The sequence below is a fragment of the Amycolatopsis sp. NPDC059235 genome, from assembly GCF_042754125.1.
Lineage (GTDB): Bacteria > Actinomycetota > Actinomycetes > Mycobacteriales > Pseudonocardiaceae > Amycolatopsis > Amycolatopsis albidoflava.
In genome coordinates, this window is the sequence record NZ_JBHZAG010000036.1 from 1 (window position 1) to 56,606 (window position 56,606).

The following is a 56,606-nucleotide window of genomic DNA, read 5'->3' on the forward strand; positions in this document are numbered from 1 at the left end:
GTCCGTGAAGGGCACCTTGAGGGAATCAGATTCCCTCAAGGAGCCCTTCACGGACGTCTGGAGGATGCACAGAGCGTCGGAGCGCGAGCGGTGCTCAGGCTCGGCGGTCGAGCGCCGCAGCTTCCTCCGGCGTCGGAGCACTGCCGCCGAGGTGCGCGGGCATCCACCAGCGCTCGGCGTCGCTCTCCGGGGCCTCCGGGTACTCCGCCTGCGCCTTCTCCAGCAGCTCCGACATCCGGGCACGCAGGTCCGTCGTCAGCGCCTCGCACGAGTCGTCCGGGCCGGGGCTCATCGGCTCGCCGATCACCACCGAAATCGGCACGTGCCGGTGGGTGAGGTCCTTCGGGCGCCCCTTCGTCCACAGCCGCTGCGTGCCCCACAGCGCCATCGGGATCACTGGGACACCCGCCTCGGCGGCCATCCGGACCGCGCCGGTTTTGATGTCCTTCACGGTGAACGAGCGGCTGATCGTGGCCTCCGGGAAGACGCCGACGACCTCGCCCGCGCGCAGCCGCGCCACCGCCTCGTCGTAGGACGCCTGCCCGGCGGCGCGGTCCACCGGGATGTGGTGCATGCCGCGCATCAGCGGACCGGCGACCGGGTTGCCGAAGATCTCCTGCTTGGCCATGAACCGCACCAGCCGCTTGGCCGGACGGGCGCCGAGGCCGCAGTAGATGAAGTCCAGGTAGCTGACGTGCGTGCAGGCGAGCACCGCACCGCCGCGGGCGGGCACGTGCTCGGCCCCGGTCACCCGGAGGCGGTTGTCGAGCAGCCGGAACATCAGCCGCGCGGCAACCAGGACGGGCGGGTACACGAAGTCAGCCATGCGCCAAGGCTACGGGACCGTAGGTTTCCCGCCGGTAGGTCGCGCGGGTCGGCTCCGCCACACTTCAGGGGCAGGACACGTAGTGGAAGTCCGGGGCGCGGTCGAGCTCGTCGACGAGCCGGCTCGCGTCGTCGGCGCGCGGGTAGACCGAGATCCAGAACGGCGTCCCGGTGCGCCGGAAGGTCGCGACGCGGTACCAGGCGGGCAGGTCGTCGGCACAATCCTGGCGGCTGGCGTACCCCGAACGGCCGGGCACGGCGAGCGTCGACCGTTCCGCGTCCAGCCCGACCACCAGCACCTGCGAACCGGCGCGGCTCGCGAGCAATCCCGGCGATCCGGCGCTCACGACGGACCCCGGCGGCAGGTAGCGAGCGAGCCAGTCGCCGACCTCGGCCAGCTGCGCCCCCTGTGTGCTCCAGGCCTGCACGCGCTCCAGCACCTCGGGGCTGAGCACGGAGACCGCCACCGCGACCCCGGTGAGCGCCGCGGTGGCCGCCGGAACTGCCCGGGACGCCGCACGCGGCCTCGGCACCGAGGTGAGCACGCCGCATCCGGCCACGGCGGCGACCGCCAGCAACGGCGGTACCGGGACGAGCAGCCGCCACGAAAGCCCCGGATCCTCCTCGAAGAGCACCACGAACGCGGTGTGCGCGACGGCGAGCGCCAGCAGCAGCCACAACGCGGGCCGGGCTTCGGCCGCGCGTCCCCGGTTCGCCACCAATCCCGCCACGACCACGGCCGGGACGAGAAAACCCAAGTGCGCCAAGGCGAAGCCGCCAAGGTACGACCAATCGGGGCCGGGCGGCAGGCTCGCGTCGGGCACGAAACGGTCGTAGTAAGTCACGCGCCAAGCCGTCCACGGAGCCAGGAACACCAGCGCGCCCAGCACAAAACCGACCGGCGCCCACCAGGTGTGCCGCCCGCGCGCAGCCGCGAAAACGAGCCACCCCGTGCCGACGACAGCGAGCACGAGCCCTTCCGGCCGCGTCATCACCGCACTGGCCACGAGCACCCCGGCGACCAACGGACGGCCCGCCACCAGCGCGTACGAGACACAGAGCACGAGCAACGCGAACATCGGCAGCTCAGTGCCCGAAAGCCCGTACACCGCGAGCCCGTTCGCCCCCGCGGTCAGCAACGCCGCCGCGACCCCGGCCGCTCGCCGAGGCTCGACCCCGTCCGGCAACGCGAGCGCGGCAATGCGATTGGCGAGGAAATACGCCAGCACCACGCATCCCAACGCGGCCGCGCCGCTCAATACGACGGCCGCGGACGGCACTTCCGCGCCGAATGCGCCGCGCGGCAATGCGATGACCACGAGCCAGAGAAAATTCGCATACGTCTCGCTGCGATCGCCAGTGTTGAAAACCGGCCCAATACCGTCAGCGATGTTCTGCGCGTACCGGAAACTGACGTACGCGTCTTCAGTGGCAGTGGCGAACAACAGCTGGTGCAAGAGCGAAAACGCGAGAACGAGAAGAAGAACTCCGACGCGCCACCGCCGGTCGTGTCCGATCCGCCGCCAAGCGGCGACGACCAGCGCGGCCAGCGCCAGCCATCCCCCCACGACCGCGAAAACCACGCGCCCCCAGCCTCCCGCGCCCCTCACCCGTCCGGCCGACCCCTGGCGGACCGCTCCTCACCAGTTCCAGTCAAGCGCGCGGCCGCGCTCCGCCGACATCAGCCGTTCGGGTGTATATGGGTGACCGCTAGTCTGGGGCTTGATTCCAATCCGCCACGGCGGGGGCCGGCGGATGTCCCGTGACCTGAGGAAGACTGTGCCGAGCGAACCCACCCTGCTGTCCGTGGCAGTCAGCATTGCCTGCTGTCTGCTCGTGCTCGGAATTCCCGGGCTCATCACCGGTGTCGCCGCCGGTCTGCGCGGCTGGCTGCTGGCCGGTCTGACGCCGCTGCTGAGCTACGCCATCGCCGGCCTCGCGGGTCCCTGGACGGCGGCGATCGGGCTGCCCTTCAACGCCTGGACCTTGGCACTGACCACGGTGATCTTCGCGGCTGTCGCGTTCGGACTCCGGCGGCTGACCGTTCGCCGGTGGCCGCACGAGCCGGAACCGCGGGCCTGGGAGCCGCGGGCGAACTGGGCGGTCGGCGCGTGTGTCGTCCTCGCGACCGCGATCGGGTTCTACACCGCGGTGCACGGAATGGGCCACCTCGGCGCGATCGCCCAGGGCGGCGACGCGCCGTACGCGGCCAACGGCATCCGCTACATCGCCGAAAGCGGCGACGGCAGCCTCTTCGGCATGAGCAAGCTGAACTGGTACGGCGACGGTTCACCGCCCTTCTACCCCAACGCCTACCACCTGCTCGCCTCCGTGCAGTACACGCTCAGCGGCGGTTCGATCCCGCTGACCCTCGACGTGAACACCGCGCTGCTGCCGGGCTTGCTGGCGCTTTCGCTCGCGGTGATGGTGCGGGCGTTCCGCGGCCGCGCCGTGTTGGCCGGCGCTGTCGCGCTCGCGTCGGCCGCGCCGGTGATGGGCCTGTACGAGTCGATGAACCGCGGGCCGCTGTTCCCGTTCCTGGTGGGCATCGCGCTCACCCCGCTGGCCGCCGTGGTGCTGCGGCGCTACCTCGACCGGGTCGCGCTGGACACCGGTTTCGTGCTGATGCTCGGGGCGATCGGCCTGCTGTGCGTCCACTCGTCCGCGTTGTTCGGCGCGATCCTGTTCGCCGGGCCGCTGCTGGTGCAACGCTGGATCGAGCGCTGGCGTTCGATCGGCAAGGACCTGCTGGCGCTGCTGCCGATCGCGGCGGTGTCGGTGCTCGTGGCGTCGATGCAGCTCTTCGGCGCTCTGGGGCAGGCGAGCAGCTGGGGCTACCTCGGCTGGCCGAGCGAATGGCGGGCGACGACGGCGCTCGGCGCGCTGCTCGGGTTCCAGCACTTCGAACCGCACCCGCAGATCTGGCTGTCGGCCGCGCTGTTCGTCGGTTTTATTTTCTTCCGCAGGCTCGGCGGCCTGCGCTGGATCGGGCTGACCGCGCTGATCACCGGCCTGTTCTACATGGCGGTGGCGTCCTCGGACTCGCCACTGGTCATGGCCCTGTCGCGGCCGTGGTGGGACGACCCGTACCGGTTCATCACGATGGCGATCGTGCCGCTGTCGTTCATCGCGGGCCACGGCGTCGCGGCGCTGCACGAATGGCTGAAGGAACGGCTGCCCTCGCGCGTGCCGCCGGCCGCGCTCGCCGCGGTGGTGCTGCTCGCGTTCGTAGGGGTCACGAAGGGCCTGTACACCCGGACCAACAGCGAAATAGTGGCGGGCGGTTACCACAGCCCCGACCCGCGCGACCAGAACATCACGCCCGGCGAGGAACGCGCGATGGTCGAGCTGGGCAAGCTGGCGAAGCCCGGCCAATGGGCGATGAACGACCGCTACGACGGCACGCCGTGGACCTACGCGCTCAGCGGTGTCCGCACCGTCGCCGCCCACGACGACGGCTCCAACCCGCCATCGGACGCGGTGCTGCTCGCCGCGCACTTCCGCGACTACGAAACGAACCCGGCAGTCCGCGCCACGGTGGAGCGGCTCAACGTCCACTGGGTGATCCTGGGCCGCCCGGCGGCGCCGCCGAAGCCCGCGTATGCGAATGAAGGGCTGATTGGGCTGGATGGGCTGCCGTTCCTTAAAGAGGTCTACCGTAATGAGGATGCGGTTATTTATCAGGTGAATCGCTGAGGTTATCCGATTCCAGCGGCAGGATTTTTCGGAATCCTGCCGCTGTTTTCATGATGGCGTTTCCCGCTGTCCGGTACCGCGTTCCGCGTCATATCCGCGGGCACTGAATTCCCACCCTGAAACACAAGAAAGGGGCCGTCCGAATCCGGACGGCCCCTTTTCCTAAGCGCTAAAAGTCAGGCCGCGTCAACAGCCTCCGCACGCCGAGCCGCCACCTTAGCCGCCAGCGCTGCGAATCCGGCTGTCAGCAGGTCGGCTACCGTGAACATCACCCGCGAAGCCACCGCGAACGCTGTCGCCTGGCCGACGGTCAAGCCGCTCGCCGTCAACACCGCGACTTGGGCTACCTCGCGCACACCGACACCGCTGGGCAGGATGAACGCGAAAGTGCCGACCGTCATCGCGACGGCCATCGCGCCGATGCACAGGATCAGGCCGTTGAAGCCGGGGGCGCCGACCGAGTTCGCCAGCAGCCACAGGTGCACGCCCTGGAACACCCAGGCGCCCATGGACGCGCCGAATGCCTTCAGCACCACGCCCCAGCCGAGCGGTTCGGCCAGTGGCGGGCGGCGCAGGATCTTCAGGACAAGCGACGTGCCCCAGGTCAGGATGCGCGGGTGCAGCAGCGCGAGGCCGACCGGGATCAGCACGAACAGCCACATCGCGCGCGGGCTGTTGCTGAACAGCGCCGGGGCCGCCAGCAGCGACACGACCAGCGCGGACACCACGCCCAGGCCGAGCTGGATCAGCGAGCCGGTGAAGATCCGGGCTCGGGCCAGGCCCGCCTTGCGGCCCAGCTCCATCTGCAGCAGGTACGCCCACACCGAACCGGGGACGTACTTCCCGAGCGAGCCGACCAGGCAGATCTGCGCGCCGCGGGCGTAGCCGACCGGTTTGTCGCCGAGGTGGTCGACCAGGATCTGCCAGCCCCACACGGACACGAGGATCGACACCATCAGCGCCACGAGGCTGAGCACCGACGACTGCCAGGCGACGTCGTCCAGCGTGCGCCAGAACTCGTCCCAGTTGGACGCCAGGCTCTTCGCCGCGAAGCCGATCACCAACAGGATGGCGACCCAGCGCACGACGTCGAGCACCCGCGCCTTGGTGGACTTGCGGGCTTTTCCGGTGGTCGGGGCGTCCTCAGTGGACGGGGCGTCGTCCCCCGGGCTCTGCGTACGAACGGTCGTCACTGCCTCTCAGCTCCTCAGGCCTGCACCGTGACCAGCCGGCTGAACTCGGACAGCAGATCGTAGCCGTCCCAGACCCCGGCGAAGGTGAGGGCCGACCCGAAGGGCACGACCCGGTCCACCCCGCGTCCGGCGAGCGCCGTCACGAATCCGGTCAGTTCCTCGCGGGTGAACCCGAACTGGCTCACCGTCTGGTCTTTGCGCGCCACGATCGGCACCAATTCGTCCAGCGACGCCACCGAGGCGTTCGCGAACGTACCCGCGCCCAGCCATTCGCGCGGCATCACCTTGGCGTCGGCCAGCTCGAGCGTCGCCAGCGCGTTGCCGTCGAAGCGGATCGACGACACCAGCCCGTCGACCGCCGCGCCGTACGCCGACACTCGCTTCTGCACGGCCATCGCCGGCTCGGTGACGTGCTGTTTCGCCATCAGCACCTGGGCGAGCAGCTCGCGGAACTCACTCCCGGCGGCCTGCGCGCCCGACGCGTCGCCGACCCAGAACACCGCGCGCGGCGACGAGCAGGCGGCCTGGTCGAACCAGTACGAGTCGTTGTAGAAACCCTCGGCGGCGGCCCGGCGCTGCTCCGGCGCGGCCTCCTGCCAGCCGCGCACCGAAGCGATCGCGAACGACGAGCGGTCCGGGAACGTGAGGTCGCGCGCGTGCGGGGCCAGCGGGTACTTCCGCAGCGCCGCCACGGAAGCGTCGCCGCCCCAGATCACTCGCAGGTCCGCGGCCAGCGACAACGCGCCGCTGACCTCGTCGCTGCGGTCGTAGGTGACCATGCGCTGGGTGGCCCGGATGGCGGCCGCGGTTTCCGGCGACACGTCTTCGAGCGCCGCGTTCAGCGCTTCCAGCACGGCCTCGGCGGCACCGGCCGAGCGCGAGGACACGCGCACGACGTTGCTGTTGCCCGCCAACGCCGACAGCGCCCATGAGTACACGAAAATGGTGTCCACATTGGCCGGCGGCACGTGGAAAACGAGCCCGCGCGGGAACCGCAGCGAATCACCATTCGTTTCCAAAGTGGACAGTGATTTCGCGAGTTCTCCCTTGCGCAGGAAGAAACCCAGCGAGGCCAGCTCCGGGAAGCGGCGTGCCAGCGCGGGAGCGAGCAGCTTGCGCGCGAACTTGGTGACGAACTCGACCACCCGCGGATCGCCGACGGTCAGCCTGCCGCCTGCCGGTTCCTCGCGCAGTTCGTCCAGCAGCGCGTCGGCCGAAACCGAGTCGCCCAGCGGAAAACGCTGTTCCAACGCACTCATGCGGCCGCTCCGGTGAACGTGTCCGAGCACCCGCGGGCCTCGGCCTTCGGCAGCCTGCCGAGCACCGAGAAGTGCTTGCCCGGCCAGTCGCCGTCGTCGATTCCGTTGTAGACGCCCAGATCCTCGGTGAGCAGCACGTGTCCCGGGTACGACCGCGGCAGCGTGCTCACCACCTCGATGACGCCCGGCTTGCCGACCGGCTGCTCTTCCCAGGTCTCCGGGTCGCGGATCACGACGTCGGCGAAATCGGGGCAGTACAAGGAGTTCCCGGACGGGCCTTCGAGGAACACGGTGCCGATCTGCTCGATCATCCCGTAGTAGTTGTGGATCCGGGTGAGCCCGGTGTCCTCGGCGAACCGGCGGCGGAACTCGCTGTTGTCGACCGCGCGGTCGATCAGCTTCTTCCAGCCGCCGGAGTGGATGAGGATGCCGTTCGACAGGTCGAGCTTGTGCTCGCGGGCGACCTCGTACAGGTACTGCCACACCATGAAGGTGAAGCCGAAGATCAGGAACGGCCGGTCCCCGTACTCGGCGAGGAACTTCCGCACGGCCTCGACGTCCGGCTTGTCGTTCTCGTCCAGCACGTAGGTGTGCTTGCGGCCGAAGTTCGCCATGCCGAGCACGCCCGCGCCGCGCGCGGAGAACGACCGGCGGTTCTTGATGATGCCGATGGTGTCGACCATCAGCATCGGCAGCCGCTCGCCGCCCAGCACCTCCTGCAGGGTGGCGCCGAGCTGCTTCGTCTGCGCGGCCGCTGCTTCCTTGTCCAGGTAGATCCGCGACGCGCCGGCCCCGGTCGTTCCCGAGGACGTCAGAGTTTTGAAGACCTCGTCGTCCGGAATGGACTTCAGGTCGTGCGTTTTGAACATCCGCACCGGCAGCCACGGCAGGTCGGCGATCGTCGCGAACGACGCGTCCGGTGCGAACCCGAGCGAGGACAGGATGCGCTCGTACCCGGCGGAGTTCGCCCGGTGGTGCGCGGTCAGCTCCGCGAGCTCGGGAAGCAGCGCCGCCTCTCGCTCCGCCTGCGAGCGCGTGAACACACTCATACCCGTCCTTCCAGCGACCGGTAGTCGATCTTGCCGCTGGCCAGCAGCGGCACCGTGTCGATCGGACGCACGTCGAACCCGCTGGCGTGCAGGTGCAGCCGCTCCGCCAGCGCCCGGGACGCGTCCTTGCAGATCGCCTTCGCACCGTCGCCCTCGGGCAGTTCGGCGAACAGCACGACCTTGTCGCCCGCCGCCACCGCGGCCACCACGTCGATGCCCACCGCGGCCGTGCGCACGGCCTGCTCCAGGTCGTCCAGGCTGACCCGGTTGCCGAACACCTTGCCGATCCGCTTGAGCCTGCCGGTGATGTACAGGTACCCCTCGTCGTCGAGATACCCGAGATCCCCGGTGGCCAGCGTTCCGCCGTATTCGTCGCCCGCGCTCAGCCCGGCTTCGTCCTCGGCATAACCCATCATCACGTTGGGTCCACGGTAAAGGACCTCACCGACAATTTTGGGATGCGTGGTTTCCTCGCCGTCGTCGCGGCGGATGGCGAACGCGCCGCCGGGCAGCGCCGGACCGGCCGAGCCGATCTTGTCCGCGAGCCGCTCCGCGGGCACCGTGGTCATCCGCGGGGACGCCTCGGTCTGGCCGTACATGACGTACATCCGGCCGCCGACCGCGAGCATCTTGTCGTTGAATTCCGCGACCAGTTCGTCCCGCAGTTTCCCGCCCGCCTGGGTGAGAGTGCGCAGGGTCGGATACTTCGCCGGATCGAACTTGAGCCGGCGCAGCATTTCGTAGTGATAGGGCACGCCGGACAGCGAAGTCACGCCGTGTTCCTTCACCGCGTCCCAGAATCCGCGACCCAAAACACCAGACGGTTCGATAACCACAGTCGCACCGCGCAAAAGGTGCGAATTCAGCACCGAAAGGCCGTAGCTGTAATGCAGCGGCAGACAGGTCGGCGCGACCTCGTCCGCGTCGATCTCCAGCACCTGCGCGACGGCTTCGGCGTTGGCCAGCAGCCCTTCGCGAGACAACCGGACGAGCTTCGGATTCCCGGTGGATCCGCTGGTCGGCAGCAGTACGGCCAGGTCAGGATGCGGCTCGACGCCGTCGGCGGAGTCGCGCACCCAGTCGGTGCCGCGGGTGGTGTACCCGGACGGAGCGTCGCCGGACGCGGCGAGCACGGCGGCCGGACGGAACCGCTCGACCAGCCCGGTCAGCACGTCGGCGTCCAACGCCGGGTCGATCAGCGCGATCGCCCGGCGGCCCTCGAACGCGCCGAGGTAGGTCAGCACGCTGTCGAGGTCGACCGACATCCGCGCGAACACGACGCCCACCGGCAGCGCGGCCAGCGCGTCCGTCTTCCGGCCGATCTCCGCGGACAGTTCCGCGTCGTCCAGCGTGCGGCCCCCGGCCACGTCGATCAGCCGGGAACCCGCACCCACCAGAGTCACAGCACCAAGCCTCCGTCGATCCCCAGTACCTGCCCGGTCACGAACGACGCCTCGTCGCTCGCCAGGAACCGGATCACCGCCGCGACCTCCGCGGCCTGGCCGAGACGGCCGAGCGGGGTCTTGGCGACGTTCGAGGCGCGGGCGTCCTCGCTCAGGCTTTCGGTCAGCGCGGTTTCGATCACGCCGGGGGCGACCGCGTTGACCCGGATGCCGGAGCGGCCGAGCTCCTTCGCCGCCGAGCGCGCGATGTTCGCGACCGCCGCCTTCGAGGCCGCGTAGACCGTCTGGCCCGCGCTGCCGTATTCGCCGACCACCGAGGCCAGCACCACGATCGCGCCGGTCTTCTTGCGCATCATGGCTCGCGCGGCCGCCTGCACGGTGTGCAGCGTGCCGGCGACGTTCGTGGACAGCGTCCGGTCGACGTCGTCCGGGCGGATCATGCCGAGCAGGCCGCCCTCCATGATCCCGGCGTTCGCGACCGCGACGTCCAGCTTGCCGTGCTCCTTGGTCACTTCCTTGACCAGTGCGGCGACGGCTTTCGCGTCCGTGATGTCGAGCGCGCGTCCGCTGACCTGCGGCCCCACCGAAGCGGCGGCCTCCTTGGCGGCGGTCTCGTCGCGGCCGGTGAGCACCACGGTGGCCCCGGCCTCGGCGAGCGCGCGGACGGTGGCCAGGCCGATGCCCCTGGTACCACCGGTGACCAGGGCGACCTTGCCCTCGAACGTGCTCACGCCTTCTCCTGCAGCTCCTTGACCATGTCCACGGCCACCTTGAAGCTGCTCATGTCGATGACCTGGTCGGTGTCGAATTCGATCTCGAACTCGTCCTCGATCGCCGCGATGAGCGCCATGTGCCCGACCGAGTCCCACGCCTCGATGTCGCGGTACTTCAGGTTCTCGACGTCGACCCCGTCGTCGAGCTGGAGAGCGTCGATGAAGACTTCCTTCAGCTTGTCCTGCACAGCCATGTCTACCCGGCACTTCCTTCTCGAATGGGGCTGGTGACCACTATCGACGGTACCAACCGTGGGATTTCAGCCCGCGCGTGCGGGCAGCAGTTCACGCAGCGTCTCGACGTAATGGTCCGCGCCCTCGGGACGGAACTTCAGCGAGTCGTTGCGCACGACCACGCTGAGCACGCCCGCGCCGTGCGCGGCTTCCACGTCGTGGAAGGTGTCGCCGACGAGCACCGCCTCCTCCGGAGCCGCGCCGAAGTGCCGGAGCACCGCGGTCACGCCCTCGGGATCCGGCTTGAGCCGGCGGACGTCCTCCCGCCCTATGACGTGCAGGCCCCTGGCGAGGTTGCCCAGCGCGTCCTCGACGCACAGCCGTGAGTTCCTCGTCACCACCGCGAGCTGGTAGCTCGAAGGCAGCTCCGCCAGCAGTTCGCGCGCGCCGTCGGTGAATTCGCCCTGCGCCACGGAGGCGCGTTCGAACCGCGTCACGACGTCGAGCCGGGCGGTATCGCCTTCGTCGAGCCAGCGCTGGAACAGCTCGCCGAGCTTGTCCTCAGCGGACAGTCCCAGCTCGGCGCGCAGGCCCCCGAAGTCGACCGGCAGCCGGAACAGCGTGCCGTCGAAGTCGAAGGCCAGCACTTTCCGCCCGGTCAGATCCGCTTCGACGCCCATTCGCCTTCCTTGACCAAGCGATAGCCCATGTCGATCATGCGGACCCAGTAAAGGTCGTCGGGCAGCGGGTTGTAGACCACGGGCCGCTCGGGCAGCTCGTTGCCGAGGCCGAGCTGGATGTACATGTCGGGCATGTTCAGCCCGGCGTGCGCGAAGAAGTTGCTGGTGGTGAAGAAGCGGCCGACGTTGATCTCGGTGACCATCGGCACCCCGGCGGCGTTCTCCTTCATGTCCACGCAGAACACGCCGTGCGGCTTGTCGGACACCGCGCGCACCGCGGACTCGCCGATCTTGTTCACGTCGTCGCGGTTGACCGTCTTGGCCACCGACGGCGACGAGCTCTGCCCGCTCGGGGTCAGGTTGCCGAAGATGTATTCGATGCGGGAGCGCGCCTGCGAGGTGATCAGCTCGCCCTCGTGCCACAGGCTCTGCCACGCGAACTCCTCGCCCGGGAGGTATTCGCTGGCCATGAAGTCGCCGTAGTGGAGGCCGCGGAAGCCGCGCCAGTAGTCGATCCAGGCGTCGCCCTGGTAGAAGGAGTTGATCGGGAGGCTGCCCCGGGAACCGGCGCCGCGGATGGCGCGCAGCCAGACCCGCGGGTTGATCTTCAGCAGCTCCTCGAGCCCGCCCTTGAGGTCGTCCGGCGAGTCGATCTTGATGGCTTCGGGCACCGAGACGCCGTTCGCCTTCATGTGCGCGTTGAACGCCATCTTGTCGTGGCACAACGCGATCGCGCGCGCGTCCGGGAGGAACGTCGGCGCGTTCAGCTTGTCGCGGTTCTCCGCGAGGTAGCCGACCTCGACGTCCGGCTGCGGGTGCACGAAATCGATGCGCTCGGCTTCGATGACGCGGTTGATCGCGTCGGCGTACCCGGGGTCGCTGACCGGCGGGACCAGGTATTTGGCCTCGACGTCGAGGAGTTCGAGGTGGAAGGGCTTCACGTCAGTGCCGACGACCTCGTAGTCGTTTCCGGCGACCGCGAGCGCGTCCCGGAAGTTGTAGGCGGCGGATCCGCCGGCGCCGGTGATGAGGATGCGTGCGCTGCTCATTCGCGTGTTCTCAGCCTTACCTGTTCAGTTCCCGCCGGAGCCGGGACGGTAGCCGGAAGCCCACTTGTGGTCGGCGAGTATCGTGACGCCCGCGTCTGTGCTGACTGCACCGAACTCGGGGCTCGTGCCATGCCGAGGCAAGACTGTACCGGACGCGCCGAAAGTGCCCGCCGAGAGCGAGAGACTGCAGATGATCCCCATTACCGTGGTCGACGTCCGTGCTGCGGAGGACCTGGTCGTCGAAGTGCTGCGATCCGGCGCTATCGCCCAGGGCCCGATGGTAAAGCGTTTCGAGGACGCGTTCGCACACGTCTCCGGAACGAAACACGCCATCGCCGTGAACAACGGGACGACCGCGCTGGTCGCGTCCCTGCAGGCACTCGACCTGCAGCCCGGAGACGAGGTCGTGACCTCGCCGTTCACCTTCGTCGCGACGCTGAACGCGATCCTGGAAGCCGGCGCGACCGTGCGGTTCGCCGACATCCGCCGCGACGATTTCGCGATCGACCCGGACGCCGTCGCGGCCGCCGTCGGCCCGCGCACCAAGGTGCTGATGCCGGTGCACCTCTACGGGCAGACCGCCGACATGGGCAAACTCGCGCCGCTGGCCGCGGAGCACGGGCTGCACGTGGTCGAGGATTCCGCGCAGGCGGTCGGCGCTTCGTTCGAGGGCCGCAAGGCTGGCTCGTACGGCATCGGCTGCTTCTCGCTGTACGCGACGAAGAACGTGACCACCGCCGAGGGCGGCGTGATCACCACGGACGACGACGCGCTCGCCGACAAGCTGCGCGTGATGCGCAACCAGGGCATGAAGGCCCGCTACCAGTACGAGATGGCCGGCCACAACTACCGGATGACCGACCTGCACGCCGCCGTCGGCATCCCGCAGCTGGAGAAGCTCGACCAGCTCACCGCGGCGCGGCAGGCCAACGCGAAGCGGCTGTCCGAGGGTCTCGCCGGAACGCCGGGCCTCGAGGTGCCGCAGGTGCTGCCCGGCCGCGAACACGTGTGGCACCAGTACACCGTGCTGGTCGGCCCGCACGCGATGCTCTCGCGCGAGGAGTTCGCCTCCGCGCTGACCGAACGCGGCATCGGCAACGGGATCTACTACCCGAAGATCGTCTTCGACTACGAGTGCTACCGCGGGCACCCGCTGATCCCGGACGCCCGGGTCGAGGACTTCCCGGTGGCGGGCGCCGTTGCCGCGCAAGCGCTTTCGCTGCCGGTGCACCCGCACCTGACCGAGTCCGAGCTTGACCAGATCATCGAGACTGTTCGCGAGGTACTCGGCGCATGACGCACCGCATCGCACTCGTCGGCACCGGCAACATGGGCTCGCTGCACGCGCGCGTCCTGTCGCAGAACGACCGGGTGGACCTGGCCCGCGTGATCGACCCGCGCGAGGAAGCGGGCCGCGCGGTCGCCGACCGCTACGAAACCCAGTGGACGCCGGAAATCGGCTCACTGTCCGATGTGGACGCTGTGGTGCTCGCCTCGGCCACCGAGGTGCATTACGAACTGGCGCAGGAGATTCTCGGCCAGGGCAAGCCGATGCTGGTCGAGAAGCCGGTGTGCAACAGCCTCGAGTTCTCGCAGGAAATCGTTGCCCTGTCGGCGAAAAAGGACGTCCCGCTGATGTGCGGGCTCCTGGAGCGCTACAACCCGGCCGTGATGACCGCGCGGGCGCTGGTGAACGAACCGGTGCACCTGATGGCGCGCCGGCACGGCCCGTACGCGCCGCGGATCAAGACCGGGGTCGCGTGGGATCTGCTGGTGCACGACGTCGACCTGGCGATCCAGTTCTTCGGCGGGGCCACGCCGGGCCGGGTCACCTCCAGCGCGGGGTATTTCCACCCGCAGTCGGTCACCGGGGCCGAGGACACCATCGAGACGGTGCTGTCCTTCCCCACCGGGCTGGCCACGGTGTCGGCTTCGCGGCTGGCGCAGCGCAAGGTCCGGTCGCTGATGGTGTCCGAACTGGACCGCATGGTGGAGATCGACCTGCTGCGCCGCGACGTGACGATCTACCGGCACGTCTCGCACGATTCGGTCACTCCCGACGGTCTCGGCTACCGGCAGCAGACCGTCATCGAGATCCCGGAACTGGTCACCGCGCGCGAACCGCTGGCGACCCAGCTGGACCGGTTCGTGGATCTGCTTGAGGGCAAGGTCGACGCTGATGCCGAGCGCGCGCTGATCCTGCCGTCGCACGAGGTTGTCGCGCAGGTTTTGACTGAGGCCGCCTGATTTATTTGGTGAGGCGTTTGCCGTCCGCGGAGTAGGCGACCAGCGGAGTCGCCCGCTCGGCGGACGGCACGTCGTCCTGGTCGAACCAGAACACGACCACTCCCGGATCCTCGCTCCAGCGCGCCGTGTGCGCCGGGATCGTGCGACCGTCCACTGTGGTCTCGATGCGAGCGGCCGGTCCGCTGAAATAGCCGTACACCGGCACCCAGATGTCCGCGACGGTCGTGCCGCCTGACGTCGCGTGGAAGCCGAACGAGCGGTCCTTGCCGTCGGATTCGTTGGCGAGGTAGAGCGGACGCAGGTTTCCGTCCGGCTCGGACAGGCTGGCCATCACTCCGAATTGGACGGTCGGCAGGTTGTCCGGGTCGTCGATTTCCGTTGCGTAGAAGACAAGTTCCGCGCCGTCGGTGTAGGTGCCGGTGGAGATCACTTCGCCGAGCGGCTTCTCCGCGGATGTCGGTGCCGGGACCGGTGTCGACGAAGCCACACTCGTCACGATCGGCGGTGGTGCCGACGCCGCGTGCACCTGTTCCGGCGCGCTGCCCGGCGAACGCAGCCAGGTCGCACCGAACACCACGGCGACCACAGCCACCGCCGCGCCGGAGGAAGCCAGAAACCGCCGCCTGCGCCGAATCCGGCCGCCTTCTTTGATGATGCGGTCGAGATCGGGCTCAGCAAAGGGTTCCGCGGGCGCTTCCTGAAGCGCGGCGCGCAACCGGTCGAGTTCGTCGGTCATGCGCTCACCTCCCCGACCAGCGCGTCGCCGTCGACGCGCAACTTCGCCAGCGCGCGGGAATTGGTGCTCTTGACCGTGCCGACGGACACGCCCAATTCCTCGGCGACTTGGTGTTCCGGCAAATCGAAGAAATGGCGAAGCACGACGACGGCGCGCTCCCGGGCGGTAAGCCGGGCCAATGCGTCGGAAAGCCATTCCCGATCCGCGACGGCGTGCGAGATGTCCGGCACCTTCGGCGGTTCCGGCATCTCCTCGGTGGCGTATTCGCGGATCGGCCGGCGCCAGATGTCGATGACGTGATTGGCCAGCACGCGGCGGGCGTAGGCGTAGGGATTCTTCCGCCGGACTCGAGGCCAGGCCGCGTACGTGCGGGTGAAGGCGGTCTGCGCGGCGTCCTCAGCCTGGTGGCGGTCGCCGGTGAGCAGGTAGGCGGCGTGCGTGAGCCGGGCAGAACAGGACCGCACGAAGTCGGCGAACTCGTCGTCCCCGCGCACCATCCCACCCCTGATTCCCGGTCTCGGCGTCGCTGTCCAGGTTACGGGGGCGGGAGACGTGCGTCGATGTAATGGCTGGTCAGTCTTGTCTCAATGGCGACGCATGGTGTTCGGGGAGGTGCTCGGGGTCAGCGTTGGGCTCGGGCAGAGCTGCTCGTCGAGCAGAAACGCCAACCGCGTCACTGACCGCAGGTGAAACCACATCGGACGCGGCGACGGGACAAGAACCCCGTCAACGACCTCGACCCGGGCCTCGGGGTCCTCCGGAAAATCTGCCCAATCAGCAAGCGCCAGCAAGGCGAGAGTCAGCGCTGCGCACGCGGATCGATCAGCGAGTTCAAATCAAACTTCACCGGAACCCCCGCGACCTCCAGCTCCACCGCGCCGGAATACTCGCCGAAATTCTCGTAATCGCCGTCGATCAACCGGTACGCGATCATGCTCACCGGCGGATCCACATCGACGATCCAGTAATCCTCGATACCCGCATCGGCGTACTCGAACAGCTTCGCGCCCTGGTCGACATCCTTGGTGGCAGGCGAAAGCACCTCGACCACCAGTGAAACGTCGCCAGCCCCGATCCGCGGGATGTTCGCTTCGATGAGGTCCGACGGCGCGACCACCACGTCCGGCACCCGCACCGTCGGCGGGACCTCGGCCAGCACCGTCTCGAATTCTCCGACCGCCACCAGTTCCGGCGGCAGCTGCATCGTCAGCAGATACGGCAATCTGCTGATGATCAGCTGGTGGAGCGACATCGGACGCGGCGACACTGACAGGACCCCTTCGACGACCTCGACCCGCACCTCCGGGTGCGCCGGAAGGTCCGCCCAGTCGTCAAGGGTCAGGAGACGGTGAGGCCATTCAAGGACACTCATGACTTCTCCTTCACCGACAGTGACTGAGAGCAGTGTCCCATGTTACCCGGAGCATCCGCCAGCGCGTGACGCACCGTGTCCGAATCACTTCCCGCTGAAGTCACCCGACGGGGAGCCCCAGCCGGACGGGTCGTCCGACAAAGCGCGGCGGCGGGCGTTTTCCTCGCGGACCCGCTTGACCTCCGACTCGATGTACTCCTCGTCGTAGCGCTGGAACACCCGCGCCGGGTTGCCCGCTACCAGCGAGCGCTCCGGGACGTCCTTCGCTACCACCGAGTTCGGCTGCACCGTCGCGAAGTCACCGATCGTGACGCCCGGCATGATCACCACGAGGCCGCCGATGAAACAGCCCTTGCCGATTTTCACCGGCTTGCGTTCGATCAGATCGCTGCCGGAATGGTTTTCCAGTGCCATGTTCGCGAGCCAGCTCGAATGCGTGAACACCAAGGTATTCAGGCCGATGCTGGTGTGTTCGCCGATTTCCAGCCCGCCGCTCGCGTCGAGGACCGCGCCCTCGCCGACCCAGCAGTGTTCGCCCATCGCGAGGTTGTCCGGGCTGACGATCTTGGCGCGTTCCCGCACGCGGCACGACTCCGGCAGGCCGAAAAACTTGGCCCGCTCGGCGTCGTTCATGTACTGCGTGACGAGGTCGTTCAGGATCATCGGGCGCAGCCGGTTGCTGCGCTCGTCGTCGAAGAACATCAGTTGTCCGCCACCAGTTTCGTGAGCACCCGCAGGTGTTCCTCGGTCACTACGTCCAGTCCGAAGTTGTCCCGGACCATCGACGCCTCCCGCTCGGCGATCCGCGCGCGTTCCTTCGGATCGTCCAAAAGGGACAGCACCGTGGTGGCGACCGCCTCGGAATCGTTGGGGCGCACCAGCAGGATGTTCTCGCCGTTGTGCAGTTCGATGCCGGGGTAGTTGTCCTCGGTGACCGACGCGATGGTCGCGGTGCCGGACAGCATCGCCTCCAGCGACGCGGTGCCGCAGCCGCCGTTGAGGTCGTGCGTGACGATGTCCGCGGCCGCGAAGTACGCGGGCACGTCCGCCTTCGGCACCGCGCCGGTGACGATCAGTGCGTCGGAAACGCCCAGTTCCTTGGCCCGCTGCTGGAAAGCGTCGTGATACACCCGCCCGACGACCACCACGCGCAGCCCGGGGTGCCGCTCCAGGATCGCGGGCAGCGCCTCGATCAGCGGCAGCCGGTCGCGCAGCGGGATCACGTGCCCGAGCGACACGATCAGCGGCGCGTCCCCGATTTCCAGTTCCGCGCGCACGTCCTTGGTCACCGGCTTCGCGAAATGCCCGGTGTCCACCGCGATCGGGAAGTACTCGGAGTTGTCGTCGCTCGTGCCGTAGCGCTGGACGCAGTAGTCCACGCCCTGCTTGTCGAGGATGATGTAGCGCGGGCGCAGGTACTTCAGCACCGGGTTGACCAGCAGCGCGTCGAGCGCGCGGAACACCCGGCCGTACATCTTGTTCTCGCTGATCAGCAGCGTGTGGATGGTCAGCAGAACGGGCAGCTTGTGCCGGCGCGCGTAGATGCCGACCATCCAGGACAGGTCGAAGAACTGCCCGTGCAGGTGCACCGCGTCCGGTTTGAACTCGTTCAGCAGCTTCCACAGCCGCCGCCAGTTGCCCGGCCGCATCGACGCGAACGTCATGTCGAAGTCGATCGACAGGCCGAGCTGCGGCATTTTCACCGCGGGCAGGCGCACGACGCGGTATCCGTCGCGCTCCTCTTCCGCCGGCGCGTCACCGTAGGCAGCGGTGATCGCCAGCACTTCGTTCCCGGCGGCCGCGTACTCCGCGGCCAGCGAAGCCGACATGTGCGCGCTTCCGCCCACTCGCGGCGGGAAGAAGTTGTTCACCACCACGATCCGCATGGGCTTTCCTTCTGCCGGGCCCGCAGTGCTCATTACGCATTCCCCTCGGAAGACGCGCCGACGGAAGTACTCACTCGGAGTCCCGCACCAAAGCGCGCATGCCCTCTTCGACGGTGATGGTCGGCTCCCAGCCGAGCACCTCGCGGGCGCGGGTGATGTCCGCGGCGCGGCGGGAGACGAGGACGTCGCGCTTGTTGAAGACCGGCTCGACGTCGACGCCGACGGCCTCGATCAGAATCTTCGCCAGCGTGGCGATCGAGGTGTCGATGCCGGTGCCGATGTTGATCGGCAGGTTCGACTGCTCCGACTCCAGCGCCGCGACGACACCCTTGGCGAGGTCGGTCACGTGCACGAAGTCCATCGACTGGTCGCCCGCGCCGTCGATGATCGGCGGCTGGCCGGCGCGCAGGCGCTGGATGAAGTGGTTGATGACCGAGGTGTAGTACGCCTCGATCTTCTGGCCCGGGCCGTACACGTTGAAGAAGCGCAGCGCGTTCCAGGAAAGGCCCTTGGTGCGCTCGTAGAAGCCCAGCAGGTCCTCGCCCGCGCGCTTCGAAATGCAGTACGGGGTGAGCGGGTTCAGCTTGTCGTCCTCGTGCATCGGCAGCCGCTCCGGCTCGCCGTATACCGAGGCGCTGGAGGCGAACACCAGGCGCTCGACGCCCTCGTCGGCCGCGGCGGCGAAGACGTTGTTGTTGCCGACCATGTTGATGTCGATCGACTCGCCCGGGTCCGCGACCGACTTGTTGATCGACACGGTGGCGAAGTGGATCGCGTGCGTGCAGCCGCGGATGGCCTCGCGGACGCCGACGCCGTAGCGCACGTCCTTCTCGACCAGTTCGACCTTGCCGGTGGCGACGAACTCGTTGACGCGGTCACGGTCGCCGCGGGTCATGTTGTCGAAGATGCGGACCGTGTAGTCCTTCTCCAGCAGCAGCGGGATCACGTGCGAGGCGATGAAACCGCCGGCGCCGGTGAAGAAAACTTTCTTGTCGGACATGGGTTCTCCTCAGGAAGGTCGGCGGGTCAGGAAAGGGCGGACACGGCTTCGCGCACGGTGGCGACCACGCGCTCGACTTCGCTGTCGGTGAGTTCCGCGTGCATCGGGATCGCCAGCTGGCGACGGAACGCGTCGGCGGAGACGGGCAGCGGCTGCTGCTCGCCGTACACCGGCTGCAAGTGGGAGGCGTAGGTGCCGAAGTTGCACTGCACGCCCTGCTCGCGGATCCGCAGCGCCAGCGCGTCGCGGCTGATCTCCGGGGCCACCGTCATCAAGTATGCCTGCCACGGGTGCTCGCGGTCGGGCGCCTCGACCGGCACGGTCAGCGCGTCGACATCCTCGAACGCCTCGTGGTAGCGCTTGGCCACCGAGCGGCGGGCGGAGAGCAGGTCGGGCAGGCGGTCGAGCTGCACGCCCATGATCGCGGCCTGGATGTCCGACAGCCGGAAGTTCCAGCCGAGCTCGTGGAACGTCGGGATCGGCAGTTCCTGCGAGCCCTCGCGGGTGAACGCCGGCTCGATGCCGTAGGTGTGGATCTTGCGCGCGTGCGCGATCAGGTCCTCGCGGTTCGAGACCAGCGCGCCGCCCTCGCCCGCGGTGATGCCCTTGCGGCCGTGGAAGGAGAACGCGGCGAGGTCGGCGAGGCTGCCTGCCGGGCGGTTGCGGTAGGTCGCGCCCGCGGAGCAGGCGGCGTCCTCGAACAGCCACAGGCCGTGCTTGTCGGCGATCGCGCGGTACTCGTCGAAGTCGCCGGGCTGGCCCGCGACGTCGACGGCCAGGATGCCCACCGTGCGCGGCGTGATGAGCGCTTCGATCGCGGCCGGGTCGGCGCTGAAGATGTCCGGGCGGATGTCGGCGAAGACCGGCTTGGCGCCGGCCTGCAGCACGGCGTGGCCGGTCGCCGGGAAGGTGTAATCGCCGACGATCACCTCGTCGCCGGGCTGGACGCCGAGCACCTTCAGGCCCAGGAACAGGGCGGAGCCGCAGTTGCTGGTGGTCAGAGCGTGCGCGGTGCCGGTCAGCTGCGCGAACCGCTCCTCGAAGCGACGGCACGCCGGGCCCGCGCCGGCCAGCCAGCCGGAACGGAACACTTCGGCGACGGCTGCGAGCTCTTCGTCGCCGACGGTCGGCTTCCCGAGCAGGACGGGTTCGCCCACTGTAGATCTCCTGTGCATCGGGGTGTCCCGCATTGCGCGGGGTCGCGCCGAAGTGTATAGAAGTCGCGCTCGACGCCTGTTTCGGGGACAGAACCCACGGGTAAACACCCGATTGGGGCATAGGCTCACGGGATGCGGATCGGGGTACTGGGGGCCGTCGTCGCGTGGGACGGCGCGGGCGGGACGGTCGCCGTGGGCGGACCGCGAGGCCGGGCGCTGCTCGCCTTGCTCGCGGCGGACGCCGGGCGGTTCGTGTCCGCCGAGCGGCTCATCGACGGGCTCTACGGCGAGGACCCGCCGGACGGCGCGGCCAACGCGCTCCAATCGCAGGTCTCGCGGCTGCGCAGCGCGCTGAAACTGCCGATCGAACTCACCTCGGCGGGGTACCGCCTCCGGATCGAACCGGACGAAGTGGACGCGCACCGGTTCGAACGACTGGCCACCGAAGGCCGTCGCGAACTGGCCGCGGGCGACCCGACACGGGCCAGCGATCTGCTCGGCGAAGCGCTGGCTCTGTGGCGCGGACCGGCGTTCGCGGACGTCCCGACCGCTGAAGTGCAGACCACCCGGCTGAGCGAGCTGCGCGCCGAGGCAGCAGCCGACCGGGTCGACGCGGAGATCTCGCTCGGCCGCGCCGCCGACGTTCTCGACGAGCTGCGCACCGCCGTCGCCGAGAACCCCTTGCGCGAACGGTCGCAGGCCCAACTGGTGCGGGCCCTGCACGCGGCTGGCCGGACCGCCGAGGCGCTGGCCGCCTTCGAGGACGCCCGCCGAACGCTCGCCGACGAACTGGGCGCGGACCCTGGTCCAGACCTCACCGAGGCGCATCTGGCGGCTCTGCGCGGCGAGTCCGCGAACGCCGCGACGCCGTTGCCCGCACAGCTCACGAGCTTCGTCGGCCGGGACAACGAGCTGAAGCAGGTCGCGGATCTCCTGCGACAGGCTCGGCTCGTCACGCTGCTCGGTCCGGGCGGGACCGGGAAGACCCGGCTGGCCATCGAAGCCGCGGCGGACGCGGGGCCGTGTGTCTTCGTGGAGCTGGCTCCGCACGTTGCCGACGACGTCCCGCAGGCCGTCCTCACCGCGCTCGGCCTGCGCGAGGGGGCTCGCGGTCGCCAGGATCCCGTCGAACGGCTTGTGTCGGCGCTGCGCGACCAGGCGACGTTGCTGGTGCTGGACAACTGCGAACACGTCATCGCCGCCGCAGCACGGTTGGTCGCGCAGCTGCTGCCCGCTTGCCCCGGGCTGCGCGTCCTCGCGACGAGCCGGGAACCGCTCGGTATCACCGGCGAGCAGCTCGCGCCGATCCCCCGGCTGGCCGTTCCGCCGCCCGGTGATCCAGCCGTCGAGACCTATCCCGCGGTCCGGCTGTTCCTCGATCGCGCTCGGGCGAGCGACCCCGCATTCCGGCTGACCGACGAAACCGCGGCCGACGTCGTACGGATCTGCACCGCGCTCGACGGCCTCCCGCTCGCCCTGGAACTGGCCGCCGCCCGAGTGCGCACGCTGCCCGTCGCCGACCTCGCCGCACGGCTCGACGACCGCTTCCAGCTCCTCGCCCGAGGCAGCCGCACCGCGGACGAACGGCACCGGTCGCTCCGCGGCGTCGTGGAATGGAGCTGGGATCTCCTCGATGACGACGAACGCCGCCTCGCCCGCCGGCTGACTGTCTTCACCGGCGGCGCGACGATCGCGTACGCCGAGCAGGTGTGCGACGTCCCGGTCGACCTGCTCCCCGAACTCGCCGACAAGTCGCTCGTGGAGCCTTCGCTCGGGCGTTACCGAATGCTGGAGACGATCCGCGCGTTCTGCGCGGAAAAGCTCGACGCCGCAGGCGAGACCGACCGCTTCCGGCACGCGCACGCACAAGCGTTCCTGCGGCTCGCCGAAGAAGCCGACCCGAAGCTGCGTACCTCCGAACAGCTGGACTGGCTGCGGAAAATCGACGCTGAGTACGACAACATCGTGGCCGCGCTCCGCTGGTCGGCCGCGGCGGATCCCTCGATTGCCTTGCGGATCGCCACCGCGCTGTCGATGTATTGGTGGCTGCGCGGACGACGTTACGAAGGCGCGGCGCTGTCGATGGAAATCGTGCGCCACTGCCAAGCGGAACCGCCGGAAGGACACCGCGAGCAATTCCTCATGTGCCTGCTGACCGCGATGGCCGGTGCGCCCGAAGCCGCTGAGACGGCGAACTATCGGTCCTATGTGGAGCAGTACCTAGTGGACAGTTCCTGGACACCGGAGCATCCGATGATGCTCATGCTGTCCGGTGTCGTGCTGGGGCCGCCGGAGGACGACGAAGCGCGGCTTCGGCTGTCCGGGCTCCAAAACCACCCCGACCCATGGCTCACCGCACTCGTGCCGATGGGCGACGGGCTGCGTTCGATGCTCGCCGGGGAACTCGACGAAGCCGAGCGCGGCCTGCGAGAGGGCGAGGCGCGTTACCGAGCGCTCGGCGAACGCTGGGGGCTGTCGATGGCGCTCGACCACCTGTCGCAACTGCTGGTTTTACGAGGCCGTCATGAGGAAGCACTCGCCGCGATGACCGAGTCCCTGTCGCTGATGCAGACGCTCGGCGCGACCGACGACTACGCGGACCTGCTGTGCCGTCGCGGCGACAGCCGGGCGTTGCGCGGCGATCTCAAGGGCGCGAAGGCCGACTACGAGCGCACCGTCGAGCTGGCCCACCGCACCGGGATGCCCGAGACGCGAGGCAGCGGTCACGTCGGCTTGTCCGGCCTCGCCCGCCGCTCCGGCGATCTGGCCGGCGCGCGGGCTCTCGCCGAGCAAGCGCTTGCCGAGTGCACGGCGGACTCGTTCTCGGCCGCCATGGTGCGGGCACTCGCGTCGATCGCGCTCGGCTGGATCGACGTCGCCGAGCACCGCCCGGAGGACGCCCGCCGCCGGATGCGGCTGGGGGTCGAGACCGCGCACCGCTGGCATGACCACGGGTCACTGGCCGTCGCGTTCGAGGGCGTCGCCGGGGTCTTCGCCGAGGAGGGCCGATTCGCCGACGCCGCCACGCTGCTCGGCGCGGCAGCCGCGGTGCGCGGGGCCGCCGTGCCCGGCCAGCACGATGTCGCGCAGGTCACCGCGGCCGCGGAGAAGGCGCTCGGAGCCGACGCGTTCGCCGCCGCTTACACCGCCGGTAAGCAGCTCGAACCGCCCCAGCGGCTCGCGTTGGCCGGATTGTCCCCGGTTCAGTGAACGGGTACCACGCCGTCGGGGGGTACGCAGCGCCGCACCGAAGCGCGTAGCCTTCCCTGCCGTGCGGAACGTAGTTGTGATCGGTGGGGGAATCGTCGGGCTGTCGGTCGCGTGGGAACTGTCCCAGCGCGGTCAGGACGTGACGGTGCTCGAAAAGGAAGCTCGCTGGGCTGCGCACCAGACCGGGCACAACTCCAATGTCGTGCACGCCGGGCTCTACTACAAGCCGGGCTCGTTCAAGGCGCGGATGTCGGTCGGCGGCAACCGGTCCATTGTGGATTTCGCCCGGCAGTACGGGGTGCCGGTCGAGGTGTGCGGCAAGCTCGTGGTGGCCACGCGGGAGGAGGAGATCCCCGCGCTGGACACGCTCGCCGAGCGCGCCGAGGCCAATGGCGTGCCCGCCAAGCGGATCACCCCCGCGGAGGCCCGCGAGTACGAGCCGGAGGTGTCCTGCGTCGCCGCGCTGCGCGTCGAGTCGACCGGGATCATCGACTTCCCGGCGGTGTGCGCGGCGCTCGTGCGACTGCTCGACGAGGCGGACGCGGACCTGCGGCTGAACACGCCCGCGCTGGGCATCCGCCCGGCTCGCGGCGGCGGCGTCGAGGTGGCCACCGGCTCCGAGGTGCTGCACGCGGACGCGCTCGTCAACTGCGCCGGCCTGCACGCGGACCGCGTCGCCGAGCTGGCCGGCCTCACGCCGAGCGCGCGCATCGTGCCGTTCCGCGGCGAGTACTACGAGCTGAAGCCGGAGCGTCGCCACCTCGTGCGCGGCCTGATCTACCCGGTGCCGGACCCGACGCTGCCGTTCCTCGGCGTGCACCTGACCCGCATGCTGGACGGCAGCGTCCACGCGGGCCCGAACGCCGTACTCGCGCTGCGCCGCGAGGGTTACCGCTGGGCGGACGTGTCGGTGAAGGACCTCGCCGACGTCGCCCGCTTCCCCGGCGCGTGGAAGCTCGCGCGCAAGTACGCGTACCCGACCGGCCTCGAAGAGGTGCTGCGGTCGTTCTCGAAGAAGCGCTTCGCCGCCAGCCTCGCGCAGCTCGTGCCCGCGGTCACCGAGGACGACATCGTGCGCCACGGCTCCGGCGTGCGGGCGCAGGCGCTGCGACCGGACGGTTCCCTGGTGGACGATTTCCTCATCGAGTCCACAAAGGACCAGGTGCACGTGCTCAACGCGCCGAGCCCGGCGGCGACGAGCGCGCTGGAGATCGCCAAGTACATCGCCGACCAGGTGACCGACTGAACCGTCCGATGTAGACGGTTCAGGAGGGCAGATTCCCCGACACCATCGGGATTCCGGCCTTGATGACGTCGCACGCCTTGGTCTTGTCCGCCAGCTGCCCGCTGACGATCTGGATCGAGGCGGTGTCCGAAACCGCGAGCCCGGCCGCGCAGATCACGCCGCCGGAATCGTTGAAGTTCGGGAACAGCGACCACTTCCGGCCGTTCGCGTCGATCTGCTCGGTCGGCGCGACATCCATGCCAGGCCAGCGTTTCAGCGGCACGTCCGGGCCGACCCAGACCTCGAACGGCTTCTGCCCGCCGTCGCCGTCGGTGTCTTTCCACAGGCAGTAGGTCACGTTCGGCGAGATGACCTTGGAGCTGTCCAGTTCGCCGTTCGGCACCATCTTCAGCTGCTGCGCCTGTTCCGGCTTCAGCAGCTGGCACGGGTTGACCGACGCGAGCGGCCCGGTCGGCGCGGTGCCCTCCGGCGGGGTGCTCGACGCGATCGGCGGCGCGGGCTGCCCGCCCGGCAGATGCGCGGCCGCCTGCGGGATGACCTGCTTCGCGCGCTCGCACGCCTGCGCTTCGTCCGAAAAGGACACACTCACGAAGGCGAACGACTTCGGCCCGAGCGTGGTGTACAGGTCGCAGCTGCCGCCCATGAACCCGGCGTAGCGCGTCCACGGAAACCCGCCGAGCTGCACCGGGTCGGCCTTCTTGATGGCGCCCTGGAGGTAGTCGTCGAGGCTCAGGTCCACCGACCAGCCGACGGACATGACGATCGTGTGCTCGGTGTCCGTCGCGGTCCACAGGCACATCGCGGGCGCGCGCTGCGCCTTGCTGGCCTTCACCGACCTGCCCTGCGGCTTGTAGCCGAGCCCGGCGAGCTGCTTCGCGTCGAGCAGCGCGCACGGGTCGACGACCGGCGTGACCGGCCCCTGCCCCGGCACCGGCGAAGCCACGCCGCTCACCTGCTGCGTGCACCCGGCGAGCAGCATCGCGACCGCCGCCAGGGCGAGCGCCGCTCCTTTGAACCTCATCAGCTGCCTCCTCCGCTCCGCACCCTACTGACCAGTGCGGTACCGCACCTGCGGAACGGGAAGGATCAACCCGGCGGCTTCGGCACCGCGCGCCGCACGACGAGCGCGGACACCCCGGACGCCACCACGGTCACCGCGGCGGCGGCGATCGCGACGGCCATCGTGGTTCCGCTCACCTGCGGCCGGAGCGGATGCGAGTTCGGCACCAGCAGCGCGACACCGGAGCCGATCGCCGCGAGCAGCAGCCCGAACAGCCAGATCCGCAGCGCGCCTTGGCGAAGCGTCGCGAGGAACTGCGCGTCCGCGGACCGGAACATCGGCCGCCGGTCCCTCCCCCGCACCAGCATGACCCCGTTGACGACGAGGCAGAACGCCGCGCCGCCGATCGCGATCAGCCCGAACCGGAACGACGCGTGCGTCCCCTTCTCCGCGGTGAAGAGCAGCCAGCCCGCGGTCGCGAGCACCGCGAAAGCAAGGGCGTAGTCCACTGTGGCCAGTGGACCCGCCTTGCGCAGCGCGGGGACCAGGGCTCTGTGGGATTCCATCTGAGGTTGTCTCGCCTTCGCGAAGTTCAGCGCTTGACCGGCTCCAGCACCTCGAGCCCGCCGAGGAACGGACGCAGCGCCACCGGCACCCGGACCGAACCGTCGGGCTGCTGGTGGTTCTCCACGATCGCGACGATCCAGCGCGTGGTCGCCAGCGTGCCGTTCAGCGTGGCGGCCGTCTGCGGTTTGCCGTTGTCGTCGCGGTAGCGGACGGACAGCCGGCGGGCCTGGAACGTGGTGCAGTTGGACGTCGACGTCAGCTCGCGGTAGGTCTCCTGCGTCGGAACCCACGCCTCGCAGTCGTACTTGCGGTAGGCGGACGTGCCGAGGTCGCCGGTCGCGGTGTCGATGACCCGGTACGGGACCTCGATCGCGGCCAGCATGTCCTCTTCCCAGCCCAGCAGCCGCTCGTGCTCGGACTCGGCGTCCTCCGGCTTGGCGAAGACGAACATCTCGACCTTGTCGAACTGGTGCACGCGGATGATGCCGCGGGTGTCCTTGCCGTACGACCCGGCCTCGCGGCGGTAGCACGACGACCAGCCGGCGTAGCGGCGCGGACCGGCGCCGAGATCGAGGATCTCGTCCGAGTGGTAGCCCGCGAGCGGAACCTCCGACGTGCCGACGAGGTACAGGTCGTCGTCGCGCAGCCGGTACACCTCCGACGAGTGCGCGCCGAGGAAGCCGGTGCCGGCCATGATCTCCGGGCGGACCAGCGACGGCGTGATCATCGGCGTGAAGCCGTTCGCCATCGCGCGCGCCACGGCCATGTTCAGCAGCGCCAGCTGCAGCTGCGCGCCGACGCCGGACAGGAAGTAGAACCGCGAGCCCGACACCTTCGCGCCGCGCTCCATGTCGAGCGCGCCGAGGCCTTCCATCAGCTCGAGGTGATCGCGCGGGGCGAAGTCGAACGACGGCACCTCGCCGACGGTCTTCAGCACCGCGAAGTCGTCCTCGCCGCCGATCGGCGCGTCCGGGTGCACCAGGTTCGGCAGGATGCGGAACAGCTGGTCGAACTCTTCCGAAGCCTCGTTCTGCTCGACCTCGGCGGCCTTGACCTGCGCCGACAGGTCCTTGGCGCGGGCGAGCAGGGCGGGCTTGTCCTCGGGAGAGGCCTTCGGCACCTGCTTGGACACGGACTTCTGCTCGGCCCGCAGCTTGTCGGCGGTGGCGATCGCAGAGCGGCGGCGCGTGTCGAGGTCGAGCAGCTTGTCGACCACTCCCTCGTCCTCGCCACGGGCACGCTGCGACGCGCGCACGGCTTCCGGGTCTTCGCGCAGAGTCCTGGGGTCAATCACGCACCGAAGGGTAGTCGCAGGCCAGCCGGGACTTCGACGCGGTTTCCCGTACACACTGTGCGGCGCCCCGAAGACAACCCGACAGTCTGATCGTTGTCGCCCGTTTCCCGCGCTCCCCATACTCGCTAGAACCCGGAGCGGAGGGAACTCACATGACCGACGACCTGCTCTCGCGCCACCGCGCGGTGCTCCCGTCCTGGATGTCCCTGCTGTACGACGAGCCGATCGAAATCGTGCACGCGCAGGATCGCCGTCTCACCGATTCCACCGGCCGCACCTACCTCGACTTCTTCGCCGGCGTGCTCACCAACGCCATGGGCTACGACATCTCCGCGATCAGCGACGCCGTCCGCAAGCAGCTGGACACCGGCGTCCTGCACACCTCCACGCTGTACCTGATCCGCTCGCAGGTGGAGCTGGCCGAGCGGATCGCGGAACGCTCCGGCATCCCGGACGCCAAGGTGTTCTTCACCAACTCCGGCAGCGAGGCCAACGACACCGCGCTGATGCTCGCCACCCAGTACCGCCGCAGCAACCAGGTGCTGGCGATGCGGAACTCCTACCACGGCCGGTCGTTCGGCACGGTCGCGATCACCGGCAACCGCGGCTGGTCGGCGTCGTCGCTGAGCCCGATCAAGGTCAACTACGTCCACGGCGGCTACCGCTACCGCAGCCCCTTCCGCGACCTGCCCGACGCGGCCTACATCGACGCCTGCGTCGCCGACCTGGTGGAACTCCTGGAAACCGCCACCGCCGGCGACGTCGCCTGCCTGATCGCCGAGCCGATCCAGGGCGTCGGCGGCTTCAGCTCCCCGCCGGACGGCCTGTTCAAGGCGATGAAGGAAGTCCTGGACGACCACGGCATCCTGTTCGTCTCCGACGAGGTCCAGACCGGCTGGGGCCGCACCGGCGACCACTACTGGGGCATCCAGGCGCACGACGTGGTGCCGGACATGATGACCTTCGCGAAGGGCCTGGGAAACGGCCTGGCAGTAGGCGGCGTGGTCGCCCGAGGCGACGTTATGGACTGTTTCAAAGCAGAGTCGTTCTCCACCTTCGGCGGCAACCCGGTGTCCATGCAGGGCGCGCTGGCCGTGCTGGACTACATCGACGACCACGACCTGCAGGCGAACTGCAAAGCCCGCGGCGACCAGCTGATGCGGGGCCTGCGCGCGGCGAACAGCCCCTTCGTCGGAGAGGTGCGCGGCAAGGGCTTGATGATCGGCGTCGAACTGATCGAGCCGGGCACCACGACGCCGAATGTCCGCGCTGCCAAGCAAATGCTGGAAGAAACGAAAGACCGCGGGCTGCTCATCGGAAAGGGCGGGCTGCACAAAAACGTCCTGCGCATCGGACCGCCGATGACGCTCACCGAAGCCGAGGCCGCCGAGGGTCTGCAGATCCTGCTCGACTCGCTGGCCGCCCTGTCCTGACCGCTCGCCCCGCCGATTTTGTCGTACCCCGGTGCGAAGATCCGTGCTCGTGAACACCGAACAGTTCTGGGCGTTGATCGACCAGGCACGCGGCCAGACCTCCGCACCGAGCGACAGCTACGAGGTAGCCGAACAAGCCCGCGCGTTGCTCGCCGCGCGTCCGCGGGAGGAGATCGTGGCCGCCCAGCAGATCGTCTGCGACCTGTTGGCCGACTCCTACCGCGGGTCGCTGTGGGCAGCCGCCTATCTGGTCAACGGCGGCTGCTCCGACGACGGCTTCGACTACTTCCGCGGCTGGCTGGTCGTGCAAGGCCGGGAGGTCTTCGAACGGATCACGGCCGCCCCAGACGAATTGGCCGAACTGTCCGCGACGCGCGAGGCCACGACGAACGGCGAAGAACTGGAGTGCGAAGCCACCCTGGGCATCGCGTCGAACGCGCACCTCGACGCGACCGGAGAGGAGCTTCCCGCTGACTCGTTCACGGTCCGGTACCCGTCGCTGGACCCCGAGTGGGAGTTCGATTACGAGGACGCCGCCGAGATGCGGCGCAGGCTGCCTCGCTTGGCCGCGGCCTGTTTGAACTGATCCCGCGGCGCCGCAAGCCGTGCGGGAACCGTCCCGCACGGCAGCCGGTCAGCGGCGGACGAAGCGCGCCACGTGCTCGGCGAGCGTCTCCCCCGCGTCCTCCTGCAGGAAATGCCCCGCCCCAGCGACCGTCGGGTGGTCCAAACCAGCCGCCCCGCGCATCGACCGCTGCAGAATCGGCCCCATCGCGCCGGTGATCGGATCCCCGTCCGAGAACGCGCACAGGAACGGCACGTCCAGCTCAGTCAGCGTCGCCCAAGCCGCCCGGTTGGCCTCCGACGCCGGATCGTCCGGCCGCGTCGGCACCAGCCCCGGCATCGCCCGCGGTCCGGCCTTGTACATCTCGTTCGGGAACGGCGCGTCGTAAGCCGCGCGAATCTCCTCCGACAGCGGTGTCTGGCAGCCGGCCTGCACGCACCGCCCGACGTCCAGGATCTGCGCGCCCTCCACCGCCTCCCGGAACTTGTGCCACACCGGAGGCATGTCCACATCCCCCGTCGGCAGCCCGGTATTGGCCGCGACCACACCGGCGAAGCGCCCCGGGTTCTCGGCCACCAGCCGCAGCCCGATCAGCCCGCCCCAGTCCTGCCCGACCACCGTGACCCCTTCGAGCCCGAGGACGTCGAACGAGAACCGGCGCATCCACTCCACGTGCCGCGCGTAACTGTGGTCGACGATCTCCGCGGGCTTGTCCGACCGCCCGAACCCGACCAGGTCCGGCGCGATCGCCCGCAGCCCGGCGTCGGCGAGCACCGGAAGCATCTTCCGGTAGAGGAACGACCAGCTCGGCTCGCCGTGGAGCAGCAGAACCGGCGGCCCGTCGGCGGGTCCCGCCTCGACGTAGCCGACTCTGATCAGGCCGCCGTCCGGGTCGGACAGGTCGGTGTACTGAGGTTCGAACGCGAAGTCGGGCAGATCCGCAAACCGGTCTTCCGGCGTCCTGAGCAATCGCACGGTTCCCACGTTAGTGGGAACGGGACCGCGCGGCAGTGCGCGAACGCTACGAAATCGCTACCGCGACGACCAGCCCGAGCCCCAGGTGCGCCGCCGCGACGACGACGCTGGCCGGCGCGAACTTCTCGCTCTGGATCGTGGACCCGACATCGATCCGGGTCGCCCACTCCAGCAGCCGCACGGCCAGCACCTGAACGATGACCCCGATCAGGCCGTAGACCAGCGACGTGATCAGCCCGGCGGTCAGGTCGCTCGCGGAACTGTAGATCGCCACGACCACGATGAACGCCATCGACAGCAGCCCGGACGCGGTCACGATCACCGCGTTCGGCAGCCCGCGGGTGACCAGCTTCGACAGCTTGCCCGGCGTGGTGAAGTCGATCGCGTAGAAGCCGGCGAACATCAGCAGCAGGCCGACGATGCCGTACAGCAGGATCGCGCCGATGCCGCGCACGAGGTCGGAACCGAACGTTGCGGGCAGCGCGAGCGTCGTGGACACGGAGTCTCCCTGGATGGCCGAGTCAGCTCAGCAAATCGGACATCCAGGGTTTTATCACGACTCCGGAATCCGGTGCGGGACAAACGCCGCACCGTCGTCGGTGACGAGTCCGCTGGTCTCGCGGATGCCGAGCCCCGCCGACTGGTCGCCGACGATCCACGCGCCCAGCGCGGGCCGGTATCCGTCGAACTCCGGCAGCGGGTCGAACGCCTGGTAGACGTAGCCTTCCGCGCCGTAGACCCCGTCCGTCTGCGTCTCGTACCCGGTGGCCACGATCTGCACGTTCGCGCCCTCGCGGCCGAGCTTCGGCTTGCGCACGTACTCGGTGAGGAGGCCGGGGTCGTCAGCGAACGCGGGCAGCAGGTTCGGGTGCCCGGGGTAGTTCTCCCACAGCACCGCGAGCAGCGTCTTGTTCGACAGCAGCATCTTCCACAGCGGTTCGACCCACAGCGTGCGCGGCATGGTCTCCACCGCGAACTTGCCGAACTCCTCGTCGACGACCCACTCCCACGGGTACAGCTTCACCACCGTGGACATCTGCGCCTCGGCGAGGTCGACGAACCGCTTGAGCACCGGGTCCCAGCCGATCTCCTCGATCGCGAGCCCGACCGTGTCGAGCCCGGCCTCGGCGGCGGTCTCCTGCAGGTACGCCGTGGTCACGTGGTCCTCGCCGCTCGGGTCGGCCGCGGACCAGGTGAAGTGCAGTTCGTTCGACGGCAGCTTGCCGCCGAGTTCCTCCCAGCGCTCCACCAGCTTCTCGTGGATGGAGTTCCACTGGTCGTCTTCCGGGAAGACGTCGGTCTTCCAGTGCCACTGCAGCAGCGACGCCTCCAGCAGCGTGGTCGGCGTGTCCGCGTTGTACTCCAGCAGCTTGGCCGGCGATTTGCCGTCGTAGCGCAGGTCGAAGCGGCCGTAGACGTGCGGGTCCTGGCGCTTCCACGATTCCGCGATGTGCGGCCACACCCACTCCGGGATGCCGAAGCGCTGGTACTGCTCGGTGGTCACGACGTTGTCGACGGCCTCCAGGCACATCGAATGCAGCAGTTCGACGTCCGCCTCGAGCGAGAGCACCTCGTCCATGTCGAAGACGTAGTGCACCGACTCGTCCCAGTACGGCCGCGGCTTGCCGGTGCCGTCGCGTGCCGGGGTGCCGTAGACCAGGCCCTGCTCTTCGACGATCCGCTGCCAGTCGCGGCGCGGTTCCCGCCGGTCCCGATACACCTACGAGCCTCCGCTCTTGCCGGTCCCGCCGGTGCCTCCGGAGGTGCCGCTCTTGCCGCTGATGCCGAACCCGCCGCGCTGGACGCTGGTGCCCGACTTGGTCGAAACGTTGGTGTTGCCCGACGGCGCGGTGTAGCTGCCGCCGGACACGTGCTGCCCGATGTTCCCGGTGCCGCCGTAGTTGTAGCGGTACTGGGTGAACCCGCCGCCGCCCGGAATCGGGATGAACCAGAACCCGCCGCTGTAGTGCCCGCCGTGGGTCTGGGCGTAGTTCTCGGTGCAGTATTCGTCGTTCTGGATGACCCCGTCGGACGAGACGCAGGACGCGGTGACCTCGGCGGGCTTCGCGATCGTGTAGAACGTCGCGACCAGCCCGACGAGACCGACAGTGACCCCGCTGCCGATCAGGATCTTGCGTTTGGTGGCCGCCTTCGCGTCCGCCGCCTCCCGCGCCGCCAGGGCTTCCTGCCGCTCGCGTTCCTGGTCGGCGATGGCCTGTTTACGGGCCCGTTGTTCGGCCACCGAGGGCTGCCGCGGCTGCGTGTTCGCGTCCTGGAACCGCATCGAACCCGGCTTCTTCTGCTCCTCGGTCGGCTGCGCGCCGCTGTTGTCGTCTTGCGTCATGTGCGCTCCGTAATCCCCCAGCACTGCAAACCCCGCGTTCCACCCTAATCGACCCGGCACACGCGCGGTTCATGCGGCGCGGGCATCATGGGTATCGATGTCTCAACGCTCGGAGCGGTTCCCTTCGCGTATGCAGACCCTGACCACCCGCGTGGTGATGGCCGGGGTGTTCTTCGGCGCGGTCATCGCGCTGGCCTTGAGCGTCGCCTTCTCCTGGACCGACACGCTCGCCGGCGGCGCGGGCGGCGGGGAGGGCAAGCTCACCGAGGCCGCCCAGCAGGCCTTCCACTCGCCGCCGGGCACCTGCCTGACCTGGAACGCCAAGGACGCCTCGGACGCGCACCAGGTGCCGTGCACCCAGCCGCACCTGTTCGAGGTCACCACCGTGGTCGACATCGGCGCGAAGTTCCCGCAGCAGGCTCCGTTCCCGAGCCTCGACCAATGGCAGGACATCGCGCAGCAGCAGTGCAACAGCGACGTGCGGCCGTACCTCGGCCACCCGCTCGACCCGTACGGCAAGCTCACCACCAACCTGCTGCGGCCCACGTCGGCGCAGTGGTCCGGCGGCGACCGCCAGCTGCGCTGCGGCCTGCAGTTCGCCGGTCCGGGCGGCGGCCTGCAGCCCACCACCGGCGCGGCGAAGACCCAGGACCAGTCGATGGTGTGGGCCCCGGGCACCTGCCTCGCGCTGGCGGGCAAGGGCGTCGGCGACCCGGTCGACTGCAGCAAGCCGCACTCCTACGAAATGATCGCGACGCTGGACCTGGCCTCGCACTTCAAGGACGGCTACCCGAAGCTGGACGACCAGAAGTCCTGGCTCGACACCGAGTGCAACAAGGCCGCGAAGGACTACACCGGCAGCTCTGATCTCTCCTCGAAGAAGCTCACGCTGGGCTGGGACTCGCGCGAGCAGGAGAGCTGGGACGCCGGGTCCACCAAGGTCAACTGCAAGGTCGCGGCCACGCTGCAGGACGGCAGCGGGTTCCAGGCGGTCACCGGCAGCGTGAAGAGCGGCTCCTCCAGCTCGTCCGGCCAGCAGCAGAGCCCGCCGCCGAGTTCCGGTTCCGGCGGGAACTGAGCGGTGCCCGTCGAGATGAGCCAGGCCCGGTTCGAGGAACTCGTGGCCGACGCGCTCGACCAGGTGCCCGCGGAGTTCGCCGCGGCGATGGACAACGTCGTGGTGCTGGTCGAGGAGTTCAACGAGGAAGCGCCGGACATCCTCGGGCTCTACCACGGCATCGCGCTCACCGAGCGCACCAGCCACTACAGCGGTGCGCTGCCGGACCGGATCTCGATCTACCGGGAGCCGATCCTCGACATCTGCGACACCGAGGACGACGTCGTCGAGGAAGTCCTGATCACCGTCATGCACGAACTCGGCCACCACTTCGGCATCGACGACGAGCGGCTGCACGAACTCGGCTGGGGCTGATTCCGGCGGAACCCCGCCAGCCCGTTGCTCTTCCCTGCTCAACAACGCAGCGCCACCGCGGAAAACACCGAAGGTCATCAAAGCGTCACAGAACGCGGCTGATCTCTTTAGACTGTCCTGATCAGGCAGTTTCCGGTTTTCGTGAGGTGGTTTGTGTCGCATCGGACGACGGACGGCCGGCTGCGCTGGCTGCTCGCTTCGAGCGGCACGTCGAACCTCGCCGACGGCATCGCCAAGGTCGCCTTCCCGCTGCTGGCCACCACGCTGACCCGCGATCCGGTCGAGATCGCCGCGCTTTCGGCGGTGCAGTTCCTGCCGTGGCTGCTGTTCGCCATCCCGGCGGGAACGCTCGTCGACCGGATCGACCGCAAGAAGGCGATGATCGCCGCGAACGCGATGCGCGCGCTCGTGGTCGCCGCGGTCACCGCGCTGCTCGCGTTCGCCGCGATGGAGATTTGGACGATTTACGTCGCGTCGCTGCTCGTGGGCATCGCCGAAACGGTCGCGGAGAGCGCGGCGAACGTGCTGCCGCCCTCGCTGGTCGAGGCGGACCGGCTGGAGAGCGCCAACAGCAAACTGCAGGCCTGCGAGATCGTCGGCCAGACCTTCCTCGGCGGCCCGGTCGGCAGCGCCACCTTCGCGATGTTCGCGGTCTTCCCGTTCCTGCTCTCGTCCGTCGGCTTCGCGGTCGGTGCCGCAGTGCTGCTGGGCATGGCGGGCAGCTACCGGCCGCGGCAGGAAGCCAAGTCGCACATCCGGGCGGATTTCGCGGACGGTTTCCGCTGGCTGCGGCGGCATTCGCTGTTGCTGCGACTGCTCGCGATCGCCGGTCTGCTCAGCCTGATCAGCGAACTGGCCCAGGCGCAACTGGTGCTGTACGCGCTGGAAGACCTGCATTTGTCCGACGCCACCTTCGGCGCTTTCGCGTTCGTCGGCGGTGCCGGCGGCCTGCTCGGAGCCGGGCTGACGCCGCGACTGGTCCGGCGCATCGGACGGCGGACGGTCCTGGTCGGCGGGGTGTTGTTCTGCGCGCTCGGCTTCGGCGGCATGGGCCTGGTGCGCCAGCCGGTGGTATCCGCGGTGCTGTTCGGCGTCTTCGCGGCGGCGGTGGTGGCGGTGAACGTGGTGCTCGCGACCGCGCGCCACACGCTCGTGCCCGGCGAGCTTCTCGGCCGCGTGCTCGGGGTGTGGCGGACGGTCGTCTGGGGCGCGATTCCGCTCGGCGCGCTCCTGGGCGGATTACTCACGAAGCTGCTCGGATCGGCGGGCGACACCTTCACCGCTTCCGGCGTTCTGCTGCTGTTCGTGACCGCTTACGCACTGTTCGCGCTGCGCGGACGCCCGCTCGATGACAAAACGGCCTCGACCGGGGACGGAGTCTGTTCGCAGCAGTGATCCGGCGCGGTTTTGGTGCTGAAATAGCACCTCACCCCGGCCGCCCGGAGGTACGTGATGACTGCGCTCGACACTCCGCCGCTGCCGGACGACGACCGCGACACCGACCTGGAGTCACCGCCTCCCGCCACCCGCCGGCCGCTCGTCCTCGCCGCCGTCGCCGGGTTCGTGCTCGGCACCTGCGTGGTCGGGCTGCTGTGGGGACTGTCCGGCCAGCGCGCCGGAGCGAATGTCGACGCGGCGGCCGCGTGCGCCGCGTTCGCTCGCGCTGGGCACATCCCGGACACCACGGGCGGCGTCGACGCGGCGCAGTTCACCCGGATGTCCGACGATTCGGTGCACCGCGTCACCGGCGCGATGGAGCTGGCCAAGGCGGCGGCGACCTTCGACGGCAACTACCAGCCGCTGGCCAAAAGCCTCGAAGCGGTGAACAAGATGGTGCTCAGCAGCCGCTTCGACAACCGCGACCAGCAGGCCGCCGTCGTCCAGGTGGAACAACTCTGCGCGCGGGGCTGACCCCCACGCGCAGAGCCTCGGTCAGGCCTTGTGCACGGTCTTCACGCCGAGCTGCTTGCCCGGGATGTTCGTGCCCGCGCAGCCGAGGCCGTCGAGCGGCACGAACTTCGACGCCTTCTCCTGCGGCAGGTACACACGCAGGCCCTTGACCTGGGTCGGCTTGCACACGGCCGGGTCGAAGTTGCGCACCTGCGCGAACTGCAGGTCGGCCGCGGCGGACTGGCCGGGAGCCAGCTTCACCGGCGCGCCCTTGGCGCCGTCGCGATCGGCGGCCGGGCCGATCTGGGCCCCGTTCTCGCCGCCGACGTAGGACACGCCAGGGAAGCCCTGGATAGTGCACGGCGTGCCGCTGGTGTTCTTGATCAGCAGCGGCCGGTACTCCGAACCGGCGCCGGCGTCGCCGCCGCCGAGCGACAGGGAAACGTCGCCTGCCTTGCACAGGCCGTTGTCGGCGGGCGGCTTATCGGCCGGAGCCGAGCCGCCGCTGGGCGCGGACGACGCGGAAGAAGGAGCCGACGACGCGGCGGACGAAGCCGACGACATCGGACTGCTCGACGGGGTGTCCGAACTCGCCGGGCCGCTCGCGGCGGGAGCGCCCTGGCCGCACGCGGAAAGCAGCAGCGCCCCCGACGCGCCCACTGCGGACAGGAAGACCAGGGAAAACCACGGTTTCTTCGTGTTTGCCATCTCACTCGCCTCGCTGTGCTGGTGAACGCCGAACTGGGTGGAACCTCTTCCGGAGGACGTGCCATGTCCGGACGGGGTTGCTCCGCATCCGGTGAGTTCCCCACCGGATGCGGGTTCACTCAGCGTTTCCCCGAGCGAGTGATCAACCGCTCACGAAAGGCGGGTGTCGACCCAGCGGACGCACTCCCATCCGTGGTCGCGGGCTTCCAGCTCGACGAACTTCGTATTCGGGATCAGCGCCTCGTTCGCCAGCTCGGCGGGCACGTTCGCGGCCAGCCACTCCCCGGCGAGCCGGATCGCGCCGCCGTGGCTGACCAGCACGACCACGCCGTCCGGCGAGGTTTCCTCGTGCTTGGCCCGCAGCTCGCCCGCCGCGCCGAGCATCCGGTCGCGCACCTGCGTGCCGGTCTCGCCGCCGGGGATCGAGACGTCGAGGTCGCCTTCCGTCCAGGCCTTCACCACGTCCAGGTAGACGCCGATCGAGTCCGGGTCGGTATTGCCTTCGAGGTCGCCGGCGTCGACCTCCTTGACGCCCTCGATCACCTGCACGTCGAACCCGAACGCCTCGGCCAGCGGCGCCGCGGTCTGCTGCGCCCGCACCGCCTCCGACGCGTACACCGCCACGATCGGCTCGGATTTCAGCTGCTCGGCAAGCGCCGCGGCCTGCTCCCGGCCGAGTTCGGTGAGCGGCGGACCGGGCAACGCGGTGTCCAGCGCGCGGCGGACATTGCCTTCCGTCTGCCCGTGTCGGACCAGCAGCAACCTCATGCGCCCTCTCCCTTCAAAACGGCGTCGACCCAAGCCTGCGCGTCGAGGAAATCCTGGTTCCCCGCGCCGTCCTCGATCGTGGCCGCGACCTCGTCCGCTCGCGGGTACGAACCGAGAAAGCGCAGGTGGGAGCGTCGGCGCAGGGCGGCCATCGCGTCGACGATCCGGGGTTCGGCGACGTGCCCCTCGAAGTCGATGAAGAACCGGTACTCGCCGAAGTTGCTGCGCGTCGGCCGGGCGTCGATCCGGGTCAGGTTGATCCCGCGAACGGCCAGCTCCACCAGCAGATCGGACAGCGTCCCGGTGCGGTTGACCGCGGCCGCGACGATCGACGTGCGGTCGGCTCCGGTGGGCGCGGGCAGTTCGCCGGGGCGGCGCACCATCAGGAACCGGGTCTGCGCGTCGCGGACGTCGGCGACGCCGGTCGCCAGCTCCTCCAGCGGGTAGTGCTCGATCGCGACCGGCGCGGACACGGCCGCGTCGAAATCGCCCTCGACCACGCCGACGGCGGCGGCCGCGGTGGACGACGAGGCGACCGGGGTGGCGTCCGGCAGGTTCGCCTCCAGCCATTCGCGCACCTGGGCGAGCGCGTGCGGATGGCTCGCGACGGTGCGGATTTCGCCGCCGCCCGGCCGTTTGAGCACGCTGAAGTGGATGGGCAGGATCGTCTCGGCCGTGGCGACGAGCGGATCCCCGTCGCTGAGCCCGTCGAGCGTCGCGGGGACCACGCCCTCGACGGAGTTCTCGATCGGCACGCACGCGGCGTCCGCGGCGCCGTCGCGGACAGCCTGCAGCGCCAGCCGGACGGTCTCGTAGGGGGTCAGGTCCTCGCCCGGCGCGAGCGCGCGGGCGGCCTGCTCGGTGAACGTGCCCTGAGGGCCGAAATACGCGATCCGCAACACGGGAGTCAGGCTAGCGACCGAGTGCGTGGCGCTTTTCACTCGGACAGCCGGTGGCTAAACCGGTTACGCCGGGTGGCGTTTTTTGCCATGCTGGAACGGTGACCGCCGACTCAGGCACACACGCCGGGCACGGGGAAGCCGTTTCGCCGGTTTCTCCCCGAACGCCGGAATTGGTGCTGTGCGCCGTCGATGAACCGCTGGCCGCGGCGTGGACCTCCGCCGTGGCGGACGTCGGCGGCTCTGTCCGGGTGCATCGCGGTTCGGTGCTCGACATCGCCGCGCAGGCGGTGGTCAGCCCGGCCAACTCCTACGGCTGGATGCGCGGCGGGATCGACGCGGTCTACGCGCGGGCGTTCCCCGGCATCGAGCAGAGCGTGCGCAGCGCGGTTTTGGCTTCATACGGCGGTGAGCTGCCGATCGGCGAGTCGGTGATCGTCCCGACCGGCGAGTCCGAACCGGCGTGGCTGATCAGCGCGCCGACCATGCGCGAGCCCGGCGAACGGCTGCCCGCCGACACCGTCCACCCGTATCTCGCGGCGCGCGCGGTGTTCCTGCAGTGGCAGCGCGGGCAGCTGGATTCCGGCTCGGTCGCCTCGGCGGTGCGGACGATCGCGATGCCCGGTCTCGGCACCGGCGTCGGCGGCGTGGCACCGGCCACCTGTGCCCGTCAGGTCGCCGCCGCGTGGCAGGAAGTGTTCGGGGCCAACGGTCACCTTCGGTGATCGAATACCTCTCGGCTCAGGGGTGCGTGCATCACATCACAGCGCGTTCACGCGCGGTAAGCCCTACCGTTGATACGGCGTTACGGAAGTAGCGCAGACGGAGCCAGCGCAGGCGACGGCCGAGGAGTGTGCGATGCCCACACGGGTCCGTGAACTCAGCCCTTATGTAGAGCTGCATCGGGAACAGTGGCGGGAGCTGCGCAGCTCCACTCCGCTGCCGCTGACCGCGGACGAGCTGGTCCGGCTCCGCGGGCTCGGGGAACAAATCGATCTCGCCGAGGTCGCCGACGTGTACCTGCCGCTTTCGCGGCTGATCAACCTCCAGGTGAAGGCCCGGCAACAGCTGTACGAGGCCACCACGACGTTCCTCGGCGAGGACTGCCGCAACACCAAAGCGCCGTTCGTGATCGGCGTCGCGGGCAGTGTCGCGGTCGGCAAGTCGACCACCGCCCGGATCCTGCGCACCCTGCTCGCCCGCTGGCCCGACCACCCGCGCGTCGACCTCGTGACGACCGACGGGTTCCTCTACTCGCGCGCCGAGCTGACCCGGCGCGGGATCATGCACCGCAAGGGTTTCCCGGAAAGCTACGACCGGCGCGCCCTGCTGCGGTTCGTCACCGAGGTGAAGTCCGGGGCAGAGCGGGTGTCCGCGCCGGTGTACTCGCACCTGGCCTACGACATCCTCCCGGACCAGGAGCAGGTCGTGGAGCGGCCGGACATCCTGATCATCGAGGGGCTGAACGTCCTGCAGCCCGGCCCGAGCCTGACCGTTTCGGATCTGTTCGATTTCTCGATTTACGTCGACGCGCACATCGACGACATCGAGCATTGGTATGTCGAGCGATTCCTGAAGCTGCGGCACACCGCGTTCGCCGACCCGGCGTCGCACTTCCACCATTTCGCCGGCCTGGACGACGACGAGGCCCGCGAGGAAGCGCGGCACCTCTGGCGCACCATCAACGAGCCGAACCTGATGGAGAACATCAAGCCGACCCGGCCGCGTGCGACGCTCGTGCTTCGCAAGGACGCCGACCACGCCATCAACCGTGTTCGATTGCGGAAACTCTGAGCGTCACCCACACGCGCCTCACTGGCCTCCTTCTGCTCTCTTTCTGCGCAAGAGCCGGGTAATTGACCGATCGGTCAGCGTCTTCGTAACCACTTGGCCGATACCAGCGCCCCGGTCCGCAAGCGACCCTGAAAGCAGCAGGAAGTCGCACTTGACCTGCGAAGGAGGCCACGATGTTGACTATCGTCCTGACCTGGGTCGGCGCGGTATTGGGATTGACGCTGCTGGTCGCGATGGCCGCGGGGGCGTTCGTCGTCGACTTCGACGACGCGCTGCGCGAACGGCGCCTGAAGGCACGCGGCACGGCGGAGCCGACCAGCTGAGGCCTGAGCTTTCGGTCCAGGCAAGATGTGCGGCATGAGTCCGGTGAGCCGCGCGCGCAAGAAGAGTTCCCTACCCACCGCCCCCAGCGTCAACGGTCTGTTCAAGGACGTGCTGCGGGACTTCTCCGCGGTCGCGGCCGAGCCCGGTCCGTTCGACATCGACCTGCTCGGTTCCGAGGTCGTCGGGCAGTGGCGGGACGTCGTCGTGGAGGACGAGCCGGAAAGCCAGCTCGGGCTTGAGCTGATCGCCTTCGCCCAGCGCAAGATCACCCCTGGCGCGGCGGCGCTGCTGGCCGCGCTGAAGGTGCTGGCCGAGTCCGAAGAGGAGCGTTCGGCGGCGGCCGAGGCGCTCGGCGTGGTGCTCGGCCGCGGCATCCCGGAGCCGGAGTGGGCCGCCGAGGTCGGGCAGGTCAGCGTCGGCGAATGCTGGCGCACCGGGGATGTTTACGGCGACGAGTCTTCGCTGCTGTGCGTCCTTTCCCGAGGCGACCACTCGCTCGGCCTGCTCGCGCTGCTGGACTTCACCGAGGGCGGCCGGGTGCGCGACCTGGTGGTCATCGAGGAGCCGCACGAGGTGCTCGCCGAAATGCGCTCGCAGGTCGAGGAAGACGGCGAACTGGTCGTACTGGAGAAGATCGAACCCGCCGACGCGCACCGGCTGCTGGTGTCCGGGATCGCCGCCACGGACGCCTTGGACGAGCCGGACGTCGGCGAGGACTACACGCGATTCCACGCCATCGCGCTGACCTGGGCGCGTTCGCTGCCGGAGCCCACTGAGGTTCCGCCGGTCGCCGAGTGGACTGCCGCGCAGCGCGAGGGAGCCGTCACCCAGTTCCTCTCCGACACGAACCTGCCGGACGCCGACGCCGCCCGCGAAATCGCCAATCTGCTGGTGGACCACGGATGCCGGGTGGAACAGGCGAACCCGCTGCGCGTCGGTCCGGAGAAGCTGGCCCGGTTCCTCGAATCCTTGCTGGACGGCGAATACGAGCTGGAAGACGAGGACGCCGTCGCGCCGGTCGTGCTGTCCTGGGCGGGTTGGGCCGCCGCGCGCGCCGGACTGTCCGAAATCGCGACCGCGGCTTTGCTGGAAGAAGTCACCGAATACCTCGGCGAGTACCTCTCGGACGACGACGAGGAAGACGACTTCAGCGATTACCTCGACGGCACCGAATCCGCCGAAGAAGCCCTGGAAGTGGTGGCCCGCCGCCGTTTCGCGGTGCCCGAACTGTCCACAGTGATCGGTGACGAGGAACTGACCGACTTGGACCCGGGCGACCCGGAACAGCGCCGGCTGCTGGTGATCGGCGCGCACCCGGAGTACCACGAGTCGCTGGCCGCGGAAGAATTCGACGGCGCCGACGGTCTCCGCCTCGCGCTTGAGACGTCCATTGTGGACCAGCTGTGGGACGACGAGCCCGCCGAAGTGTGGACCGCCGCGCAGAACCTGCTGCGGCAGGACCTTTCCCGCACCGAGGTCCTCGACCGGTTGGTGACTGTCCTGGAAGGACAGCTGACCGAAACCGAGGAGGAAGACCAGCTGGACTACGACCTGGACGCCTACCGCGCCGCCCTGGCCGAAATCTAGCCCTTCGGAAGCGCGATCCGGGCCGACCGGATCTCCGCGAGCAACCGGGTTTTGCGGCGGTGGACGTTCACCAGCTCGGCGACGTAGCCGGTGAACTCCTCCGCCGTGCCCGCTTGCTTGTGCAGGGTGCGCAGTTTTTTGAGGCACTGCGCCGCTTCCCGGTACGCGCCCGCTTCTTTTTGCGCGATCAGCTGCTCGATCCGCTCGCGATACTCCGGAATGGAGTGTTCTTCTTTGTGCGGGGCTTCCGCCTGCTGCGGTGTTTCTTTCCGCTGCTGCTTCTCTGCCCGCTGCGGCTTTTCCGTCGGTGGCTTCTCCGCCCTCGGGTTCTCTGCCCGTAGTCGCGTTCCCGCCCGCTGCGGAGTCAGCACCCGCGCCGCGTAAGCGATCGCCTCGCCGTGCCGCCCAGCCGCCCGCAACACCCGGACAATCTTGAGACTGACGTCCACCCGAGGCGGCTTGGCCGCGAGAATGGCGACCAGCCCGTCGACGTCCCCGCTGGCCTCGGCGATCTCCTCCTGCAGCCGCTGCGCGATCTCGGCTTTCTCCGGCTGCTTCACGCGCAACACTTCGTCCACAATGGACTTCATCCGCGCGAGCCCGCCCTCCCCGAGCGCCGCCGCGAAATCGGCCACCGCGACCGCCCGCCCGCTGAACGCCGCCTCCAGCACCCAGTCCGCGAGCTGCCCCGGCTCCGGCGGCCGAGCCGCACAAGCCCGCGCGTACAACGCGACCGCCTGGTCAAGCCGCTCCTCGAGGTCCGCCGCGAGGTCGCCGTGCTGCTCGAGCATGCCCACGATGTCGTCCACCGCCCGCCGAGCGAGCGGCGCGAGATCAGCGCGGCTGCCGGAGTCGAGCAGCCGCCGCACAGTGTCGAGAACCGCACCGATTTTGGCGGTGTACTCGACCGGGTCGGGGACGCTCACGGGAACAGTCTGCCGTATCGCCCGTAACCGGCGTGTGGGCCAACGGCGTACTCTTTTCGGCCCAACCCGGACACCCCAGGTGAGCACTGCGCGTGATAGTCAGGTCCGGTGACCCTAGACGACCTCACCCAGCGCCTCCGCGACTTCGCCGCCGCCCGGGAATGGGAACCGTTCCACACCCCGAAAAACCTGACGATGGCCCTGTCCGGCGAAGTAGGCGAGCTGATCGCCCTGTTCCAATGGCTGACGCCGGAAGAGGCCGCGAACTGGCGCGCGGACCCGACCCAGGAGTTCAACGTCCAAGACGAAATCGCCGACGTAATGCTGTATCTCGTCCGGCTGGCGGACGTGCTGGGAATCGACCTGCTGGAAGCGGCGAACGCGAAGGTGGACCGAAACGAGAAGAGGTTCCCTCCGCTAGCCCGCTGACCCGGCCGCCGCCCGCTTCGTCTCGTCGAGGTACCACCCGCCGACCAGCGCACCGACCGCGAAGACACCCAGAAAGATCCCCGGCCCCAACCCGGCGCCGCCGAACATCGCGGCGACGGTGAGGACCATCAGAACTAGTCCGATTCCCATCAGCACCCGCCCGGCCAGCCGGCTGCTGACCGAGGGCGCCTTCTGATGTCTCGGCTGCGGGGCGCTCTCGAAACCGAACAACACCGGAGCCTCGTCCAGCCGCGCGACGTGCGCACCGAGTTCCAGTGCCCGGGAAAGCCGCGGTTCGGACTCACGCACCTCCGCGTCGTACACGAGGTGCGTGACCGAGCCCGTCAGGTTCTTCGCGAGCTGGAATCCCGCCGACAGCACCCGCGCCCGGAACTGGTCCGCGTCTGCCGTCGCACCGAGCACGAGAACTCTCGTCGGCTTGTGTCCCGTGGCGGTCACCTTCAGGTCCACCACCGCTTCCAGCACCCCGAGCGCCTCCGCGACCTGCCGCAGTTCGCGGTACTCGGTGGAAGTCACTTCCCCGTCGGCCTCCGCGACCCGGCGCAGCTCCGCGACGAAACCGGCATGCACCCGCCGGACCTCCGCTGCGGGCAGCCCAGCTTCAGCCGCTAGGCCGGCAAGCGCCGAGACCTCCTCGTCAGCCAGAAATTCGTCGCCGACCGCTTCGGCAAGCAGATCGAGGTAAGCCTGCGCGACCGGTCCGCCGTCTCCCGCGGAAACCCGGTCGACCGCCTCGGCCATCCACCCCTTCTCCGCGCCGTCCACCGACCGGCGCAGGGCTGCCGCCCCGGCGGCATACCGCGGCAATTCCGGGAAACGCACCGGGTGCGCCAGCCGCAACCCATGGGTCCCGACGAGAGCGATCATCGCCTGCGCGCACGCCCGGGCGGCCGGCTCGGCGAGGTAACCGGGAAAGTCCTCGATGCCGAAGGCGCGGGCGATGGTGGCGAGACGGTAGTTGGGCAACGGCAACGTCGCCTGTGCGGTGTCCTTGAGCGAGATTCCGGGCAGCCGGGGCAACCGGACGCCCAGTTGGCTGATCTCGGCGAGGAGGCTGTCCGCCGAAGACAGGTCGTGGGCCACGACGACCGCGCCCCGGCATAGATCGAACAACCGGCTGAGGATGTCACCAAAAGCCGGCGCACCAGCCAGTTCCGCCGCGGTGATGCGGTGCGGATTGCGCCGGTTCGCCTCCGCGGCGACGACCGTCGCGAACTCGCCGAGGAAGGTTCCGTCCCCGCGGAACCGGATCGCGGCGACCTCCAGCACGCGACCGGCGTGCAATCCGGTCGTCTTCACGTCGATCGCGGTGAATTCCGTACCGCTCGCGGGCACCTGCCCGGTCGGGGACAGGGACAGTCGTTCGATCAGCTCGGCCATCGGGGATGCGCTTTCTCCTGGACAGTTCCCATAACCATCGCGGGGAAGTCGCAAACCGTCACACCCGCTGCGGAGAAAGCTTGCTTTGTAACTGATCCGTGACTTCTTCCTTTCCGGGAAACCCTGTCGTGTAACGCTCGCGGCCGCTTGTGCGAAGTCCATTCGGCACCCGCCTCAGGAAGAGGAATTCCGAATGCACTCCACGCCCGCGCCGCCGCCGCGCCCCAAGCTGAAATTCCCGACCTGGCTGACGGTCGTCCTCAGCGTCTTCGCGGTTCTCTTCATTCTGGGCGCGGTGTTCGGAAAGCCCACGCCGACGCCGGAGCCGGTTGCCGCACCAGTTGCGCCGCCCTCGACAACCCCGGTGACCACCTCAGTCTCTCCGGCGCCGGTGACGTACACCGTGGACAAAATCACCGACGCCGCGAACGTCGAACTGGCCGGCTCGGACGGCAGCCATCGCACCGTGCGCGTCCTCGGTCTCGAAGTGGCAACTGGGACCAACTGCTACGCGACGGAAACCGTTACTTGGGCCAATAACAAGCTCGCTGGCGCGGCAGTAAAGATCACCACGGACACCACTGACGGCGTCGCGCTCGCATTGAACGATGGCACCGACTACGCGACCGCGACGCTTTCGGCCGGATACGCGCGGCTGGCCGGAAACGTCATCTCCGACTCTTTGCGCAACGCCGCAAACGCGGCCCAGCAAGCGGCGGCCGGATTGTGGGCGGAACCCTGCAAGGGCGTCATCACCGCGCCGACGCCGGTGTCGCCCCCTGCTCCGCCGAAGGAAACGCCCGCCCCGCCACCGGCCCCGCGCACGTCCGAGCAAGCCGCTCCGCCGCCGCCCCCGGTCGAGGATCAGCCGGAACCCGAACAGCCGAGCGCTGCGTACTACAAGAATTGCGCGGCCGCGAAAGCCGCTGGGGTCACCCCGCTTCACCGCGGCGACCCAGGCTATCGCCCTGCGCTGGACCGCGACGGCGACGGAATCGCCTGCGAGCGGTAACTCCTGGTGTCGTGCGGCACGACCGGCAGACGAACCGCCCCACGCCCCGTAACCTGGACATATGCCGATCCAGGTGCTGCTAGTAGACGACCACGAACTCGTCCGGCGGGGCCTGCGCGACCTGCTCAGCGACGAGGCCGACCTGGAAGTGGTCGCTGAGGCCGGGAGTGTCGAAGAGGCGCTCGCGGTGGCTATGCACGTCGAGCCGGATGTCGCGGTCGTGGATGTGCGGCTCGGTGACGGCGACGGCATCACGCTCTGCCGCGAGTTGCGGTCCAAGCCGAATCCGCCTGCCTGTCTCATGCTCACCGCGTTCGACGACGAGGAAGCCATGGTCGGCGCGATCATGGCGGGCGCTTCGGGGTATCTGCTCAAGCAGGTGCGCGGCCAGGACGTGGTGAACGCGGTCCGCGAGGTCGCCGCCGGGCGGTCGTTGCTCGACCCGGTCAGCACCGCTCGCGTGCTCGACAAGCTGCGCCATCCGCCGACCGACGAGCTGGCCGCCCTCACCGATCGCGAACGCGACGTGCTGGAGCTGATCGGGCAGGGGCTGTCGAACCGCGAGATCGCCGAACGTCTTTTCCTCGCCGAAAAAACGGTGAAGAACTACGTGACGTCCGTGCTCGCGAAGCTCGGCATGCAGCGCCGCACCCAGGCCGCGGCCTGGATTGCCCGACGCGGCAAGTGAATCAGCTTCCCGTGAATCAGCTTCCCGCGACGGCGCGTCCGTAGCGTTCCGACAACAGCTGCAGCAACGGGACCAGTTCCGGCGGCGACTCGACGGTGAAGTCCATCATCAACATTCCAATGTAGACAGCCACCGTGTCCAGACTGTCCGCGCCGGTGACGAGCACACACTGGTTCTCGCCGATGGGTTCGACGACGCCGACCGTCGGGTTGATCCGTGCCAGCACCTTCTCCGCCGGAGCGTCGATGCGCAGGCGCGCGTGCACGAGCCAGCCGCTCGCCGCGATCGTGCGCATCGCGAAGGCGGTGTAATCCCCGCCGGGCAAGGGATTCGGCTCGAACCGGCGACGGGTCGGCATCCGCGGTTCCATCAGGTCGATGCGGTAGGTCGCCCAGCTGCCGTCCTGCGGATCGCGGGCGACTAGGTACCAGCGCCGCTGCCAGCTCAGCAACCGGTACGGCTCGACCAGCCGCAGCTCGTCCGCGTAGTCGAACCGGAGCCATTCGACGTGCCGGATCGCCCGCGCGACCTCCTGCAGCACAGCACCGTCGACCTCCGGATCGGGCGCGTCGGTGCCGGTGTTCTCCGGACCGCGGTCGATCGTCGACCGCAGCGCGTCGACCGTCGGACGCAGCCTGGCCGGCAACACCTGTTCCAGCTTCGCGAGCGCCCGCGTGCCTGCCTCGTCGATCCCGGAGATGCCCGCCGCGGCCCGCAGGCCGACCGTGACCGCCACCGCCTCCTCGTCGTCGAGCAGGAGCGGAGGCAGCTTTCCGCCAGAGCCGAGCCGGTAGCCGCCGACGTTCCCGCGCGCCGCCTCGACGGGATAGCCCAGGTCACGCAGCCGCTCGACGTCGTTGCGGATCGTCCGGGCCGAGACGCCCAGGCGTTCCGACAGCTCCCTGCCGCTCCGCCCGGCCGCGCTCTGAAGCAGTGCGAGAAGCGCCAGCAACCGCGCCGTCGGATCAGCCATCGAAACTCCCTATTCTATTAGGAACCGATCCTACCTATTAGCCTCCTAGTGTTCTTCTCATGACGAACGCAACCGCCTCCCTCACCCTCCGCCCCTTCACCGTCGAGGTCACCGACGCCGAACTCGCGGACCTGCACGACCGCCTCGCCCGCACCCGCCTGCCGCAGCCGTCGCCGACCGACGACTGGGACGCCGGCACCCCGAACGCCTACCTGCGGACGGCGATCGAGGCGTGGCGGAGCTTCGACTGGCGCGCCGCCGAAGCGCGGATCAACTCCTTCCCGCACTTCACCACCGAGATCGACGGCCAGACGTTCCACTTCATCCACGTCCGCTCCGCCCACCCCGGCGCGACGCCGCTGCTGCTCGCGCACACCTATCCCGGCTCGTCGGTCGACTACCTCGACCTGATCGACCGCCTCGTCGACCCGGTCGCCTACGGCGGCCGCGCCGAGGACGCCTTCGACGTCGTCGTCCCCGACGCGCCCGGCTACGGCTTCTCCCAGCCCGTCGCCGAATCCGGCTGGACGATCCCTCGCGTCGCCGCGGCGTACGACCGGCTGATGCGCGGCCTCGGGTACGAGAGCTACGGAATCCACGGCTCGGACAACGGCGCGATGACCGCCCGGGAGCTCGGCTTGCTGAACCCGGAGGGCTTCCTCGGCCTGCACGTCCTGCAGCTGTTCTCGTTCCCGTCCGGCGACCCGGCGGAGTTCGAACGCCTCGACCCGGCCGACCACGCCGGTCTCGCGCACATGCAATGGTTTCAATCAGTTGGTGGCTACAACACGATGAACGCCTCGCGTCCCCAAACGGTTTCCGTCGGCCTCAGTGACTCCCCGATCGGATTACTCGCCTACAGCGAGCTGTTCAACTCCTTCGGCAACGGGACTTCGTTGGTGCCGCTGGAAAAGATCCTGCTGGAGGTGAGCGTGAACTGGTTCGCCAACGCCGCCTCCGGGATGAGCCGCAGCTACCTGGAGAACGCCCGCGCGGAGGCCGAACCGCGAGTGAGCGACGCGCGCACTGGCGTGGCGGTGTTCAAGGACGACTTCCAGACCATGAAGACCTTCGCCGAACGCGACAACACGAACATCGTGCACTGGAGCCGCTTCGAGGAAGGCGGCCACTTCGCGGCGCTGGAACGCCCCGACCTCCTCGCCGGCGACATCCGCGCTTTCTTCGCTGCGCGCGACTGACCCCTGCTTATTCCGCGCCCGAACCCCGTACGCATTGCTGCGTACGGGGTTCTCGGCGTCCCGGACGAAGCTGAGGGTAGCCGACTGCCGTTGATTGATTCACCCAATTGAGTGCCGAATAGATGTTCGATTTCTCGATACCATGGGTGACGGCTCGGTGGCAGGCGGAAACGTGGGGAAGGAGCGTGTTCGATGACTCGTGAAGGCTGAATCTCTTGGTGCGCGGTGTGTTCACAGCGGTGGGTTCACAGCGGCGCGAGGTTGAGACAGCGTGTTTGCTGCGAGCGATTCGACAGGTACAGAGTTCGACAGGTACAGAGGCAGTGCGTTCGCTGCGATTCCGAGGCGACGGATTCGATACGACGGTTGCGCGGTGGCTAGGCCTGAGGCAGCGGGTTTGTGGTGGCGGCCCGAAACAGGGCCAGGTCTCCGCAACGCTGGGTCGGCATGGCGTTTCGGCATGGCGTTTGGCGTAGCGCTTCGGCATGGCGTTTCGGCATGGCGCCAGGTCGGCACCAGGCCGAGTCGACGCAGCGTTTCAGCGCGGCACTAGGTCGCCGCAACGCGGGGTCGACGACACAGTGCAGGCTGCGCAGTACAGCTGACGCGACGAGTCCGACGCAACCACAGCTCGGTCGGCGATGCGGTTACCGCGACGCGCTCGTCGCGGCGCGGTAACTGCCGCGCAGGCCCGATGCAAGGCGGACTATCGCGTTGCAGGACATGGCAATGCGGCTACTGCCGTCGATGCAGCGCAAACCGTCGCGGCTCGGCAGCTCGTCGCGGCTCGGCACCCCGTCGCAGCTTGGCGGCCTGTCACAGCGTCGCGACCTGTCACCGCATGGCGGCCCGTCGCAGCTTGGCAGCCCGTCGCGGCGCACGGCCTGTCGCGGCTCGGCAGCCCGTGGCAGCTTGGCACCCCGTCGCGGCATCACGGCTCCTTGCGGCGTCACTGCCCGTTGAGGCTTAGTGGCCCGTTGCGACGTGACAGCCCGTCGCTGCTTGACGGCCGACGCGGCTTGGCGACCCACCGCGGCGTCGCGACCCGTCGCAGACGTCGAGCCGAAGCTGCGACGACTGCCAAACCCCCCTGCGCCACAACGTGATCACCCAAGCGGCAGATCAAACGCGACAAGCGTCCCCAAACTAGGCGAAGAATTGAGGAAAAACCGCCCACCAGCAGCATCAGCACGCTCGGCGAGATGCCGAAGCCCCCGGGTAGCAACACCTTGCGGCACCCCGGATCCGTTGTCCCGCACGCGAAGTTTCACGCCCTCCGCGTCGCGAGTCAACGTCACGCGGGTCTCGCTCGCCCCGGAGTGTCGGACCACATTGGACAGTGCTTCGCGCAGCGCCGCACGGATGTGGTCGGCCCGTTCGGCCGGAATGTCGGCGAACTCGCCGGACAACTCCAGGGTCGGCGGATACCCGAGCAGTTCGCCGGCGATGCGCACCTCGCCGCGCGCGGATTCGGCGAGGTCTGTCGGGGTGCCGGGGTCGTGGCGCGGCTCCGGGGAGCGCAGTGCGCGCACGGTGCCGCGGATTTCCTCGATGGTCTGGTCCAGCTGGTCGATCGCGTCGGACAGCCGGGCCCCGTCGGCTTGCGCGAAGCGTTTCCGCATGTTGCGGCGGACGCGGTCCAGTTGCATCCCGGTGCCGTAGAGCCGTTGCACGATCACGTCGTGCAGTTCGCGGGCGATGCGTTCGCGCTCCTGATAAAGCGTCACGCGATGCCGCGCGTTCGCGCCCTCCGCCAGCGCGAGCACTACCCCGGCCTGCGCCGCGAACGCCGCGAGCATCTCGACCGTGCCCGCGGAGAACGGCTCGCGCCCCTGCCTTCGATACACCGTGAGCGCACCAAGCACCCGCCCGCCGGAGCCGAACGGCGCGGCTGCGAACGGCCCGTACCCGCGAAGTTCGTCCGGCACATAGGGCGCCGTGCGCGGATCGACGATGAAGTCCTCCGCCGCGATCGGCTCGCTGCCGCGCGCGACCTGGCCCGCCGCGGAGTCCGTCTCGAGCGTCAGCCCGCGCAGCTCCCCGACCGGCCCGCCTTCGACGTCGCCCGCCGGCGCCTCCGCGAGCAAGCCGTCGACCCCATACGCCGCCTCGACCACGACGCGCCCGTCGTCGGCGCTGACCATCGCCAGGCCAAGGTCCGCGTCCGCGAGTTCGACAGCCCTGGCCACGACTGTTTCCAGCACCGCTTCCGGGTCGTCCCCGGACAGCGCGGTGCTGGTGATCTCCGTAGCCGCGGAGAGGGCGCGCGCGGCGAGTGTCGGGTCCATGAGCAACTCCGACCTTAGCGCGGACCCTAGCCCCAGACCCGAAATCGTGACCGTCACCAACAACCCTCCGTCACGCCGCCACCCGCGGCAACGCCCGCCGCACAACGCGCCCGTCCCGAACCTCGAAAACCATGTCCGCTTGCAGCTCTTCGTCCGCATTGTGCGTTACGTGCACGACGGTCCGTCCAGCAAGCTCCGTACGCAACGTCGCGCGCAACGCCCGCGCCGTCGACTCGTCAAGGTGCGACGTCGGCTCGTCAAGCACCACCAACTCCGCCGACGGAGCCGCCAGCAACGCCCGCGCCAACGCCACCCGCTGCGCCTGCCCACCGGACAACCCTGCCCCGGCGCTGTCGAGCACCGTCGCCAGATCCAGGTCCGGCAACTGCGCCTGATCCAGCACCCGCCGCAAATCGGACGTCTCCGCCCGAGGGTCCGCGAGCCGCAAATTCTCCGCCACCGTCGTCGACACCAACATCGGCTCCTGCGGCGCCCAAGCAACCTTGCCCGGCACGACAACCTCGCCCGCTCGAGGCTGAAGGAACCCCAGCAAAGCTGCCACCAACGTCGACTTGCCAGCCCCGCTCGGCCCGACGACCGCGACATAAGCCCCGGTCGGCACGCTCAGCTCGACGTCCTTCAGCACCGCCTCGCCGCCAGGCCACCCCAGCTCCGCACCCCGCAACCGGACTGCGGACGGGCCTGGTTCAGCAACGACGGACGCTGCCTCGCCTCGCACTCCCGCCAGTTCAGCACTCAGGTGGGCTTCGTGACCGTCAGCTCCAGGAATCCCGGCTTCCCCAGCGACCGCGCCGCCCTGCGCAGCGCCAATCTCCGGCTCACCAACTACCGCACCAAGCCGAACCCGAGCCGCTCGCAGCGTGTCCCAGTGCACCGCTGCCTGCGGAAGCAGCGCCAAAACCTCCGCCAACGCCAACGGCACCAACGCCAGCAGCGGAGCCATCACGCCCGCCAGCTCCCCGCGGCCGACCGCCCCCGCGGCCAGCATCGTGCTGACCACCGCAGCCGCCCCGGTCACCAGCGTGATCAGCGCGTCCGCCGCGCCCGCGCCGAACGCCTGTCGTCGCGTGTCGATTGCCAGCTGGGTGTCCGTCGAGGCTAGGTCGCGGCGACGCGAAGCCGCCCGGCCGTAGGCGAGCAACTCCGCTGCCGACGAGAACAGCACCAAGACCCGCGCCGCGACGTCACGTCGTCCGGCCGCGAGGGCCGAAGTCGCGCGGCGTTCCAAGCGCAGCGCGACCGCCGGCGCCGCCAAGCCGACCAGCACCGTCAGGGCCAGCACCAAACCGGCCGAGGGCAAGACCATCGTCTGCACCGCGATTGCCCCGGCCGCGACCAGCCCGACCACGATCGGCGGCGAGACGACTCGCGGCAGCAGATCGCGCACGGTGTCGACATCGGTCACCAGTCGCCGCTGGCTCTCCCCGGCTTCGAGGCTGCGCGCCGGGCCCAAGCGCACCAACGCATTCCACAGGCGAACCCGCAACCGTCCGGCGATCCGGAACGCGGCGTCGTGCGTCACGAGCCGTTCGACATACCGGAGTCCGGCCCGTCCTAGTCCGAAAGCGCGTACCCCGACGACCGCGACGGTCAAGGTCAGAATCGGTGGCTGCAGGGACGCTTTGGCGATCAGCCAACCGGAAGTCGCGGTCAGGGCGATCCCGGCCAAAAGCGCCAAGGCACCCAAGAAAGCGCCGGAGAAGAGCCGCCGGTCAAGCAGCGTGCGCCAGGGAATCGGCCGCGCATCGGGACTGTCCGAAGTGGACTCAACGACCGCGCTTGGAGCTGAGTCCTCAATGGCCACTGCGGCAGAACGTTCGTGCGCAGCGATTACTGCCGCTGCCCCATTTTCGACGGCTCGCTCCACCGCGTCCAGCACCCGCCGCGCGTTGACGTCGTCCAGGTGCGCGGTCGGCTCGTCCAGTAGCAGCAACCACGCGCCCGATTGAACGCGCAGCAACGCTCGAGCCACGGCGACGCGCTGGCGTTGCCCCAAGGAAAGCCGGTCGACCGGACGGTCGGCGAGACCGTGCAAGCCCAGTTCGCTGAGCACTGCGTCGACGTCGGGTCCGGCAAGCTCTTCCCGCACTGTGCCGCCGCTGAAGACTGGCGACTGCGGAACCCACGCGATGCCGGCGCGCCACCGTTCGAGGTCGGCCTCGGCGAGCGGGACGTCACCGGCCATGACCGACCCGTCATAGGACGGCACGAAGCCCAGCAGTGTCGCCAGCGTTGTCGATTTGCCGCCACCGCTCGGTGCGCGCAGCCACACGATCTGGCCGCGGCGGACCTCGAAACTCTCGCCGTCCGGGGCGAATCCGCCGCGTCGGGCGACTTTTAGGTCGGACACAACCAACGATCCACAAGGCGCGGTGCGCGTTCCGTCGGCCGGGACCGGCTCCGCGAGCACCGCGGTCACCCGGCGGACCGCTTCCACGCCGTCCTCGCTCGCGTGGAAGGCCGCGCCGACCGCGCGAATCGGCTGGTAGCACTCGGGAGCGAGGATCAGCACGCCGAGTCCGATCGCCAGCGGGAGCGAGCCCGAGACGAGCCGGACACCGATGACGACAGCCACCAGCGCGACCGAGAGCGTCGCGGCGAGTTCCAGCACGAACGCCGAGGAGAACGCGACCTTCAACGTCTTGAGCGTCGCGCGACGATGCCGTTCCGACAGTTTCCGCACGGTTTCGGCCTGCGCGTCAGCCCGCCGGAACGCCGTGAGCACCGGCAACGCACGCACCAGTTCGAGGAGCAGACCGGACATCCGGTGCACCGCGTCCGTCGCGCCGGCAACCCGGTCGGCGGTGAATTTCCCGACCAGGACAGCGAACATCGGCAGCAACGGGACCGTCGCGGCGATGATCACCGCCGACGGCCAATCTGTCCACAGGATCGCCGCGCCTGCCGCGAGCGGGACGACCGCGGCGGTGACGAGCGCGGGGAGGTACTCGCGGAAGTAGGAATCGAGTGCGTCGAGGCCGCGCGTGACGAGCGTGGTGAGTTCGCCGTGGCCGCGCCGGGCCAGCCATTCCGGGCCGAGGCGCAACGCGTGGTCGACGACACGGGCGCGCAGGTCGCGTTGCGCGGTCGCGGCGGCGCGTGCGGAGACAACCCGCACCGCCCAGCTGGTGCCCGCGCGGCCCACGACGAGCGCGACCAGAACAGCCAACTGGACGGTGCGGCCCCCTTCCCCCAGCCCCCGGGAGACCACGTCCGCGAGGAGGTCCGCTAGCAGAAAGGCTTGTCCGACAAGGAAAACCGCGTTCCCGAACGACAGCACCGCGACCAGGATCAGCGCTCGGCGCGCGGCCGGCCCCAAGGCCGAGAGCGCGCCGAGCGGACCCTTGCCCGGCCGCACTGGGTCCATGGGGGACCCGGTGGCGGAAAGGGGTGCGCGGCCGGGAAGTTCAGTCATGTCAGTGCGCCGCCGGGATGTGCTGGACGCCGATGCGCTTGCGGAAAACCCAGTAGGTCCAACCTTGGTAGATCAGCACCGCCGGCGCGCCGAACGCGCCGACCCAGGTCATCACCGTCAGCGTGTAGTGGCTGACCGCGGTGTTCATGACGGTCAGCGAGTGCGCGGGGTCCAATGTGGACGGAAGGACGTTCGGGTAGAGCGCGCCGAAGAAGGTCACCGCGGCGCCCGTGATGACGACCGCGAGCGCGGCGAACGCCTGCCCGTCGCGGTCGGCGTGCAGCCGCAGCCACGCCACCGCCGCGGCGAGGACGACGATCACCAGCGAGATGAGCGTCCACAGTTTGCCTTCGCGGACCTGGACGACCACCAGGAACGCGATCAGCGACAGCAGCCCGACCGGGAGGATGCGCAGCGCGAGCGTGCGCGCACGTTCCCGCAGCTCACCGGTGGTTTTCAGGGCCAGGAACGCCGCGCCATGCACGAGCGAGAAGCCAACGATGGCCACCGCGCCGAGGAGCGTGTCCCACCGAACGGACTCGAACGGCGACCCGACGCGGTTGCCTTGCGCGTCGAGCGGCAGGCCGAGCACGGTGGTCGCGAGCAGCAGCCCGACGCCCAGCGGCGGGACCCAGGAACCGATGATGATCACGCGGTCCCAGACGCGCCGCCAGCGCTCGGAGTCGACCTTGCCGCGGTACTCGAACGCGACGCCGCGCCCGATGAGCGCGATGAGGACGAGCAGCAGCGGGAGGTACGCGCCCGAGAAAAGCGAGGCGTACCAGCCGGGGAAGGCCGCGAAGGTCGCCCCGGCCGCGACGATCAGCCAGACCTCGTTGCCGTCCCAGACCGGCCCGATCGTGTTGACGAGGACGCGCCGCTCGGTGTTCGTCTTCCCGAGGACCGGCAGCAGCATGCCGACGCCGAAGTCGAATCCTTCGAGGAAGAGATACCCCAGCCAGAACAACGCGACAATCGCGAACCACAGCGTTTCGAGTGTCATCCCCACTCACCTCGTCCGGCGCCTGCCGGCGTCATCCGGTCGGCCACCGGGTTGTCCCCACGATGGCCCTGAGTTATCCACAACCCGACGAGTTGTCCACAGATTTGCTGTGGGTAACCCGCGAGAGCCACCACCCGATTACGCTGGGTACGGGGCGTCCCCCCGGTGAGGGTGGGGGCTGCGTACGCGCGGGGAGGGGTTGGGGCAAGAGTTCGCGGCGGTTGGTGCGGCTGGGCGGTGTGAGCTGGGGTGGGGGCGCTCGGTCCCGCGGGCTCGGACGCGAGGTGGGGCGTCGTCGCGGCGGGCTGGTTCGTCGCGGGGGCGGCCAGTACGGCCGAGGCCGAGGCCGAGCCGGGGCTGTCCAGCGTCGCGTTCATCTCCACCTCCGTCATTTCCATCGCAGCAGCGGTCTCTCCGAGAGCGCCCGAACACTCAGTCCAGGCCAGTGGAGCGGGCCGCGCCCAGACCCGGCCCTCCGGGTCTTCTGGCGGCACCCCGGCCCGCTCCACCGGGTCAGTAGGCGAACGAAAGCGCCTGGTCATCGGAACCATCGGAGTCCTCGGAATCATCAGAACCGCCGGAATCAGAAGAGGCAGCGGGCGGCATCACCGCGTCCACCCCGCCCCGGATGTACTTGCGCATCAGGTACAGCTCCACCACACCCAGCACCGCGTACAGCACCGTCAACGAGATCAGCGACGTCAGCACCTCGCCGA

General features: G+C 69.2%; 53 protein-coding genes (1 of these 53 running past the window's edge). 19 read left to right on the forward strand and 34 right to left on the reverse strand.

Annotated elements, in window-relative coordinates:
- Positions 1-94 precede the first annotated feature (94 nt).
- Both ACFXI3_RS23205 and ACFXI3_RS23210 read right to left on the reverse strand, forming a co-directional pair.
- Complete coding sequence (locus ACFXI3_RS23205; protein ID WP_378402050.1) at positions 95-826, reverse strand: lysophospholipid acyltransferase family protein; 732 nt, start codon at positions 824-826, stop codon at positions 95-97.
- A 64-nt stretch (positions 827-890) separates the two neighbouring features.
- On the reverse strand, positions 891-2,408 hold the full coding sequence (locus ACFXI3_RS23210) for a hypothetical protein (RefSeq protein ID WP_378402052.1): 1,518 nt from the start codon (positions 2,406-2,408) through the stop codon (positions 891-893).
- 223 nt (positions 2,409-2,631) lie between these two features.
- Between ACFXI3_RS23210 and ACFXI3_RS23215 the strand changes: the two genes are divergently transcribed.
- Positions 2,632-4,521 (forward strand): DUF6541 family protein, encoded by a 1,890-nt coding sequence (locus ACFXI3_RS23215; protein WP_344281767.1) that lies wholly within the window; start codon positions 2,632-2,634, stop codon positions 4,519-4,521.
- A 176-nt stretch (positions 4,522-4,697) separates the two neighbouring features.
- Here the strand turns inward: ACFXI3_RS23215 and ACFXI3_RS23220 are convergent, their stop codons facing one another.
- From ACFXI3_RS23220 to ACFXI3_RS23255, 8 genes are all read right to left on the reverse strand, one after another.
- Entirely contained in the window at positions 4,698-5,714 is a 1,017-nt protein-coding gene (locus ACFXI3_RS23220) for a YbhN family protein (RefSeq protein WP_378402054.1), read from the reverse strand.
- A 14-nt stretch (positions 5,715-5,728) separates the two neighbouring features.
- Positions 5,729-6,973 (reverse strand): acyl-CoA reductase, encoded by a 1,245-nt coding sequence (locus ACFXI3_RS23225; protein WP_378402056.1) that lies wholly within the window; start codon positions 6,971-6,973, stop codon positions 5,729-5,731.
- Complete coding sequence (locus ACFXI3_RS23230) at positions 6,970-8,022, reverse strand: acyl-protein synthetase (protein ID WP_344281781.1); 1,053 nt, start codon at positions 8,020-8,022, stop codon at positions 6,970-6,972. Before ACFXI3_RS23230 ends, ACFXI3_RS23225 begins: the two co-directional genes overlap by 4 nt.
- Positions 8,019-9,425 carry an AMP-binding protein gene (locus tag ACFXI3_RS23235; protein WP_378402058.1) on the reverse strand — a complete coding sequence of 469 codons (1,407 nt, stop codon included), beginning with the start codon at positions 9,423-9,425 and terminating at the stop codon, positions 8,019-8,021. Before ACFXI3_RS23235 ends, ACFXI3_RS23230 begins: the two co-directional genes overlap by 4 nt.
- Positions 9,422-10,156: an SDR family NAD(P)-dependent oxidoreductase gene (locus ACFXI3_RS23240; protein ID WP_344281787.1), complete on the reverse strand. Its 735-nt coding sequence runs from the start codon at positions 10,154-10,156 to the stop codon at positions 9,422-9,424. The genes ACFXI3_RS23235 and ACFXI3_RS23240 overlap by 4 nt, the downstream gene beginning before the upstream one ends.
- Positions 10,153-10,392, reverse strand: coding sequence for an acyl carrier protein (locus ACFXI3_RS23245; protein WP_344281790.1), 240 nt, complete (start codon positions 10,390-10,392; stop codon positions 10,153-10,155). Before ACFXI3_RS23245 ends, ACFXI3_RS23240 begins: the two co-directional genes overlap by 4 nt.
- A 66-nt stretch (positions 10,393-10,458) precedes the next feature.
- The gene (locus tag ACFXI3_RS23250) at positions 10,459-11,052 is read right to left on the reverse strand and encodes an HAD family hydrolase (RefSeq protein ID WP_378402061.1); all 594 of its coding nucleotides are present in this window, start codon (positions 11,050-11,052) and stop codon (positions 10,459-10,461) included.
- On the reverse strand, positions 11,031-12,101 hold the full coding sequence (locus ACFXI3_RS23255) for a hypothetical protein (RefSeq protein ID WP_378402063.1): 1,071 nt from the start codon (positions 12,099-12,101) through the stop codon (positions 11,031-11,033). Before ACFXI3_RS23255 ends, ACFXI3_RS23250 begins: the two co-directional genes overlap by 22 nt.
- A 190-nt stretch (positions 12,102-12,291) precedes the next feature.
- On the opposite strand from ACFXI3_RS23255, the gene ACFXI3_RS23260 reads away from it, so the two are divergent.
- Entirely contained in the window at positions 12,292-13,398 is a 1,107-nt protein-coding gene (locus ACFXI3_RS23260; RefSeq protein WP_344281799.1) for a DegT/DnrJ/EryC1/StrS family aminotransferase, read from the forward strand.
- Complete coding sequence (locus ACFXI3_RS23265) at positions 13,395-14,348, forward strand: Gfo/Idh/MocA family protein (RefSeq protein WP_378402065.1); 954 nt, start codon at positions 13,395-13,397, stop codon at positions 14,346-14,348. The genes ACFXI3_RS23260 and ACFXI3_RS23265 overlap by 4 nt, the downstream gene beginning before the upstream one ends.
- A gap of 1 nt (position 14,349) precedes the next feature.
- Here the strand turns inward: ACFXI3_RS23265 and ACFXI3_RS23270 are convergent, their stop codons facing one another.
- The 7 genes from ACFXI3_RS23270 to ACFXI3_RS23300 all read right to left on the reverse strand — a co-directional run bounded on the left by ACFXI3_RS23270 (position 14,350) and on the right by ACFXI3_RS23300 (position 20,517).
- A complete protein-coding gene (locus ACFXI3_RS23270; RefSeq protein WP_378402067.1) occupies positions 14,350-15,084 on the reverse strand; it encodes a hypothetical protein in 735 nt (244 codons plus the stop codon).
- Positions 15,081-15,581, reverse strand: coding sequence for a SigE family RNA polymerase sigma factor (locus tag ACFXI3_RS23275; protein ID WP_344281808.1), 501 nt, complete (start codon positions 15,579-15,581; stop codon positions 15,081-15,083). Before ACFXI3_RS23275 ends, ACFXI3_RS23270 begins: the two co-directional genes overlap by 4 nt.
- A gap of 302 nt (positions 15,582-15,883) precedes the next feature.
- On the reverse strand, positions 15,884-16,456 hold the full coding sequence (locus tag ACFXI3_RS23280) for a Uma2 family endonuclease (RefSeq protein WP_378402069.1): 573 nt from the start codon (positions 16,454-16,456) through the stop codon (positions 15,884-15,886).
- Between the two features lie 84 nt (positions 16,457-16,540).
- On the reverse strand, positions 16,541-17,158 hold the full coding sequence (locus ACFXI3_RS23285; protein WP_370932595.1) for a DapH/DapD/GlmU-related protein: 618 nt from the start codon (positions 17,156-17,158) through the stop codon (positions 16,541-16,543).
- Complete coding sequence (locus ACFXI3_RS23290; RefSeq protein ID WP_344281817.1) at positions 17,158-18,342, reverse strand: glycosyltransferase family 4 protein; 1,185 nt, start codon at positions 18,340-18,342, stop codon at positions 17,158-17,160. The genes ACFXI3_RS23285 and ACFXI3_RS23290 overlap by 1 nt, the downstream gene beginning before the upstream one ends.
- 70 nt (positions 18,343-18,412) lie before the next feature.
- A complete protein-coding gene (locus ACFXI3_RS23295) occupies positions 18,413-19,342 on the reverse strand; it encodes an NAD-dependent epimerase/dehydratase family protein (RefSeq protein ID WP_344281820.1) in 930 nt (309 codons plus the stop codon).
- A gap of 26 nt (positions 19,343-19,368) precedes the next feature.
- Positions 19,369-20,517 carry a DegT/DnrJ/EryC1/StrS family aminotransferase gene (locus ACFXI3_RS23300; protein ID WP_378402072.1) on the reverse strand — a complete coding sequence of 383 codons (1,149 nt, stop codon included), beginning with the start codon at positions 20,515-20,517 and terminating at the stop codon, positions 19,369-19,371.
- A gap of 114 nt (positions 20,518-20,631) precedes the next feature.
- On the opposite strand from ACFXI3_RS23300, the gene ACFXI3_RS23305 reads away from it, so the two are divergent.
- Entirely contained in the window at positions 20,632-23,709 is a 3,078-nt protein-coding gene (locus ACFXI3_RS23305) for a BTAD domain-containing putative transcriptional regulator (protein ID WP_378402074.1), read from the forward strand.
- A 61-nt stretch (positions 23,710-23,770) separates the two neighbouring features.
- Positions 23,771-24,955 (forward strand): L-2-hydroxyglutarate oxidase, encoded by a 1,185-nt coding sequence (gene lhgO, locus ACFXI3_RS23310; protein WP_344281829.1) that lies wholly within the window; start codon positions 23,771-23,773, stop codon positions 24,953-24,955.
- A 19-nt stretch (positions 24,956-24,974) separates the two neighbouring features.
- Here the strand turns inward: lhgO and ACFXI3_RS23315 are convergent, their stop codons facing one another.
- From ACFXI3_RS23315 to serS, 3 genes are all read right to left on the reverse strand, one after another.
- Positions 24,975-25,976, reverse strand: coding sequence for a DUF3558 family protein (locus tag ACFXI3_RS23315; protein WP_378402076.1), 1,002 nt, complete (start codon positions 25,974-25,976; stop codon positions 24,975-24,977).
- A gap of 65 nt (positions 25,977-26,041) precedes the next feature.
- Entirely contained in the window at positions 26,042-26,521 is a 480-nt protein-coding gene (locus ACFXI3_RS23320) for a hypothetical protein (protein WP_378402078.1), read from the reverse strand.
- A gap of 26 nt (positions 26,522-26,547) precedes the next feature.
- Entirely contained in the window at positions 26,548-27,816 is a 1,269-nt protein-coding gene (gene serS / locus ACFXI3_RS23325; RefSeq protein ID WP_344281838.1) for a serine--tRNA ligase, read from the reverse strand.
- Between the two features lie 152 nt (positions 27,817-27,968).
- Here serS and ACFXI3_RS23330 point away from each other — a divergent pair, with 152 nt between their 5' ends.
- Positions 27,969-29,249: an aspartate aminotransferase family protein gene (locus tag ACFXI3_RS23330; protein ID WP_344281841.1), complete on the forward strand. Its 1,281-nt coding sequence runs from the start codon at positions 27,969-27,971 to the stop codon at positions 29,247-29,249.
- A 49-nt stretch (positions 29,250-29,298) separates the two neighbouring features.
- Positions 29,299-29,835 (forward strand): DUF4240 domain-containing protein, encoded by a 537-nt coding sequence (locus ACFXI3_RS23335; protein ID WP_378402080.1) that lies wholly within the window; start codon positions 29,299-29,301, stop codon positions 29,833-29,835.
- Positions 29,836-29,883: 48 nt separating this feature from the next.
- Here the strand turns inward: ACFXI3_RS23335 and ACFXI3_RS23340 are convergent, their stop codons facing one another.
- The 4 genes from ACFXI3_RS23340 to ACFXI3_RS23355 are packed head-to-tail and all read right to left on the reverse strand — an operon-like array spanning position 29,884 to position 33,133.
- Entirely contained in the window at positions 29,884-30,798 is a 915-nt protein-coding gene (locus ACFXI3_RS23340; RefSeq protein ID WP_344281847.1) for a haloalkane dehalogenase, read from the reverse strand.
- Positions 30,799-30,835: 37 nt separating this feature from the next.
- Positions 30,836-31,288: a DUF350 domain-containing protein gene (locus ACFXI3_RS23345; RefSeq protein WP_344281850.1), complete on the reverse strand. Its 453-nt coding sequence runs from the start codon at positions 31,286-31,288 to the stop codon at positions 30,836-30,838.
- Positions 31,289-31,342: 54 nt separating this feature from the next.
- Positions 31,343-32,509 (reverse strand): glutathionylspermidine synthase family protein, encoded by a 1,167-nt coding sequence (locus ACFXI3_RS23350; RefSeq protein ID WP_344281853.1) that lies wholly within the window; start codon positions 32,507-32,509, stop codon positions 31,343-31,345.
- Positions 32,510-33,133 (reverse strand): hypothetical protein, encoded by a 624-nt coding sequence (locus tag ACFXI3_RS23355; RefSeq protein ID WP_378402083.1) that lies wholly within the window; start codon positions 33,131-33,133, stop codon positions 32,510-32,512.
- A gap of 97 nt (positions 33,134-33,230) precedes the next feature.
- On the opposite strand from ACFXI3_RS23355, the gene ACFXI3_RS23360 reads away from it, so the two are divergent.
- The 4 genes from ACFXI3_RS23360 (at position 33,231) to ACFXI3_RS23375 (ending at position 36,476) form a co-directional block, all read left to right on the forward strand.
- Entirely contained in the window at positions 33,231-34,211 is a 981-nt protein-coding gene (locus ACFXI3_RS23360) for a septum formation family protein (RefSeq protein ID WP_344281859.1), read from the forward strand.
- Positions 34,212-34,214: 3 nt separating this feature from the next.
- A complete protein-coding gene (locus tag ACFXI3_RS23365) occupies positions 34,215-34,565 on the forward strand; it encodes a metallopeptidase family protein (protein WP_344281862.1) in 351 nt (116 codons plus the stop codon).
- Between the two features lie 153 nt (positions 34,566-34,718).
- On the forward strand, positions 34,719-35,960 hold the full coding sequence (locus tag ACFXI3_RS23370) for an MFS transporter (RefSeq protein ID WP_378402085.1): 1,242 nt from the start codon (positions 34,719-34,721) through the stop codon (positions 35,958-35,960).
- A gap of 57 nt (positions 35,961-36,017) precedes the next feature.
- A complete protein-coding gene (locus ACFXI3_RS23375; RefSeq protein ID WP_378402087.1) occupies positions 36,018-36,476 on the forward strand; it encodes a hypothetical protein in 459 nt (152 codons plus the stop codon).
- Between the two features lie 21 nt (positions 36,477-36,497).
- Here the strand turns inward: ACFXI3_RS23375 and ACFXI3_RS23380 are convergent, their stop codons facing one another.
- From ACFXI3_RS23380 to pheA, 3 genes are all read right to left on the reverse strand, one after another.
- On the reverse strand, positions 36,498-37,163 hold the full coding sequence (locus ACFXI3_RS23380) for a DUF4232 domain-containing protein (RefSeq protein WP_344281871.1): 666 nt from the start codon (positions 37,161-37,163) through the stop codon (positions 36,498-36,500).
- A gap of 150 nt (positions 37,164-37,313) precedes the next feature.
- Positions 37,314-37,931 (reverse strand): histidine phosphatase family protein, encoded by a 618-nt coding sequence (locus ACFXI3_RS23385; RefSeq protein WP_378402089.1) that lies wholly within the window; start codon positions 37,929-37,931, stop codon positions 37,314-37,316.
- The gene (pheA, locus tag ACFXI3_RS23390; RefSeq protein ID WP_378402091.1) at positions 37,928-38,833 is read right to left on the reverse strand and encodes a prephenate dehydratase; all 906 of its coding nucleotides are present in this window, start codon (positions 38,831-38,833) and stop codon (positions 37,928-37,930) included. The genes ACFXI3_RS23385 and pheA overlap by 4 nt, the downstream gene beginning before the upstream one ends.
- Before the next feature lie 98 nt (positions 38,834-38,931).
- Here pheA and ACFXI3_RS23395 point away from each other — a divergent pair, with 98 nt between their 5' ends.
- The 4 genes from ACFXI3_RS23395 (at position 38,932) to ACFXI3_RS23410 (ending at position 42,535) form a co-directional block, all read left to right on the forward strand.
- A complete protein-coding gene (locus tag ACFXI3_RS23395) occupies positions 38,932-39,555 on the forward strand; it encodes a macro domain-containing protein (RefSeq protein WP_344281880.1) in 624 nt (207 codons plus the stop codon).
- A gap of 133 nt (positions 39,556-39,688) precedes the next feature.
- Complete coding sequence (gene coaA / locus ACFXI3_RS23400; RefSeq protein ID WP_344281883.1) at positions 39,689-40,624, forward strand: type I pantothenate kinase; 936 nt, start codon at positions 39,689-39,691, stop codon at positions 40,622-40,624.
- Between the two features lie 173 nt (positions 40,625-40,797).
- A complete protein-coding gene (locus tag ACFXI3_RS23405) occupies positions 40,798-40,947 on the forward strand; it encodes a hypothetical protein (protein WP_344281886.1) in 150 nt (49 codons plus the stop codon).
- A gap of 34 nt (positions 40,948-40,981) precedes the next feature.
- The gene (locus tag ACFXI3_RS23410) at positions 40,982-42,535 is read left to right on the forward strand and encodes a hypothetical protein (RefSeq protein ID WP_378402094.1); all 1,554 of its coding nucleotides are present in this window, start codon (positions 40,982-40,984) and stop codon (positions 42,533-42,535) included.
- Here ACFXI3_RS23410 and ACFXI3_RS23415 read toward each other — a convergent pair.
- Positions 42,532-43,461, reverse strand: coding sequence for a hypothetical protein (locus tag ACFXI3_RS23415; RefSeq protein WP_378402096.1), 930 nt, complete (start codon positions 43,459-43,461; stop codon positions 42,532-42,534). The two genes, ACFXI3_RS23410 and ACFXI3_RS23415, sit on opposite strands and share 4 nt — an antisense overlap.
- A 108-nt stretch (positions 43,462-43,569) precedes the next feature.
- On the opposite strand from ACFXI3_RS23415, the gene ACFXI3_RS23420 reads away from it, so the two are divergent.
- A complete protein-coding gene (locus tag ACFXI3_RS23420; protein ID WP_344281897.1) occupies positions 43,570-43,890 on the forward strand; it encodes a nucleotide pyrophosphohydrolase in 321 nt (106 codons plus the stop codon).
- Here ACFXI3_RS23420 and ACFXI3_RS23425 read toward each other — a convergent pair.
- Positions 43,879-45,291 (reverse strand): 3'-5' exonuclease, encoded by a 1,413-nt coding sequence (locus ACFXI3_RS23425; RefSeq protein WP_378402098.1) that lies wholly within the window; start codon positions 45,289-45,291, stop codon positions 43,879-43,881. The genes ACFXI3_RS23420 and ACFXI3_RS23425 overlap by 12 nt on opposite strands.
- Positions 45,292-45,484: 193 nt before the next feature.
- On the opposite strand from ACFXI3_RS23425, the gene ACFXI3_RS23430 reads away from it, so the two are divergent.
- Together ACFXI3_RS23430 and ACFXI3_RS23435 are read left to right on the forward strand one after the other, a co-directional pair.
- The gene (locus tag ACFXI3_RS23430; RefSeq protein WP_378402100.1) at positions 45,485-46,303 is read left to right on the forward strand and encodes an excalibur calcium-binding domain-containing protein; all 819 of its coding nucleotides are present in this window, start codon (positions 45,485-45,487) and stop codon (positions 46,301-46,303) included.
- A 61-nt stretch (positions 46,304-46,364) separates the two neighbouring features.
- Entirely contained in the window at positions 46,365-46,991 is a 627-nt protein-coding gene (locus ACFXI3_RS23435) for a response regulator transcription factor (RefSeq protein WP_009085782.1), read from the forward strand.
- A gap of 16 nt (positions 46,992-47,007) precedes the next feature.
- Here ACFXI3_RS23435 and ACFXI3_RS23440 read toward each other — a convergent pair whose 3' ends face one another.
- Positions 47,008-47,964, reverse strand: coding sequence for a helix-turn-helix transcriptional regulator (locus ACFXI3_RS23440; protein WP_378402102.1), 957 nt, complete (start codon positions 47,962-47,964; stop codon positions 47,008-47,010).
- Between the two features lie 59 nt (positions 47,965-48,023).
- Here ACFXI3_RS23440 and ACFXI3_RS23445 point away from each other — a divergent pair, with 59 nt between their 5' ends.
- Positions 48,024-49,163: an epoxide hydrolase family protein gene (locus ACFXI3_RS23445; protein ID WP_378402104.1), complete on the forward strand. Its 1,140-nt coding sequence runs from the start codon at positions 48,024-48,026 to the stop codon at positions 49,161-49,163.
- A gap of 1,106 nt (positions 49,164-50,269) precedes the next feature.
- Here ACFXI3_RS23445 and ACFXI3_RS23450 read toward each other — a convergent pair.
- The 4 genes from ACFXI3_RS23450 to ACFXI3_RS23465 form a co-directional block, all read right to left on the reverse strand.
- Entirely contained in the window at positions 50,270-51,451 is a 1,182-nt protein-coding gene (locus ACFXI3_RS23450; protein ID WP_344281920.1) for a histidine kinase, read from the reverse strand.
- A gap of 70 nt (positions 51,452-51,521) precedes the next feature.
- Positions 51,522-54,839, reverse strand: coding sequence for a thiol reductant ABC exporter subunit CydD (gene cydD / locus ACFXI3_RS23455; protein WP_378402106.1), 3,318 nt, complete (start codon positions 54,837-54,839; stop codon positions 51,522-51,524).
- Between the two features lie 49 nt (positions 54,840-54,888).
- On the reverse strand, positions 54,889-55,890 hold the full coding sequence (gene cydB / locus ACFXI3_RS23460; protein WP_378402108.1) for a cytochrome d ubiquinol oxidase subunit II: 1,002 nt from the start codon (positions 55,888-55,890) through the stop codon (positions 54,889-54,891).
- Positions 55,891-56,403: 513 nt separating this feature from the next.
- A protein-coding gene (locus ACFXI3_RS23465) for a cytochrome ubiquinol oxidase subunit I (RefSeq protein ID WP_344281929.1) crosses the window boundary here: on the reverse strand, positions 56,404-56,606 show its final stretch. 1,315 nt of this gene lie beyond the right edge of the window; only the last 203 of its 1,518 coding nucleotides appear in the window; its start codon lies off the right edge, out of view — the gene reads right to left on this strand; its stop codon occupies positions 56,404-56,406.

What these genes read in the sequence shown, in the direction of transcription:
- ACFXI3_RS23205 (WP_378402050.1), bottom strand. Translation starts at nt 826, where the DNA reads ATGGCTGACTTCGTGTACCCGCCCGTCCTGGTTGCCGCGCGGCTGATG.
- ACFXI3_RS23225 (WP_378402056.1), bottom strand. Translation starts at nt 6,973, where the DNA reads ATGAGTGCGTTGGAACAGCGTTTTCCGCTGGGCGACTCGGTTTCGGCC.
- ACFXI3_RS23230 (WP_344281781.1), bottom strand. Translation starts at nt 8,022, where the DNA reads ATGAGTGTGTTCACGCGCTCGCAGGCGGAGCGAGAGGCGGCGCTGCTT.
- ACFXI3_RS23245 (WP_344281790.1), bottom strand. Translation starts at nt 10,392, where the DNA reads ATGGCTGTGCAGGACAAGCTGAAGGAAGTCTTCATCGACGCTCTCCAG.
- ACFXI3_RS23250 (WP_378402061.1), bottom strand. Translation starts at nt 11,052, where the DNA reads ATGGGCGTCGAAGCGGATCTGACCGGGCGGAAAGTGCTGGCCTTCGAC.
- ACFXI3_RS23255 (WP_378402063.1), bottom strand. Translation starts at nt 12,101, where the DNA reads ATGAGCAGCGCACGCATCCTCATCACCGGCGCCGGCGGATCCGCCGCC.
- ACFXI3_RS23260 (WP_344281799.1), top strand. Translation starts at nt 12,292, where the DNA reads ATGATCCCCATTACCGTGGTCGACGTCCGTGCTGCGGAGGACCTGGTC.
- ACFXI3_RS23265 (WP_378402065.1), top strand. Translation starts at nt 13,395, where the DNA reads ATGACGCACCGCATCGCACTCGTCGGCACCGGCAACATGGGCTCGCTG.
- ACFXI3_RS23270 (WP_378402067.1), bottom strand. Translation starts at nt 15,084, where the DNA reads ATGACCGACGAACTCGACCGGTTGCGCGCCGCGCTTCAGGAAGCGCCC.
- ACFXI3_RS23275 (WP_344281808.1), bottom strand. Translation starts at nt 15,581, where the DNA reads ATGGTGCGCGGGGACGACGAGTTCGCCGACTTCGTGCGGTCCTGTTCT.
- ACFXI3_RS23280 (WP_378402069.1), bottom strand. Translation starts at nt 16,456, where the DNA reads ATGAGTGTCCTTGAATGGCCTCACCGTCTCCTGACCCTTGACGACTGG.
- ACFXI3_RS23285 (WP_370932595.1), bottom strand. Translation starts at nt 17,158, where the DNA reads ATGTTCTTCGACGACGAGCGCAGCAACCGGCTGCGCCCGATGATCCTG.
- ACFXI3_RS23290 (WP_344281817.1), bottom strand. Translation starts at nt 18,342, where the DNA reads ATGCGGATCGTGGTGGTGAACAACTTCTTCCCGCCGCGAGTGGGCGGA.
- ACFXI3_RS23295 (WP_344281820.1), bottom strand. Translation starts at nt 19,342, where the DNA reads ATGTCCGACAAGAAAGTTTTCTTCACCGGCGCCGGCGGTTTCATCGCC.
- ACFXI3_RS23300 (WP_378402072.1), bottom strand. Translation starts at nt 20,517, where the DNA reads ATGCACAGGAGATCTACAGTGGGCGAACCCGTCCTGCTCGGGAAGCCG.
- ACFXI3_RS23305 (WP_378402074.1), top strand. Translation starts at nt 20,632, where the DNA reads ATGCGGATCGGGGTACTGGGGGCCGTCGTCGCGTGGGACGGCGCGGGC.
- ACFXI3_RS23315 (WP_378402076.1), bottom strand. Translation starts at nt 25,976, where the DNA reads ATGAGGTTCAAAGGAGCGGCGCTCGCCCTGGCGGCGGTCGCGATGCTG.
- ACFXI3_RS23320 (WP_378402078.1), bottom strand. Translation starts at nt 26,521, where the DNA reads ATGGAATCCCACAGAGCCCTGGTCCCCGCGCTGCGCAAGGCGGGTCCA.
- ACFXI3_RS23330 (WP_344281841.1), top strand. Translation starts at nt 27,969, where the DNA reads ATGACCGACGACCTGCTCTCGCGCCACCGCGCGGTGCTCCCGTCCTGG.
- ACFXI3_RS23355 (WP_378402083.1), bottom strand. Translation starts at nt 33,133, where the DNA reads ATGACGCAAGACGACAACAGCGGCGCGCAGCCGACCGAGGAGCAGAAG.
- ACFXI3_RS23360 (WP_344281859.1), top strand. Translation starts at nt 33,231, where the DNA reads ATGTCTCAACGCTCGGAGCGGTTCCCTTCGCGTATGCAGACCCTGACC.
- ACFXI3_RS23375 (WP_378402087.1), top strand. Translation starts at nt 36,018, where the DNA reads ATGACTGCGCTCGACACTCCGCCGCTGCCGGACGACGACCGCGACACC.
- ACFXI3_RS23380 (WP_344281871.1), bottom strand. Translation starts at nt 37,163, where the DNA reads ATGGCAAACACGAAGAAACCGTGGTTTTCCCTGGTCTTCCTGTCCGCA.
- ACFXI3_RS23385 (WP_378402089.1), bottom strand. Translation starts at nt 37,931, where the DNA reads ATGAGGTTGCTGCTGGTCCGACACGGGCAGACGGAAGGCAATGTCCGC.
- coaA (WP_344281883.1), top strand. Translation starts at nt 39,689, where the DNA reads ATGCCCACACGGGTCCGTGAACTCAGCCCTTATGTAGAGCTGCATCGG.
- ACFXI3_RS23405 (WP_344281886.1), top strand. Translation starts at nt 40,798, where the DNA reads ATGTTGACTATCGTCCTGACCTGGGTCGGCGCGGTATTGGGATTGACG.
- ACFXI3_RS23410 (WP_378402094.1), top strand. Translation starts at nt 40,982, where the DNA reads ATGAGTCCGGTGAGCCGCGCGCGCAAGAAGAGTTCCCTACCCACCGCC.
- ACFXI3_RS23425 (WP_378402098.1), bottom strand. Translation starts at nt 45,291, where the DNA reads ATGGCCGAGCTGATCGAACGACTGTCCCTGTCCCCGACCGGGCAGGTG.
- ACFXI3_RS23430 (WP_378402100.1), top strand. Translation starts at nt 45,485, where the DNA reads ATGCACTCCACGCCCGCGCCGCCGCCGCGCCCCAAGCTGAAATTCCCG.
- ACFXI3_RS23435 (WP_009085782.1), top strand. Translation starts at nt 46,365, where the DNA reads ATGCCGATCCAGGTGCTGCTAGTAGACGACCACGAACTCGTCCGGCGG.
- ACFXI3_RS23440 (WP_378402102.1), bottom strand. Translation starts at nt 47,964, where the DNA reads ATGGCTGATCCGACGGCGCGGTTGCTGGCGCTTCTCGCACTGCTTCAG.
- ACFXI3_RS23445 (WP_378402104.1), top strand. Translation starts at nt 48,024, where the DNA reads ATGACGAACGCAACCGCCTCCCTCACCCTCCGCCCCTTCACCGTCGAG.
- ACFXI3_RS23450 (WP_344281920.1), bottom strand. Translation starts at nt 51,451, where the DNA reads ATGGACCCGACACTCGCCGCGCGCGCCCTCTCCGCGGCTACGGAGATC.
- cydD (WP_378402106.1), bottom strand. Translation starts at nt 54,839, where the DNA reads ATGGACCCAGTGCGGCCGGGCAAGGGTCCGCTCGGCGCGCTCTCGGCC.
- cydB (WP_378402108.1), bottom strand. Translation starts at nt 55,890, where the DNA reads ATGACACTCGAAACGCTGTGGTTCGCGATTGTCGCGTTGTTCTGGCTG.